Origin of the sequence: Hyphomonas atlantica corrig., from assembly GCF_000682715.1 — a bacterium.
Lineage (GTDB): Bacteria > Pseudomonadota > Alphaproteobacteria > Caulobacterales > Hyphomonadaceae > Hyphomonas > Hyphomonas atlantica.
The window spans coordinates 1-56,716 of sequence record NZ_AWFH01000045.1 but is presented as its reverse complement, the minus strand read 5'-3'; the positions used below and the strand labels follow the sequence as shown (position 1 = coordinate 56,716).

Sequence of the window (56,716 nt, the reverse complement as noted above, 5' to 3'; positions counted from 1 at the left end):
GCGCCGTTACGATCAGATCAATGCATTCGAAAAGCACCTGACCGAAAATGGGGTGGTGATCGTCAAATGCATGCTGAACGTCGGCTATGAAGAACAAGGCGAACGCCTGGCTGAGCGACTGGTGGAGCCGCACAAGCTATGGAAATTCAATCCGGGAGATCTAGAAGATCGCAAGGACTGGGCGAAATTCATGGGGGCGTATGAGACAGCGGTTGAGCGCTGTTCCACGGAACATGCGCCCTGGTACGTGGTGCCGGCCGATAGCCGCACACGCCGGAACGCGATGATCGCGCGGCTGGTGCGGGGCGCGTTGGAAGACCTGAGCCTGGAATGGCCAAACCCCGGCTACAATCCGGCTGATTTTGATATCGGTTGACATTCGGCAAGAGGGGGGTGATTCCCCCTCTGTGCACTGATTGAGTTAGCCGCCGTGGAAGGACGTTGAGCCACCGCTGATGGATTTGTTCGCTGAGCGAGATGTGGGGTTACCATAAATGGCGACGCTGCCACCGCTCGACGTCTTGCTCGTCGCGGCGTTACTGGCAAATGCCTTGACTGATCCACCACTGCTGGCTTTTGCGGAGACAGAGCCGCATTCCAGTCCCTTGGCGTTGGCGCTGCCGCCGGAATTGGCTTTCACCTTCAAGCTGGAGCATGTGCCGTACACTGATACTGCTGCGCCGCTGGAGACATCCAGTTGCACACTGCCTTCTTCCAGCCCTTCAACAAGCAGGGACGATCCGGAGCTTGCCTCAATCTCTTCGAGGTTCGGAGCGGTGACAGTGAATTTCACGCGCACCTTGTCGCCCCAACCGCTTGTCGACTTGCGTGAAAGATAGAGCCGGTCACCATCAAGACGGACTTTCACGTCTTCCGGGCCTCCACGTGTGAAGTCTGCAGTCACGGAATATTCCGGTGCCCGGACGAATTTGACGTCAACACCTGCGGATATATCCAGTTCGTCAAAGCCGGATAGTTTGTAAACCTTGGGGGCATCGGCGGCAGCGTGCAGCATGGTTGCTGATACGGCCAGCGCCGCCAGTCCGGATGTGATGAGGGCAAGCTTTTTCATGGGAAGGGCCTCCTGGGCTGAGTATTTTTATCTGAAAGAAACGTCACCGCCACTGGATTCGCGCACGTCACGCTGGGCAGGGTTTCCAAAGATATTTATGTCTCCGCCACTGGAAGCAGACGCTTCCACAGTGTCGGTGACTGAGAGGTTCACGTCTGCACTGCTGGAGGCCTTTACCTTCGCGGAGGCACAGATGAGCTCGCGCCCTTCTACGTCCGCCGAGGAGGAGGCTGTGATGACGATGTGGTCGCACGTGCCGTCGAGTTCCAGATCTGCGCTCGACGAGGCTTCGAGTTCGATGTCAGCCCCGCCTGACAGGTTCAGTTCTACATCCGCGCTGGACGAGGCGGCGATGCGGATCTGCTGATCCGTTTCGGCGCGAGCTTCAACGTCGGCGCTTGAGGAGGCGTCAATTGAAAGGCGATTTGCAACGAGACGCTCAGCCTCGATATCGGAGGATGATGAGGCATCAATGCGGACTGAATTGGCGCGCCCGGAGATGATGAGATCCGCGCTTGAGGAAGCCTTGAGATCGAGGGCGTCAGCGTTGATGGAGTTGGCCGTAGTACGGGCGGAGCGAGATACGTCAATTCCAGATATTGCAGGCGAACTGATGCGCACTGTGTAGGACGGCACTTTCTTGCCATTCACCTTGGCGCGAAGTTCACCATTCCTGAAGTCCGTGGAGATGTTCGAGCGCCAGCCACTGCCTACGCTGATGCGATCGATCAACAATGTGTCGCCGTCTGTCTCAATATTGATGTCAGAGAAGTCACCGTTTGACTGTTCGACCGTTACGGAACTGGACGGGCCATTGTCATAAATGACCAGAATGGCTTCGCTGACGTCGAGCTTTGTGAAGTCGCCGACAGCATAATCCTTTGTGTCAGCGAGCGCGGGAAGGGCAGCGATAGCGAGAGCGGAAAGCGAAATGAGTGCGCGTTGCATGAAAGTCTCCATTTGCGTTGAAGACACTATGAGTTATCGAAATACGATATGTCAATCGTTGTTTTTCGATAAATTCAGCGGGGCTGAGCATCTGCCCCGGTCAGGTCTCTCTTTGGCGGCGCAGCACCATAGGGGGCTGTCCATAGGCACGCAGGAATGACAGGCGCATGCGATCAGCCTCTCGGAATCCCGTCGCCTGAGCAATCTGTTGCAAAGAGGTGGTAGAGCCTTCGACAAGATCGCGCGCAGCTTCGAGGCGTAGCTTTTCGATCAGGCGCGCCGGTGTTGTGCCGGTCTCGGTTTTGAAAACGCGCGCGAAATTTCTGGGACTCATGCGGGACTTTTCTGCCAGGATGTCGACGGTGAGCTCGCTGTCCAGATTCGTTTTGATCCAGGAAATGAGTGAGTCGAACTTGCCAGATGCGAGCTTCACCTCCTGCATCACCGAGAATTGTGACTGACCGCCATGCCGTCTTTGGTGAATAACGAGTTCGCGGGCTGCTTTTCGGGCGACCTCTTCTCCCAAATCGTCCTCAACGAGAGCCAGTGCGAGATCAATGCCTGCTGAAATGCCGGCCGACGTCCAGAATTTATCGTCTCGTACATAGATGCGATCGGCTTGCACCTGAACATTCGGGAAGCGGCGTGTCAGGTCCGGGCATCGACGCCAATGGGTCGTCGCTTTCCGGCCATCCAGCAAGCCTGCGGCCGCCAGAAGGAATGCGCCTGAGCAGACGGACGTTGTGCGGCGTGTGCGCTTTGAGAGGCTGCGGATTGCTGTCAGCAATCCGCCGTCATGCATGGCGGTGCGCGTACCTTCGCCGCCGGAGATGATCAGCGTGTCCAGAGCCATACGCTCCGCGAGGGGCTCTGTGTGAACCCGCACGCCGCAAGATGCGCGGACGCTCCCTCCGTGCTGGGAGTAGAGCGTGAACTCGTAAGGCGCTGGATCCATGCCCCGTATCGGCATTTCAAAGACGCTCGTTGGGCCTGCCATATCCAGAAGCTGGAAATCGTCAAAGACGAGCAGTCCGATCTTTCGGGAAATTGGCTTGGCATGAATCACTGGAATAATGTCCTTTCTGCCAAGTGCGTCTTACGCGAAACTGCGAAGGCAAACAAGGAGCACGCCATGTCCCCGCCATTCCGAACAGTCTTCGCGATCTATGATGACATGACCCATCTGGACTTCACTGGACCGCACCAAGTGCTGTGCCGCCTGCCGAAGTCTGAAACGCTGGTCGCAAGCCGAGACGGGGGGGCTGTGGTTGCCGAAGGCAATCTTGTGATTGGCAGGACGCAGGCGCTTTCAACCATCGATCGCTGCGACTTGCTGTGTGTTCCGGGCGGGGTGACTGCAACGCAGTGGACGCTGGACGACGCCTTCATTAAGCAGGTCCGCCGACTGGGGCTGCAGGCCACCTACATCACGTCAGTGTGCACCGGGTCCTTGATCCTGGGCGCGGCTGGCCTCTTGCAGGGTAAGAGGGCGGCCTGCCATTGGGCATGGCGAGATCTCCTCGCAGAGTTTGGAGCCGTGATCGACGATTCGAGAGTTGTTCGTGACGGGAACATCATCACCGGAGGCGGTGTAACGGCGGGAATTGATTTCGCCTTTACCATGGTTGCAGAGATTGCGGGCGAAGCCTACGCCAAGGCTTTGACGCTCGGCTATGAATACGCGCCATCACCGCCCTTTGCGGGAGGGCGACCTGAACTCGCCGAGCCCGACATTCTGGAAGTCTACCATGCACGCATGAAAGGGCTGATGGATGCGCGACGCGCTGAAGCGGTTGAGGCTGGCGCGCGGATGCGAGCTCAGGCCGGACGTCCGTAGAGGTCGTATTCGTCTGCATCTTCGATGGAGGCTGAAACGATATCGCCCGGCTTCAGATGGCTGGCATCGTCAAGATAGACGACCGCATCGACTTCGGGGGCATCTGCCTTTGTGCGTCCGATCATTTCTCCCGGCGTGTCGGATGGGCCGTCGATGATGACGTCCTGCACGGTGCCGATCTGCGCGGCCGCGCGGTCAGCAGATACTTTCGCCTGCACTTCCATGAAACGGTGCCAGCGCTCTTCTTTCACTTCTTCCGGGATATGGTCCGGCAAGCTGCGACTGTCTGCATGGGCGACGTTTTCATACTTGAAGCACCCTGCACGGTCGATCTTTGCCTCACGGATGAAGTCCAGCAGGATTTCGAAGTCTCCTTCGGTCTCACCGGGGAAGCCGACGATGAAGGTTGAGCGGATGGCAAGATCCGGTACATCGCGGCGCCATTGCAGGATACGCTCAAGCACCTTGTCCTGCTTGGCCGGGCGTTTCATAGCCTTCAGCACGTTCGCAGACGCATGTTGAAAAGGGATGTCCAGATAGGGCGTGATCAAACCCTCGGCCATCAGGGGAATGACATTGTCCACATGAGGGTAGGGGTACACGTAATGCATGCGCGTCCACACGCCGAGGCTGCCAAGCCCTTTGGCGAGATCCAGGAAGCGGGTCTGGTATTCGGTGCCGCGCCAGACCTCCGGCTTGTACCGCACATCAAGGCCATAGGCAGACGTATCCTGGCTGATCACCAGCAACTCCTTCACGCCCGCGCGTACAAGCTGTTCGCCCTCGGTCAGCACATGATGGATCGGGCGGGAAACCAGGTCACCGCGCAGTTTCGGGATGATACAAAAGCTGCACCGATTGTTGCAGCCTTCAGAAATCTTGAGATACGCATAGTGGCGGGGTGTCAGGCGCAGGCCGCTTTCGGGCACAAGGTCCATGTGAGGATTGTGCGGCGGTGTGAGGTGCGTGTGGACGGCGTCCATCACGGCCTCATATTGCTGCGGACCAGTGATCGCCAGAACCTTTGGATGAGCCTTTTCGATGACGTCCGGCTCAGCGCCAAGGCAACCTGTGACGATCACTTTGCCGTTTGATTCAATCGCCTCGCCAATTGCGCCCAGGCTTTCGTCGCGAGCGGAGTCGAGGAACCCGCACGTGTTCACGAGCACGAGGTCAGCGCCCTCATAGTCAGGTGCGATCTGGTACCCTTCCGCGCGCAGGCGGGTCACGATGCGTTCAGAGTCCACCAGCGCCTTTGGGCAACCGAGCGACACGATGCCGACTTTCGGTGCCTTGGCGGGGCGAATGGGAGCGGGAGCGAGGGATGCTGTGGTCATGCGCGCTCAGCTACAGGAAACGAGCCTGCATGCCTAGAAGGGAATGTTTCTCGCGATTGCGCGATTGGCAGTTGCAACATGCCTTCTGGCGCATTTTCCCAAACAGGCAATTTGCAGAAACACGCTTTGCGTTCTGTAAAGGATAAAGGGCTATGCTACACGAAGTTGTAGCAAGAGGCCGATATGTCCGATCCGTTTCTGACCATTGCCGCGTGGTGCGCAGCTCTGCTGGGGCTGGTTCTCGTGGCGTATACGCTCAAGAAATGGCGGCTGGCTGCCAAGGCTTGCTACCCGATGCCGTTTCGTCGCCGCAAAAGCTATCTCAGCGGTCTGGCATTCAGTGCTTTATTCTTTGCGGCGCCAGCTTTCGTGCATGGCAACACACTGATCCAGCATGCTGGCCTCGCGCATCTCTTCTCGGTCTGAGATCAGGCCTCTTCCAGCGCGATGCCATTGTCTTTCATGAAGTCGCGCAGTTCGCCGCTCTCGAACATCTCTTTCACGATGTCGCAACCACCGACAAATTCGCCCTTTACATAGAGCTGCGGGATGGTTGGCCAGTCGGAATAGGCCTTGATGCCTTCGCGCACAGCCTGATCTTCCAGAACGTTCGTCGAAACATATTCAACGCCAAGATAATCCAGCACTTGAACGACGACCGAGGAGAACCCGCATTGCGGGAAGGTCGGTGTGCCTTTCATGAAAAGCACAACGTCGTTGGATTTGACGGCCTTGTCGATGGCGTCGAGCGTGGCTTGGTCGGTCATACTGGTATCTCCGCTGTTGCCACAGCATGTGAGGTGGATACCCGGCAGCGTCAAGCTCTGACGCTGCCGAGCACATGAATGAGTTACCAGCCACAGCTTTCCGTGGCGTTTTCGTCCTTCAGATACAGCATCAGGGGATCGAAATACTCGATAATGGCGCTGCCATCCATTTCACGCGTTCCGGTGAACTCTTCCAGCGTGTCCGGCCAAGGCTGCGACGCACCCGCTTCCATCATGGCATTGAAGCGTTCGCCGACTTCCTTGTTGTCATAGATCGAGCAGCGGTGCAGCGGTCCTTCCCAGCCAGCCTGGTCGCAAGCCGCCTTGTGGAACTGGAACTGCATCACGAAGCTGAGGAAGTAGCGCAAATAAGGCGTATTCCCCGGAATGTGGTATTTCGCGCCGGGATCGAACGCGTCGGCCGGGCGCGGGGCAGGCGGCACAAGGCCCTGATTCTTCAGGCGCAGATCCCACCAGGCCGTGTTGTAGGCATCTGGCGCTGTCTCACCCGACAGTACACCCCAGCGCCAGCCATCGACTGTGATGGCGAAGGGCAGGAACGCGATCTTGTCGAGCGCGGTCTGCATCAGCAGGGCCGTGTCGGCGTCTGCGCCCGGTTTTTCGTCTTCCGAGATCAAGCCGATCTGTTCCAGATATTCCGGCGTGATCGACAGGGCGACGAAATCGCCAATGGCCTCGTGGAAGCCGTCATGCGCGCCGGTCTTGTAGAGATAGTCCTGATGCTTGTAGGCGCGCTGATAGAAATTGTGCCCCAGCTCATGGTGCACCGTGTAGAAGTCCTCCGAATTCACCTCTGTGCACATTTTGATGCGCACGTCTTCTTCGTCATCGAGGTTCCAGGCGGAGGCGTGGCAAACGACCTCTTTGCCTTCCGGGCGAACAATCATGGAGCGTTCCCAGAACGTTTCCGGCAGCGGGTCCAGTCCGAGCGAGGTGAAGAAGGCTTCCCCGGTCTCGACCATCTTGATGGCATCATAGCCCCGCTCGTTCAGCCGTTTGGTCAGGTCGTAGGGGATTTCGCCCGTATTTTCCGGTTCCACGATGTCATAGATGGACGACCATTGCTGGGCCCACATATTGCCGAGCAGGTCAGCGCGGATCGGGCCGGTGCGTGGCTGTACGTCATCGCCATATTCATCGTTCAGTTTCGCGCGCGTATAGCAGTGCAGCTCTTCGTACAGTGGCTCCACCTGGCTCCAAAGTCGCTCGACTTCTGCTTCCATGTCCGCGGGTGGCATGTCATAGCCAGACAGCCACATCTGATCGAGGCTTTCGAAGCCCAATTCGTTGGCGCCCTCATTGGCGATGTCGACCATGCGCGCATAATCGCCCTTCATGGGCGGCGATATTGTGCGCCAACCTTCCCAGACTTCCTTCAGCACTTCAGGATCACGATTGTTCTCGATGAGCGTGGACAGCTGATCGAGCGTCAGACCTTTTTCGACGATGTCGTCACGTTCCGCTTCACTGAGGTCGCCGAGCAATCTCAGGACCGAGTCCGTGTTCTCTTTCAGCTTGTAGCGGCCCGTGCTGTAGGTCGCGTCGAGGCGTGTGGTGATCTGGGACAATTCCTCTGCCGCACCGGCAGTAGATGGGGCGGGGATGGTGATGCCAGTGCGCAGCATGTTGAATTTGCGCGCCAGTTCCGTTGGCAGGACGCTGACATCGAATTGCTTGGACTCATTGGCTAGTGAAACAGCCAATTTCGTAGAGGCGGCACCAGCTTCCGCCGCGGCGGCGTTCGTTTCTGGCGTAATGTTGGTGGCCTGGTTCCAGTAGGCTTGGGCTGCGATATGGCTCTGAGCGGCAAGTTCCGCTTCGGCGCGTTCCATAAACGCGTAGGCGGCGGCGATTTCTTCCGAATGATCAGGCGCTTCGGTAATCTCCGCGAGCGTCTCAGGCATTGCGGTTGCGGCGTCCTCACTCTTCTCGGGTGCCGTACAGGCGGCGACAACAAAGCTCAGCGCAATGGCGCTGGTTGTCAGGCTCAGGCGTTTCATGGGCAATTCCTCATCCTTGGTTTCGGATGAAACAATATCGAACTGCCGTTTTCGTCAATGTTCCGGTGTCAGGATTCTGGCGCCTTGGTCTTCAGGGCGAGGGCATGCAGCTCGCCACCCATCGTGCCCTTGAGGGCAGCATAGACAAGCTGGTGCTGTTTTACGCGGTTCAGGCCGGAAAACTGGGGACTCACGATTTCGGCCTGCCAATGATTGTCGTCGCCCGCCAGGTCAGTCAGCGTGATTTCCGCTTCAGGAAAGGCATCGGTGAGATAACCGAGCAGGGTCTCGCGTGACATGGCCATGGGCTGTTCCTTCCAGTTGCGCCGCAGAGGTGGCGTGTCATGCCCGCGACGTCAAGCGCCCGGATGAAGCGATTGAGGTGAGCGCGTTACGCACCTAATATGCTGTTTCAGTTAGATTCCCGGATTTTCCCATGACCAAGCTGCGCGCCTTCATTCTCGCTGAAGTTCTTTTCGTGCTGACCATTATCGGCGTTGTGTTCGTCTACATGAATCAGGATCAGGAGACTGAGCCAGCGCTGAACCAGTATCGACCAATCTATATTGATGGCCCGGCAATGCTGAACTTCACCGAGACTTTGTCATCTGATGCGCTGGAGGGACGGGAAACCGGAACGTCGGGCAATGCGGCTGCTCAAGGGTTCATTCTCAAACGGTTCGAGACTCTTGGCCTGCGCCGGCCCGGCGAGACGTATGCGCACGAATTCGCAATCATTCAGACAGACGCGGAGGACGGCACGCCGGACAAAGGCACGAATTTGATCGGCTGGATTGCAGGCGAGACACCCGGCGAAGGGCCGATGCTGGTCGTGACGGCGCATTATGACCACCTCGGAATTCAGAAGGGCGAAATTTACAATGGTGCGGACGACAATGCCTCCGGCGTTGCGGCGTTGATCGGTGTTGCCGACTATTTTCGGCGCAATCCTCCGACCCATGACATTGTGTTCGCAGCGCTCGATGCCGAAGAGAAGGGTATGTTGGGCGCGCGCGCGATGGTGAGATCTGGCTTGATCGACTTGTCACGCGTGGCGCTGAATATCAACTTTGACATGGTCAGCCGATCCGAAGCGGGAGAACTTCATGTGGCCGGGACAACACCCTATCCGCAACTTAAGCCAGTGATAGAGGCGCTTTCCACAGACGCACCGGTCACGCTGCTGACCGGCCATGATTCTCCGGATCTTGGATATGATGACTGGACGAGCCAGTCAGATCATGTCGCCTTTCACGAAGTCGGTATCCCGTTTCTCTATTTCGGTGTCGAAGATCATGATGGCTATCATGATCCGTCTGATGACTACCTGAATATCACGCATGATTTCTTCGTGCGTGCGGGTGACACTCTGGCAATGACGGTCGATAGAATGGATGAATGGATCTCACTCTCCAGCGCGCCAGAATAGCAGGGGTTCATATTGATCCTGTAAAGGACAGGTGGGCGCAAACGTTGGAGGTTGAATTTGGTTCCAGAGGCGCTGCCAGACGGCCTTTTCGTATCGTCTCAGGGCTGGCTGAAACCTAAAAAATACTTTTATAAAACAACGGTAATGGTGATTAATCCGCATTAAGAATGTGTGGCTTTGCGGCAACGTGTGCAGGTTGCGGATTTGTCATCGGAACGGACACAGTTCAGACACGGTTTCCTTGTGGTCTCGCCGCTCTGGCGGGAGCTGATCACGTCTTTAAAGGAGACCACATGTTTAAGTATTTTCTGATCGCATCGACGGCAACAGGCCTGGCTATGGGTGCACAGGCCCAGTCTTATGACAGCGATACCGGCTTCTATCTGGACGGCGGTTATCAATATCTCGAAATCGAACCGGATGGCGCAGAACAAGGTGTTGACACGAACGGCATCGCCGCGCGTCTCGGTTACAAATTCAACAATGTCTTCAGCCTTGAAGGTGAATTGGCCTCCGGTATTGATGATGGCGAGTTCGACTACAATGTCGATGAAGACGAGTTCAATCTCGATGACAACAATGACGGCGATTTCAACGACCTGATCGCTGCTTCAGGTGATATTGGCCTGAACTACCTGGTGGGTCTCTATGGTCGTGCGGACCTTCCGGTAACGGAACGCATGGACCTGTTCGCTCGTGCTGGTTATGCCTACATCGACCTGGATGCCTCGCTGGCCACACCAGGCGGTGCGCCTATCACCGTCGAGGATTCCGAGGAAGGCCCAGCCGTTGGTGCGGGTGTAACTTACGACCTGACCGAGAACTGGCAGCTGCGCGGTGACTACACCTACTATTCGTTCGAAGACACCGACACGAATGGTGTGATGCTGGGCGTCGGCTACAAATTCTAGTCGATCACTTGATCACCAGAGCGAGCACCCCTTCTGCAGAATGCAGGAGGGGTGTTTCTCGTTCAGTCGACGGAGTTCATGTAGGACGGCAGCCAGCCTTCATGAGCGTCCCGCAGCGTCGCTACAGGCAAGGACTGCTCCCCTGCGCCAACGACCTTGAAGCCAATCGCGTCACCGCCAAACTTACCCACTTGTGTGAGTGACAGTCCGGCCTCGCCGATGGCCTTGCGGAATGCTTCTTCCTGGTCGGCTGATACAGCCACGACATAGCGGTCATGGTTTTCGCCGAAGAGGAATGCGGACGTACTCTCCGCTGGGGCGTAGATTTCGACACCCATGCCAGCAGCGAGCGCCATTTCTGTCACCGCGCAGGCCATGCCGCCATCGCTGGCGTCGTGGACGGCCGCAACCATGCCCGACGTGACGAGATCCCGGACAGTCCCGGCGGTTTTAACTGTGGTGGCCAGATCGACGGATGGCGGTGCCCCAAGGTCCTCGCCCTTGAGCGAGAGGATTGTGCGAGCGTACAGGGTTGCGCCTAACTCACCTCCAGCGTCACCGATCAGGAAGGCCAAATCGCCATCCTGCGCACCTTTCAACGTCGCAGTTTTCGACACATCCTCGATCAGGCCCACGCCGCCGACCACCGGCGTCGGCGGGATCGCCTTGCCGTCAGTCTCGTTGTAGAGGCTCACATTGCCGGACACGACGGGGAAGTCGAGCTCGCGGCAGGCCTCGGCCATGCCTTCAATGGCTTTGACGATATAGCCCATCGTGGCCGGCTTTTCCGGGTTGCCGAAATTCAAATTGTCCGTGATCGCGATCGGCGTGGCGCCGACGGCGGACAGGTTGCGATAGGCTTCTGCTACGACCGCCTTGCCGCCCTCAAAGGGGTCTGCGGCCACATAATGTGGGTTGCAGTCGGAACAGATGGCGAGCGCCTTGTTCGTGCGGTGGATGCGCACAATGGCGGCGTCGCCCTGGCTTTGCGAGGAGTCGACCGTGTCGCCCATCACGTGGCGGTCATATTGTTCCCAGATCCAGCGCTTGGAGGCCATATCGGGAGACGACATCAGCTTCAGCAGAACCTCGCCATAGTTTTCCGGCTCGGGATACTTCGTGATGTCCAGCGGCGCGCGCTTTGGCGGCTCGGTCCAGGGGCGGTCATAATTTGGTGCGTCGTCGGCCAAAGGCGCGACAGGAATATCGCAAACCTTTTCACCAAACTGCTTCAGGACGAGATGGCCATTGTCGGTCGTCTCGCCGATAACTTCTGCGTCGAGATCATATTTCTCGAAGATTGCCTTCGCCACGTCGATCTTGTCCGGATAGAGCACCATGAGCATGCGCTCCTGGCTCTCGGACAGCATGATCTCGTAGGCCGTCATGCCTTCTTCGCGCTGTGGAACCTTGTCGAGGTCCATGACCACGCCAATGCCTTCGCCATTCTCGCCGCCGCTTGCGGCCATCTCGACGGAGGAAGAGGTCAGGCCCGCTGCGCCCATGTCCTGGATCGCCTGAATGGCATCGGTCGCCATCAGCTCTAGACAGGCTTCGATCAGCAGCTTTTCGGTGAATGGGTCACCGACCTGAACCGTGGGGCGCTTTTCTTCGTCGCCTTCGGAGAACTCGGCAGACGCCATCGTGGCACCGTGGATGCCGTCACGACCCGTTTTGGAGCCGACATAGAAGATCGGGTTGCCGGGCGTCGCGCCGCGCGCATAGAAAATCTTGTCCTGATCGGCCAGGCCCACAGCCATCGCATTGACAAGAATGTTGCCATTGTAGCCTTCGTCGAACTGGGTCTCGCCCGCGACGGTCGGCACACCGACACAATTGCCGTATCCGCCAATACCGGCGACGACGCCGGCCACCAGGCTGCGCGTTTTCGGATGGCTCGGATCGCCAAAGCGCAATGCATTGACCAGCGCGATTGGCCGCGCGCCCATTGTGAACACATCTCGCAGAATCCCGCCCACGCCCGTCGCCGCGCCTTGGTAGGGCTCGATATAGGACGGGTGGTTGTGGCTCTCCATCTTGAAGATAGCGGCCTGTCCGTCGCCAATGTCGATCACACCCGCATTCTCGCCGGGGCCCTGAATGACTCGGTCATTCTTCGTCGGGAATTTGGACAGGTGACGACGCGAGGATTTGTAGGAGCAATGCTCTGACCACATCACCGAATAGATGCCGAGTTCGACAAGGTTCGGCTTGCGTCCGAGTCGGGAGACCAGCCGCTCCCATTCATCGGCCTTGATGCCATGTTCCAGGCCGGCAGTATCGTCCTGCTCGGCGGTGAGGTGGGCGAGGATCGCAGATGTGTCAGTCATGCCCGGCGCTTTAACCGCAAATGGCCCGAGTCGCCAGACTCTATTGCGGTTCAGCCGCCGAAGATGAACGATTTGCCATGATGGACAGGATTTAACGGAAACCGCGCCGGACAGATGCGCGTTTCATTGGGCAACCGGGACAGCGATTGGAAAGGACCCCGACCATGAGACACTTGCTTTTGTTTGCCGCGCCGCTGGCGCTCGTGGCGTGCGGCTCTGAGGTTAGCCAGACTGGTGGAGACACGATGCCCGCACCGTCGCCCATAGCCTCATCTGACAAGGAAAAGCCTGAAACGAAGCAACCTGAAAGGCAGGTCACTCAGGCCGCGGGAAGCTGGGCTGACGCAGATGCAACGTCTGGAGAACGCCTTGAATTCGTTTCGGAAGATGGCGAGACGGTTCTGGTTTCGCTGACGTGCCAGAAGCCGGACGCATTTGCGGGCGAAGGCGCTGCGAATGCGCTCGTCATGCGACGCGTCTATTCCGACGATGAAGCGCCAAACCAGATTGGCCTGCTGACCTCCGCTGGGAACGCTGCCATTCCGGCCCAGCTGGATGAGGATGCGGGGGAAGTGTCCGGCGTCTTCGACACCAGGTCCCAAGCCGCTCGTGCGCTTGCCAATGGTGCAGGTGACCTGCGCCTGGTGGTGGCACAGAGCGAATATGTCGTCCCGACAGATGAGCGGATCGAAGCCCTGATCGAATCCTGCCGTCCGCCAATCGAAACCAGCCTTGAAGCCGAGGATGCGAGCGATGCTGAGGACGCGGAAATGGAAGAATCCGAAGATCCGGCAACCGGCTCCTGATCAGCCTCCCATCGTCGCTGCAATCTGATCGATTGCGGCGACGTGCTTTGTCTTCTGATCGTCCGGCAGGAAGGACCCTGTAAAGCTGTTCTTGGCGAGCTGGACGATCTGATCTGACGATAGTTCGAGCGCTTCGGTGATCGCCTCATAGTTTTGCCCGATATAGCCGCCGAAATAAGCGGGATCGTCAGAGTTCACGCAGACGAGCAGACCTTCTTCGAGCTGACGCTTCACCGGGCTCTTTCGCAAATCGTCCAGTACGCACAGTGACAGGTTGGAGAGCGGGCAGTTGGTCAGGGGAATCTGCGTGTCGCGCAAGATTTCAATGAGCGCCGGATCTTCCATCGCCCGATTGCCGTGATCGATCCGGTCTGCGCCGATGTCCAGCAAGGCTTCACGTACATATTCCGGCGGACCTTCCTCGCCCGCATGGAGACAGAGCTTGAAGCCGAGTTCGCGGCACCGTTCGAACAGACGCTGGAATTTCAGGGGCGGGTGGCCGACTTCGGAACTGTCGAGCCCGACTCCGACAAAGTGTTCGTGCCAGGGCGTCGACTCATCCAGCAGGACAAAACCGTCCTCCTCGCTGAGGTGCCGCAAGAAGCTCATGATCAGTTCGGACGTGATGCCGAGTTCTTTCTCACCCCGCTCCAGCGCACCCAGAATACCTTCTGTGACAGCGCCAAAGGCCACCCCGCGCTCCGTATGAGCCTGTGGGTCGAAGAACATTTCGACATGAACGACATTGTCCGCCTTTGCGCGCTGCAGGTAGGCGAATGTCATCTCGTGAAAGTCCTGCTCGGTGCGCAGGACATTCATGCCCTGATAGTAAAGGTCGAGGAATTCCTGGAGATTGTTGAAGTCATAGGCCGCCTTGGCTTCGTCCAGCGTTTTGAACGGGATGTCGATCCGGTTACGCTCGGCCAGCGTCATCATCATTTCAGGTTCGAAACTGCCTTCAATGTGAAGGTGGAGTTCGGCCTTGGGGAGTTTGTGGATCAGGTCTGAGTGCGCGGACATGAGAGGGCCTCCGGTCTTTCGCCCATAGAGCGGGAAGCCGGTCTCAAGGGCAAGTCACAACTGCCTAACGCGCGCCGAGATAGGTCCAGTTGCGCAGGATCATCTCCATCGGTCCGCGTTGGAAGCGCATCCGCCAGAGGCTCGCAAAGGTCACGCTGAACAGGGCGACGAGGAAGGCGACGCCGATGCTCTGCGCCGCCGGGAGGGTCGCAAACAGACCAAACCCATAGGCGCTGAACAGCAGCGAAAAGATCAGACCTTGAAGCAGATAGGCCGTCAGAGATGACGTGCCGCCTCTCGCGAAGAACACGGTAATCGGGCCGGGCTGGCCTTCCGCCCATTTGGCAATCACCCCGAGATAGCCGAACGTCGAGAATGGGCTGCCTATGGCCACGAGCAGCATGCCGAGCATCATCAGCGGATCCATCATGCCGGTTCCGACGAGCATGAGCCAACCTCCGGCGCCGCTGATCAGCATGCCGAGCGGCAAAGCGTACCGGCGGGCAGGCTTCCAGATTGGGGCGGATGCGCGAGCTATGACACCGCTGCGCACGGCGGCGAGACCAAACAGGAAGAAGGCAAATGCGCCAAAGCCCTGGAACATCAGGATAAACGGGAACCCCGAAACGTATTCGCTTGTCCGGTACGCTGCCGCATCAAGGAAGCTGCCTGATCCAAAGACCTCAATGGCTCTTGAATCTTCGACCGCAAATTCCGCTGCTGTCTTCGCCATTTCTTCCGGCGCGAACGTCACCCCCAGATAGACCATCAGTGCCATCAGTCCGATCACCAGGATCTGGATGCCATAGATGATGCACCCCCACACTATGAGGGTTTTCTGGGATGCATTGCGGAACAGGAACAGGATCGTCCCGAGAACAGCATAGACGACGAGAATATCGCCGAAGAAGAAGCAGGCAATGTTGAGGGCGCCAAAGGCGAGCAAGCCGATGATGCGGCGCCAGTATCGCCCCGAAAAGGCGACGCCGCGCCGCGCGGCCGATTGCATCTGATAGGCAAAGCCCACCCCGAACATGAAGGAAAACAGTGAGTAGGACTTCATCAGGAACAGCGCATTCACGCCAAACCAGGCGGCTGTATCGAGCGAAGTCGGGGCAGCACCCTCATAATGATAGCTGCTCATCATCGGCCAGGCGAGCACGCCAACATTGACCAGCGCTATGCCGAAGAGTGCCCATGCGCGGGCGAGGTCCGGAAATATTTCGCGGCCAGCAGCCTGACTTTCCTCGAGATATGTCATGCGTTTCCCCTCCGGCACGGCTTTATCGAAATTCGATAATGCCCGGTGTACGGAGCGTCAAGAGCTATCTCGAAGCCGATTGGGTAGTAGAGGCTAGGCCGCGCTAAGCAGGCTTTCGAAGACGCCAAGACCGTCGGTGCCGCCTTCATGCCCGCCAATGGCGCGCTCCGGGTGGGGCATCATGCCGAGGATGCGGCCATTCTCGCTGAGGATGCCGGCGATGTCGCGCGCCGAGCCATTCGGGTTCTGGCCCTTGGCATAACGGAACGCCACGCGGCCTTCGCCTTCCAGCGTGTCCAGCGTGGCGTCATCGGCGAAATAATTGCCGTCATGATGCGCGACCGGAATGACGACTTCCGGCGTACCGGAATAGGCGCTGGTATAGGCCGTGTTCGCTGACTCCACGCTTAACGCCTGCGGACGGCACACGAAGTGGAGCGATGCATTGCGCATCAGCGCGCCGGGCAGAAGGCCCGTTTCGCACAGGATTTGGAAGCCATTGCAGACGCCGAGCACATAGCCGCCGCGCTCCGCATGCGCGTGAAGCTGAGAGATGATCGGTGAATTGCCAGCCATCGCGCCGCAGCGCAGATAGTCGCCATAGGAGAAGCCACCGGGGACCATGACGAGGTCCGTGCCGTCCGGAATGGTTCCGTCCTTGTGCCAGACCATAGCCGGGGCCTGGCCGGTTACCTGTGCAAGCGCGTCATAAGCGTCGCGGTCACAATTCGATCCGGGGAAGACAATCACAGCGGTTTTCATGCGCAGGGCTTTAGCAGGGAGTCGGGTGAAAAGGGAACAGGCATTTGCGGTGGTGAGGGTGAAAGAGCGGCAAAAAGCACAGAGGCGCGCATGCCGCCTTGCCGAATGAGGGCTTCAGGCACATTGTTCTGGCCATTCATATTCATGGGAGTGACCAGATGAAGAAACTCATGGCTGCAGCGCTTGCGCTCTCTCTGCTGCCGCTGGCGACGGCGTGCAACACGGTCGAAGGCGTTGGCCGCGATGTTCAGGCAGGTGGCGAAGTCGTCTCCGAAACTGCGCGGGACGTGAAGGAGAAGATGTCAAAATAGATTCGGCCTTCGTCTTTCCAGCCCTCAGAACGCAAAAGGCCCCAACGCGACGTCGGGGCCTTTCTTGTTCGGGATACTGAAATGCGCCTAGCGCTGGTCCATCGGCACGTAGTCGCGCATGGCGGCGCCGGTGTAGATCTGGCGCGGGCGACCAATGCGTTGGGTCGGGTCGACCAGCATCTCGTTCAGCTGGGCAATCCAGCCGACGGTGCGGGCCAGCGAGAACAGCACGGTGAACATCTGCTTCGGGAAGCCGATCGCATCGAGGATGATGCCGGAGTAGAAGTCGACGTTCGGGTAGAGCTTCTTCTCTGCGAAGTATTCGTCTTCGAGAGCGATGCGCTCCAGTTCCATGGCGACTTTCAGGATCGGCTGATCCTTCAGGCCAAGCAGGTCGAGCACTTCGTGAGCAGACTCGCGCATCACGGTCGCGCGCGGGTCGTAGTTCTTGTAGACGCGGTGACCGAAGCCCATCAGGCGGAACGGATCAGACTTGTCCTTTGCCTTCTCGATGAATTCCGGGATGCGGTCCACAGTGCCGATTTCGTGCAGCATGTTGAGGCAGGCCTCGTTGGCGCCGCCATGGCTTGGGCCCCAGAGACAGGCCACGCCAGCCGCAACAGCGGCGAATGGATGCGCGCCTGAAGACCCTGCCAGGCGAACGGTCGAGGTCGACGCGTTTTGCTCGTGGTCTGCGTGCAGGATGAAGAAACGGTCCATCGCCTTGGCGATTTTTGGATCCACTTTGTAATCCTCGGCGGTGACCGAGAAGCACATGTTCAGGAAGTTTTCGGCGTAGGACAGATCGTTGCGAGGATCGACGAATTTCTGGCCGAGATTGTACTTCAGGATGCGTGCGCAGAGCGTCGGCATCTTGGCAATCAGGCGGATCGAAGCGAGGCGGCGCTCTTCCGGATCTTCGCTATCCATCGCACCCGGGTAGAAGGACGCCATCGCGCCAACCGTACCGGTCAGCATGGCCATCGGGTGGCTGTCACGGCGGAAGCCGTCGAAGAAACGGTCCAGTTGTGTGTGGAGCAGGGTGTGCTGCTTGATCTCGTCGTTGAACGTGCTGAGTTCCGACTTGGATGGCAGTTCGCCATTCAGGATCAGGTAGCATACTTCCGGGAAGGTTGCTTGCGCAGCCAGCTGGCCAATCGGATAGCCGCGGTGCAGCAGGACGCCTTCTTCCCCGTTGATGAACGTGATCTGGCTTTCACAGCTCGCCGTGGAGGTGAAGCCCGGGTCAAATGTGAACTGTCCGGATTGCGCGTAGAATTTGCGCACGTCCACGACGTTTGGACCGTGGGTGCCGGACAGTACCGGCATGTCATAGGTCTTTCCGTCAATCTCGATCTTCGCCGTACCGGCGTCTTTGGTCTTGTTTTCCATCAACTCTAGCCCTTCCAAATCATTGTTCCACTCGGCATCGCTCGGGATTAGGTCCCGGCTTTCGCCGTTTGATCTTCAATTCTTCCCAGCGCCTCATCCTGCCCGAGCCATTCAAGGACTGGAGCGATGTCTGGCGCGGGTAACCCGCCCGTGAGCGCAGCTCTGAGTGGCTGACCCACCTGTCCCATCGAAAGGTCGCGGTCAGCGCAATACGAGCTTATGACGAGCGATATAGTTTCTGCGGTCCATTGGCGCAATTGCTGCAGTTCGTCGCGCAGACCCGCCAGCCGGTCAAGTCCTTCTTCGGACAATGCCTTGCGCGCCTTCTTGTTCATTTCAATCGGGCGAATGTCACGCAGGAAGGCGAACGCAGCGGCAAGCTCTGGCAGCGTGGTGCCGCGATCCTTCATGTGCGGCAGGGCCGTACGGACCCGGCCGGCTTCCGCCTCGCTGAGCGGGGCCTCCGCCTCCAGCAGCGGCTTCAGCAATTCGAACAGGCGATCATCATCGGCAAGGCGCATGAAATGGGAATTGATCTGGCCCAGCTTCTCCAGGTCCAGGCGTGCAGGGGCCTTGTTGATGCCCTCGACATCGAAGAGGGAAATGGCCTCGGCCTCGGTGAAGATTTCCTGATCGCCGTGGCTCCAGCCGAGGCGGAGCAGATAGGCCTTCATGGCTTCCGGCAGGTAGCCCATTTCCCGATAGGCCAGCGTGGAGAGCGCGCCGTGGCGCTTGGACAGTTTCGCGCCATCTGGTCCGTGGATCAGGGAGACGTGGGCAAAGGTCGGTACGTCCCAGCCCATCGCCTCATAGATCGGGATCTGGCGGAAAGCATTGCGCAAATGATCGTCGCCGCGGATCACGTGCGTCACGCCCATATCGTGATCGTCCACCACAACTGCCAGCATGTAAGTCGGCGTGCCATCGGCGCGCAGCAGGATCATGTCGTCCAGTTCGCTCGCCTGAATGGTCACGCGGCCCTGAACACCATCTTCAAGGATGCGGTCACCGCCATCCGGCGCGCGCAGGCGCACGGTGAAAGGCGCATCGGCTGATGGGGACGGGGCGCCATCGCGCCAAGGAGACCGATAAGGGGCGAGCAGCTCATTCGCCTCGGCCAGCAGCGCGGTCTTCTCCGCTTCCGAAATGCCTTCTGCCTTGGCGGCCTGGCGCTTTTCCTCACCCAGATCCCGGCGGGCCTGGAGTTCTTCCGGCGTAGCGTAGCAGCGGAAGGCCGTGCCTCGCGCAATCATCTCATTGGCGACTTCAGTGTGCCGCGCCGCCTGGCTGAACTGCATCACCGGCGCTTCGTCCGGCGTCAGGCCGAGCCAGTCCATGCCCTCCAGAATCGCCGCCGTTGCCTCATCCGTTGAGCGTGCGCGATCGGTATCCTCGATCCGCAAAAGAAACTTCCCGTTGTGACGTTTCGCGAAGAGGTAGTTGAAAAGTGCCGTCCTTGCCCCTCCAATGTGCAGCATGCCGGTGGGAGAAGGGGCAAAACGCGTAATGACGTTCATGGGACAGGCAGGCTCCGATTTATGATCGTGGGTGATGCTCTTGCGCCGCAGAAACACAACTCCCCGGCCAATGGCAAGGGGCTGGGCCTCTGGCGTGCAGTCAGCGGCCAGCGCTTCTGGGCGATTTCCGGGGTGGATGCACAGCCACTCCTGCTGGCCTTTGCAATGGCGACTGGCGCGGCGGCTTATTTCACGATGCCATCTGAACCGGCTATGGAGGCGATTCTGCTCGCGCCTTTGCTGGCGGTCGCCCTGATCGCTGTAGGGCGGAGATTGCTGGCGCCCTCGCTGGTTCAGTTTGTTCTCTGGCTGGCTTTTGGCGTGGTTCTGGGCCTGAGCGCCGGGGCGGTACGGGCGCGTCTGGTGGCAGCGCCGGTCATTTCCGAGATGACTGGGCCGGTCATGGTCGAAGGCTGGCTGTCAGAGGTTGAGACTGGTGCAAAGGGGCCGCGCCTGAGGATCGAGGTTCATGCCATTGCCGGCATGCCGCCAGAGGCGACACCGAAGACCGTGCGGGTCACGCATCGCTCGCGGCTGGAAGTCTCTTCAGGCCGCTTTGTCAGGTGCTGGTCTGTACTGAGGCCGCCACCCGCGCCGGGCATGGCGGGCGAGTATGATTTCCGACGACAAGCCTGGTTCGAGCAGTTGGGCGGTGTGGGCTATGTTCAGGGCCGCTGCCGGGGCGGGGCTCTGGGCGCGCCGGGGGGCATCGTTTCGGATGTCCGGATGCATATCGCTGCCTTCCGCCGGCAACTGGCTTCGCATGTCGATGAAGCGGCGGGTGAGCGCGCTGGGGGCTTTGCGGCGGCGCTCGTTTCCGGCGACCGCAGTTTCATGCCGGTGGAGGACCAGGTGGCGCTGCGCAATTCGGGCCTCGCGCACCTGCTGGCCATTTCAGGGCTTCACATGGCCATCGTTGGCGGGCTGGTATTTTACGTCATGCGGCGATTGCTGGCCTGCATCGAACCGCTGGCCTTGAGGGTTCCTGTCCAGAAGCCAGCGGCGATCATCGCCCTGTTGGCCAGCCTGTCCTATCTGGTGATCTCCGGCGCGGGGGTCTCTACCCAGCGGGCGTTTATCATGCTGGCGGTCGTGTTCGGTGCGGTTCTGTTCGACCGGGCCGCGCTCAGCCTTCGTTCCTTTGCCATCGCCATGATTCTGGTGATCCTGCTGCAGCCGGAAAGCGTTATGTCGCCTGGCTTCCAGATGTCCTTCGCGGCATCCGGTGCCTTGATCGCCACCTATGAAGCATGGACGGCGCGGCGGGCAGTATCGGATCGCGTGATGGGATCGGTCAGCTATAGCTGGGCCTCACTCGCCGTAACGTCGTTGGTCGCGGGCACGGCAACAGCGCCTTATGCGCTCTACCATTTCGACCGTCTGGCCGGGCTGGGCCTGATCGCCAATCTGGCTGCGATGCCGATCATCACCTTTGTCAGTGCGCCGGCCGCTGCTGCCGCACTGATCCTCACGCCGCTTGGTTATGGCGATCTGGGCTTGCGCGTGTTCGGCTATTCGCTGGAGGCGATCCTCTGGATTGCCGAGACGTGCACGGCGCAGGCTCCAGACGGCATCTCACCGGGCAAACAGATGCCAGACCTTTCGCTTGTCCTGTTCACGGCAGCGCTGGCGGCGGCAGTCGTGGCGCATGGTGTCTGGCGGTGGATCTTTGCGGCGGCGTTGACCGGGCCGGCTCTCTGGCTGTGGTTCACCGCCCCCGGCTTGGCGCTGCACTGGTCCGCATCCGGGGATGTGTTCGTCCGCTTAAAGGGGGGCGACATCGAGAAGATCAGCTATGTCGACGGGGATGGCCTGTCGCCAATGCGCTTCAGTACGCTGGAGCCTTCAGGCTCGTGTAGTAATTGGCCATGTGTCCTGGACAGCGTGATCGGGCCCATCCGTCTCAACGCGCCGGAGGGAGACGAGGGCTCGCTTGAGGGTCAGCAGTCTTGTGAGCCGTCAGACGAGGTATCGCTGGATCTGGTCATGACGCGGCCAAGTGAGGCGTGTGGGCCGTCGCTGGCATGGTCGGACATATCCCGCCAGGGCGGCGTGACCATCGACACAACCGGTGCCAGAACGCAAAGGGCCACGCCCTGCAAGGCGCGGGCCTGGAAGCCATGTTCAAAGGATTCAGGTCAGTCGTAGCGACGGATCAGGGCCACAAGGCGGCCTTGTACCTGCACGCGGTCTGGTCCGAAGATGCGGGTTTCGAAAGCAGGGTTGGCCGCTTCCAGAGCAACCGACGCGCCCTTGCGGCGCAGGCGTTTCAGCGTCGCTTCCTCACCGTCGATCAGCGCCACGACAATGTCGCCCGTATTGGCTGTATCGGTGCGGCGGCAAACGACAATGTCGCCTTCCAGAATGCCGGCATCGATCATGGAGTCGCCTTGAACTTCGAGGGCGAAATGTTCGTCGCCATCGGACAGGCCGTCCGGTGCATTGACGTGGCCATTCTCCTGCTGGATCGCGGAAATCGGCAGACCGGCTGCGATGCGACCGATGAGGGGCACGGTATTTGCCGCCGGAGCAGGGGCTGGCTGGCCAGTTGCGACGAGGGCGGGCTTGAATTCCTTCCGGCCACGCGGTGCGCCGGGCGCGACGGCATCCGGCAATTTCAGCACTTCAAGGGCGCGCGCCCGGTGCGCGAGGCGCCGGATGAACCCGCGCTCTTCAAGCGCCGTGATCAGGCGGTGAATACCGGATTTGGAGGCAAGGTTCAGCGCATCTTTCATTTCGTCAAAAGATGGCGAAACGCCGGTTTCCTGAATGCGCTCATTGATGAAGAGCAGCAATTCCTTTTGTTTACTAGTCAGCACGGGGGACTCCCTTCGGGCGAATCTCTGTTCACTTATGTTCTACATGTGTTCATGCTTCGGGTCAATTCGTGCCAGCTACCCTCATTTCCGTTACGCTTTTCTGACGGTTTATGCCCATTTTCATAAGACTTTCGCCGATCAGGAACCGCCGTGCGCCAGTCTCGCGCAGCCTTTCAATACTTTGAGCCGAGGAAACGCCGCTTTCGGAGATCAGCACCTTGTCCTCCGGCACCAGCGGCGCGAGCCGTTCGGTGGTCGCCAGATCGGTCACCATTCGTTTCAGGTCGCGATTGTTGATGCCAATCAGCGGAGACGGAAGCCGCAGGGCGCGCTCCAGTTCATCCTCATTGTGCGTTTCGAGCAGGACATCCATGCCCAACTCCAGCGCTGTGCTGGTCAGTTCGCTGGCCTGATCATCACTGAGACAGGCCATGATAACCAGGATGCAGTCTGCGCCATAAACGCGGGACTCGATCACCTGATAGGGGTCGATCATGAAATCCTTGCGCAGCATCGGCAGGGCAACCGCAGACCGGATGGCGGCGAAGTCTTCCAGACTGCCGCCAAAGCTCGGTCCGTCTGTCAGAACGGAGAGACAGGCAGCGCCGCCCGCTTCGTACTCACGCGCAATCTCGACCGGGTCGGCCCCGGGCAGGATGTCGCCCGCTGAGGGGCTCTTACGCTTCAGTTCACAGATCAGGGCATTCTCGTTGATGCCGGCAATCAGCGCCATGGACTGGGCGAAGCCGCGCGGCGCGCTGGCATCCGGAAGGCGTGCCTCAAGTGCGGCCAGAGGCGTCTCGCGCTTTGCGGCAGCAACTTCATCCACCTTGTAGGCGATGATGCGATCAAGGGCTGTGCTCATTCCGGGTCCTGTCCGTTGGAAAGTGCGGCGAGGGCGCGAAGCGTCTGGCGGGCCTTGCCACTGTCGATGGCCTGCGCGGCCATGTCTGCGCCTTGTTTCAGCGTGTCAACCTTTCCAAAGACATGCAGGCCGGCAGCGGCGTTCAGCAGCACCACGTCGCGGAACGGGCCCTCCTGGCCGTCAAACAGCTCTGTAATGGCCAGCGCATTCTCTGCCGGGCTGCCGCCTTCAAGCGTCGAGAGCGGGCTGGTCTCGAGTCCGGCATCGGCCGGGGTCAGGTCGAACTCGCGCACGCCGTCAGGGGTGACTTCGCAGACCCTGGTGGTTCCCGCGATGGAGATTTCATCAATGCCGTCCATGCCATGAACGACCCAGGCGCGCTGGGTGCCGAGGCGCGCCAGCGTATCAGCCATCGGGCGCACCCATTCCGGCGCGAACACACCCAGCACCTGGTATTCCGCGCTGGCCGGATTGCTGAGCGGGCCAAGCAGGTTGAAGATGGTGCGAATGCCCAGCTTGGCGCGGACCGGAGCGACGTGGCGCATGGCACTGTGATGGCTGCGCGCGAACATGAAGGCGACGCCGCAACCATTCAGGCAATCGAGGAAGGTCTCCTCATCCATGTCGAGGTTGACGCCCAGCGCCTCCAACACGTCCGCAGAGCCGGTCTTCGGCGGCACCGACCGGTTGCCATGCTTGGCGACGCGCCCGCCCGCTGCGGCAATGACGATGGCGCTGGCGGTGGATGTGTTCAGGCTTTTCCATGGAAGACCACCCGTGCCGCACGTGTCCAGCACCGGACCTTCCACATGAACTTTCCGGGCATGCTGGCGCATGATGCGCGCGCCGGCGGCAAGTTCGTCAGCGGTTTCCCCGCGCACGGAAAGGCCCATCAGGAAGGCGCCAATTTCCTCTGGCGCAGCTTCGCCAGACAGTAATTTGTCGAAGGCGCCTTCCAGCGTTTCAGAGTCCAGCGGCTGGCGCCGGGCAATGGCCAGAAGGGCGGTGGTGAGACTGTCTTGGGACATGGCGGGAATTCCGGTTTCTCTTCGCGCCTGCATAGGGGCTTGGAGCCTGCCTGATCAAGCCCGTCAGTGACGCAGGCGCAAAGATCGTCACAAAGCCTTCAGCCAGCCTACACGAAGACTTGATCGCGTTTTCTGGCGGATTGGGCTAGTCTCTCGCCACAGGGGAATTTCCAAGAGACCAGAAACCTGATGGAGGAGGACACCATGAAACCCAGATATTTGCTCGCCGGTGCAGCCGGTATTGCACTTCTCGCAGCGTGCCAGACGCCGCCTGCTGACGACATGACGGACGAGACAGTGGTCGAAGAGACGATCGAAGTCGAAACCGTGATGGACGCGGAAGAAGACGTGGAAGTGGAGGCTGCGGTTGAAGCCGAGATGGCCGAAGCCGCCGAAACGGTCGATGACGCGATGAACGTGTCCGACTCCGTTGCGCTCGCCGCGGCGTTGGCCATGCAGCCGGAAGAGGTGCAGGCCCGTTACGACGCGCGCAATCCCGGTGCGACGCTGGAGTTCTTTGGAATTGAGCCCGGCATGACGGTGGTCGAGGCGCTGCCGGGCCGCGGATGGTACAGCAAGATCCTGCTCCCGTATCTCGGGCCGGAGGGCAAGCTGATCGGCGCGCACTATCCCGATGAGATGTGGATCCGTATCCTGCCCGGCGCAGATGAGGAGCGCGTCGCCGGTATTCTGGCGCAGCTGGAAGGCTGGGTCGAAACCGCCGAGGGATGGGCCGGTGAGAAGGGCGCGAAAGTCTATGACTACAAGCTGACGACGCTGCCGGAAGACAAGGCGGAGAAGGCCGATGCGGCACTCTTTATCCGCGCGCTGCACAATCTGAACCGGACCGAGGAAGAACTTGGCACCTACACGGCGACGATTGCTGAAACCTATCGCATCCTGAAGCCGGGCGGCGTGGTCGGCGTGGTCCAGCACCGCGCGTCTGAAGATACGCCGGATGCCTGGGCCGATGGCAATGCCGGATACCTGAAGACGAGTTTTGTGGTCGACAGTTTCGAGGCGGCCGGGTTCGTTCTCGAAGAGTCGAGCGAGATCAATAGCAATCCGGCAGATGATGCGGGCGAGGGCGACATTGTCTGGCGTCTCGCGCCAAGCTTCGCCACGACCGAGGAAGGCACGCCGGAGCGCGAGGCGATTGCGAAGATTGGCGAGTCCGACCGCATGACCCTGCGGTTCCGCAAGCCTGAATAGGCGTTGAATCCATCCGTATCGGGAGAGGGCCCTCAGGGGCCCTTTTCTTTTGGGGGGCTGCGTGGTCATGCGGAACCACGACAGCAGGCAGGCGTTGGACAGGAAACCCAAACATGGAGCTTTTCCCCAATGACCCAACTCGCTGACAAGGACATGACCGAAACTTTCTGGGACCGTCTGGAAGACTGTCGGACCGGCATGCTGGTCATCGAAGGCCGCGCGGTGCCGATGTCCCACTATGTCGATGAGAACAAGCGCGAGCTCTGGTTCATCACGGCGAAGGGAACCTACATGGCGGAAAACGCCAAGGGCGGGCAGGCACACTATGTTCTGTGCAATGACAAGGAAGGCCTCTATGCCAGCCTGTCAGGTCGCCTGACGCCCGAGATCAACAAGGAAAAGCTCGACGAATACTGGAGCTTCATTGCCGCCAGCTGGTACGAAGACGGCAAGCAGGATCCCGACGTTCTTCTGCTCAAGCTGTCGCTCGACTATGGTGAAGTCTGGACATCAAAAGGCGGCGCAAAATTCTTCTACGAAGTTGCGAAAGCCAATCTGACCGACGACAAGCCGGACGTTGGCGAGCATTTCGAAGTGCGCTTCTAGAGCCGGTCCAGCCAGTTCTTCAGCAAGGCGTGGCCGTGTTCGGTGAGGATGCTTTCCGGATGGAACTGCACACCGTAGACGGGCCGCGTCCTGTGGTGGAGGGCCATGACTTCGCCATCCTCCGTGAACGCATCGGCGACCAGCACATCTGGCAGGTCTTCCGGCTTTACGGCGAGCGAGTGGTAGCGGACAACTTGATAGGTTTCCGGCAGGCCATCGAACAGGTCTCCGCCCGTCTGGCGGATCTCTGACAGTTTTCCATGGCGGATTTCCCTGGCGGTGACCACTTCGCCGCCAAAGGCCTGGCCGATGGATTGATGACCAAGGCACACGCCCAGGATCGGCAGATCATCCGGGGCCTGCTCAATCAGGGCGACGCAGATACCTGCCTCATTCGGCGAGCACGGGCCCGGCGACAACAGCACGCCGTCTGCATCGCTGGCGAGCGCTTCTTCAACGGTCAGTTCGTCATTGCGGACAACGCGTGTCTCCGCGCCCAGCTCTTCCAGATAGTGGACGAGGTTCCAGGTGAAGCTGTCATAATTGTCGATGACGAGGATTTTCTTCCGGCTCATTGGTCGAACTCATAGGCTGCTGCCAGTTCGGCTGCACGCTTCAGGGCGCCTGCCTTGTGGACCGTCTCATCATATTCGTATTGAGGGTTGGAATCGAGCACGACCCCTCCGCCAGCCTGAATGTGCAGCTGGCCATCCTTCAGCACGGCTGTGCGCAGCGCGATACAGGTGTCGAGATCGCCATTCCAGCCGAAATAGCCGACCGCGCCGCCATAGATGCCGCGGCGATGGGATTCCATCTCGTTGATGATCTGCATGGCGCGGATCTTTGGTGCGCCGGAGACGGTTCCTGCCGGAAAGCCCGCGAACAAGGCGTCGACACTGTCGAGCCCCTCACGCAGATCCCCTTCAACATGGCTGACAATGTGCATCACGTGGGAATAGCGCTCGACGATGAATTGCTCCGTAACCGTCACACTTCCATAGGCGGCAACGCGGCCCACATCATTGCGGCCAAGATCCAGCAGCATCAGGTGTTCGGCGATCTCTTTCGGATCGGCCAGAAGGCTCGCGGCGCGGCGGGCGTCTTCTTCATCATTGCCACTGCGCGGACGGGTGCCGGCAATGGGGCGGATGGCGACGCGGCCATCACGCACGCGGACGAGGATTTCCGGGCTGGAGCCGACAAGACTGACCGTGCCGAGGTTCATGTGGAACATGAAGGCGGACGGGTTCAGACGGCGCAGGGCGCGATAATAGCTGATCGACTGGCGCGGGAAGGGCGCGGAGAAACGCTGGCTCGGCACCACCTGGAAGATGTCGCCTGCGCGTATGTACTCCTTGCAGCGATCCACGATCTCGAAATAGCGCTCTTTCGATGTGTTGGATTGCAGGTCGACCGGGGCCGGATCCTGATCCTTGGGCGGCATCTGGGGCAAGCGCTCCAGTCGCGTTTCCACATCGTCCAGCAGGGCGTTGATCTCTGCCTCGTCGCCGCCTTCGACGCGGCCGATCAGCAGGATTTCCTGATAGATGTGATCAAAAACGATGACGACGCGCGGGATGACCAGCAGCGCTTCGGGAACGTTCAGCATGTCCGGCTTGGTGATTTCCACCGGCTCGACATACTGGATCATGTCATAGCCGACATAGCCAAACGCGCCTGAGGCCATTGGCGGCAGGGCCTCATCGGCTTCGGCGCGGGCGTCACGGGCGAACGCTTTCAGCGCTTCGACCGGTCCAGCCTCCAGCGTGCGGGCATCCGAGAACTCCGCATCACTGGCAATCTGGGCCTTGCCATCGAGGATGCGGAACCAGCGGTCCGGCTCCAGCCCGATGAAGGAATAGCGGCCAAGCCGTTCGCCCCCGGCAATGGATTCGAACAGGAAGCTGCCGGGCGTTTCCGCACCGAGCTTCAGCATGGCCGCAACCGGGGTCTCGATATCCCCGATCCGGCGCCGGACGATCAGCTGTGCAGTGCTCATTGTTCGGTCGAGATCGATGCCTTGTAGACGTTGAGGGCGCCCTGGTTCTTGCGAAGCTTCATGCTGGCAGAGATCTCGGCCTCGGTCGCCGCAATGAGGTCGCTCTGGAGTTCAGCAAGCAAATTGGAATTGGCCAGTGGGGCCAGTTCGGCCAGCTCGGCCTCGCTCGGCGGCGTGACCTCGGTCAGCTGCATCACCATGACCATGTCACCGGCCCGGCTTGGCAGGGTGAACACATCGCCCTCCTTGCCATTGAAGATCTGGCCAAGGGCAGCGCTTGGCAGGCCCGCCTCACCCGCATTCCGGCGGGTGACAGGGGCGAGCGGTGTTTCCACCACTTCACCGGCTGCCTGGGCTTCGGCCTCCAGCGTGGTTTCACCCACCTCGATCCGCTTGGTCAGGTCGTCGAGCGCGGACTGGACGCTGTTCTGCTGGCGCTGAGCCACGAGAACGGCGCGGACCTGATCGCTCAGCTCCTCGAATTCCGGCGTGTAGCTTTCGATGATCTCGCGCGGCGAGGTCAGATAGGTTGCTTCGCCAATGTCGAACCGGTTGCTGGTATCGCCGACACCGATCTGGAAGGATTGCTGGAAGGCTTCCCCGGCCTGCAGCAGGCCGTGCAGGGTGACACCGTCACGCGTGCGGCCAGACGTATCGACCGGAGCGTAGGTGATCAGCGGCACGCCTACATCTTCGGCAATCTGGCTGAGCGGGTATCCGGCACCGATGGCGCGGTCGAGCGCTTCCATCTTGTCGAAGAGCAGAACCGATGCGCGCTCGCGGGACAGCTGGTCGCGGATCTCGCCTTCAACCTGTTCCAGCGGGAAGACGGCGCCCGGCTGGACGGAGATGAGACGCGCTACCAACCATTGGTCACCGCGCTCGGCCGGGCCGAACAGGGCGCCGCTCTGGCGGCCAGCGCCAAACATGGCGTCGGCGAGCAAGGGATCGCTGACGCTTTCGCGGCGACCGGTCTTGGTCTCGCGGGAGGCGACGCCCTCAATGGATGCCGGGTCCGAGCCAGCGGCGAGCAGGCCGAATGCGGTGCGAGCAGCCTCGCGCGTATCAAACAGCAACTCGACATAGGTGCGGGTGTCCGGTTCCGAGAAGCGCTCGGACTTGCTGGCCTCATAGACCGTGGCAACTTCCTGATCGGTCACGGTTACTTCGGAGAGGAAGTCTTCAGCGGACATGCGCAGCACATCGATCATGCGGCGCTCAGGCTGTTTCAGGGCTTCGAGGTTTTCATCGTAATAGGCACGGACATCTTCTTCAGTCGGGGCGTCCGGCTCTGGCAGTGTATCGGTGTTCAGGATGAACCAGGCCACGTTGCGGGACTCGCCCAGATACCGCCCCTGAATGGCCGCCAGCGCGTTGGCCGGATAGATCGCAGCGCCGGCAGCATCGCGCATGGCAGCCATCGTGAGATCGTCGGAGAGCTGCTGCTCGTAATCTGCCTGGCTGATCCGGTTCTGGTTCAGCACCAGACGGTAAGTGTCCAGATCCAGGGAACCGGTAAGGGGGTTCTTGAATGCGTCCGTGTTTCTCAATTCCTCGACCACGGCATCTGTGGACGGGCGGACCCCGATGGAGTCGGCATAGCCGAGCAGGGTCAGCTTGGCGGCTTCCATGTTGAAGATCTGGTCGATGATGCCCTGTTCCACCAGGTCCGGCTTTGTCACCGGTTCTTCGGAATCGGCATTGATGTTCCGAACCACGCTCTCGACCCGCCGGTCAAAGGCCGCCGCGTCAAAGCCACGGCTGCCCGCCGCTGCCATGTTTGAGCCGAGGCCACCGCGAATCTGGGCGAACATCTGGTCCACACCCCAGAAAGCCATCCCCGCGATGATGATCATGACTACAATCTTGCCGACGAAGGAATTCATCAGGCTTTTCATCAGGGCTAGCATATCGGCAGCGTCTTTCTGGCAGGTTGAGGAGTGGTCCAGTGCTTGCTAGGCGACCCCGTTAGGTCTTTCAAGATAGGGATAGCTTATGACCAGAACACTTATCGCAGGTAATTGGAAGATGAATGGCCTGAAGGCCAGCCTGGGGGAAATCCGGGATGCCGCGGCAGGTGTCGGGAAGGGCAAGGCCGGAGTGGAGGCGCTTTTGTGTGTGCCAGCCACGCTTCTGACGGTTGCCGCGGAGGCCGCGCACGGATCTGAACTGAAAGTGGGTGGCGAGACCTGCCACGCCAATGAGAGCGGCGCGCATACGGGTGATATCTCTGCAGAGATGCTGGCGGATGCCGGGGCGAGCCACGTAATTGTCGGTCATTCCGAGCGCCGCACTGATCATGGCGAGACCAATGAGATCGTTGCTGCACAAGCCGCTGCAGCCCTGCGCGCAGGCCTGACGCCGATCATCTGCATCGGTGAGAGCCTGGACCAGCGCAAGGCCGGTGAGACGCTGGACTTCGTGGCCAGCCAGATTGACGGCTCCATTCCAGAGGGCGCGAAGGCCGAGGAAATCGTGATCGCGTATGAGCCAATCTGGGCCATCGGCACAGGCGAAGTGGCCACGCCGGACCAGATCGACGAGGTCCATACCGCTATTCGCACACGTCTTGCCCAGCGATTCGGCGCGGACGGCGCAGACCAGATCCCGCTGCTCTATGGCGGCAGCATGAAGCCGGGTAACGCTGCTGAAATCCTTGAAGTAAAGGATGTAAATGGCGGTCTTATCGGGGGTGCAAGCTTGAAGGCGGACGACTTCCTCGCCATTTACGCTCAAGCAAAGTAACCAAAGACTGAACCCCAAGGCTTGGCTCCTGCGCGCAATGGCGATATGCGGGCGGCTTGAATTTTACTGGAAACGCACCAGCCATGCAGAACGTCATCCTCGTTGTCCACATCATTGCCTGTATCGTCATGACGGGCCTGGTCCTTCTTCAGAAGTCTGAAGGTGGCGGTCTCGGCATCGGCGGCGGCGGTGGCGGCGGCGCAGGATCGCTGCTGTCCGGGCGCGGCGCTGCAGGCGCGCTGGTGCGGTCCACGATCATGTTTGGCGGCATTTTCTTCCTGACCAGCCTGGGCCTGACCACGCTGGCGAACCGCAACAATGACACGCGCACCGAAGTCGAGCGCGCGCTGGGCGCGGATGAAGACGGTGCAAGCGGCCCGGTCGACCTTCTCGACCCAACGGCGCCGTTGCTGGAAGGACAGGATGGCCTGTCTGCCACGCCAGCGCCGGAAGCGGTTGAGCCGGGTGTTCTGATCGACCCGACGGCAGATGCCGCCCCGGAAGAGACGGCGCCGGTTTCTGACGAAGAAACGGGTAATCCCCAATAATTGAGCGGTGCGGGTATTTTCCCTGCGCCAAATCCAAACGAATCACGGCATCAGGGTGATCCCATGATCCGCTATATTTTCATTACAGGCGGCGTGGTGTCCTCCCTTGGCAAGGGTATCGCTTCCGCCGCACTCGGTGCGTTGCTTCAGGCGCGTGGCTACAAGGTCCGCCTGCGCAAGCTCGATCCGTATCTCAATGTCGATCCCGGCACGATGAGCCCTCGCCAGCATGGTGAGGTCTATGTCACCGATGATGGCGCAGAGACCGATCTGGACCTTGGCCATTATGAGCGCTTCACCGGCGTCTCGGCCCGCCAGTCGGACAACATCACGACGGGCCGCATCTACAAGCACATTATCGAGAAAGAGCGCCGCGGCGACTATCTCGGCGCGACCATTCAGGTGATTCCGCACGTCACGAACGAGATCAAGGATTTCGTCCTGTCCGATCCGGGCGAGGATGTGGAGTTCGTCCTGTGCGAAATCGGCGGAACGGTCGGCGATATTGAAGGCCTGCCATTCTTCGAGGCGATCCGCCAGCTTGGTCAGGAACTCGGGCCGGAGCGTGCCTGCTTCATCCATCTGACGCTGCTGCCATATATTCCGGCGGCGGGCGAGATGAAGACCAAGCCGACACAGCACTCGGTGAAGGAGCTGCGCTCCATTGGTATCCAGCCACATATCCTGCTGTGCCGCTGTGACCGACCGATCCCGGAAAACGAAAAAGGCAAGATTGCCAGCTTCTGTAATGTGCGCCTGTCCAGCGTGATCGAGGCCCGCGATGTGGGCCACATCTATGACGTGCCGGAATCCTATCATGCCGAAGGGCTGGACAAGGAAGTCCTTTCCCATTTCCGCATTGATGATGCGCCGCAGCCGGATCTGTCCGGCTGGCACCAGATTGCGCATACGACCCACCATCCGGATGGCAATGTCTGTATCGGCCTCGTCGGCAAATATACCGATGTGCCGGATGCCTATAAATCGGTTGCCGAAGCGCTGGCGCATGGCGGCCTTGCCAACAAGGTGAAAGTCGACATTCGCCTGATCAATTCCGAAGAATTCGACGATGAGGCCCGGCCACTGGACATTCTGGAAGGCGTGCATGGCATCATCCTGCCGGGTGGCTTCGGAGAGCGCGGCGCGCATGGCAAGATGCGGGCGGCAAGGTTTGCACGCGAACGCAAGGTGCCGTGTTTCGGCATTTGCTATGGCATGCAGATGTCCGTCATCGAGGCGGCGCGCAACATGGCCGGCATCGACGAGGCGAACACGACCGAGAATGATCCCGAGACCGATGCGCCGCTGGTCGGCCTGATGGAAGAGTGGACCAAGGGCAATGAGAAAGTCCTGCGCGACGCCAATACCGACAAGGGTGGCACGATGCGCCTCGGCGCCTATCCAGCGCGCCTGAAGCCGGGCAGCAAGGTCGCCGAGATCTATGGCACGCTCGACATCTCGGAGCGTCACCGCCACCGCTATGAGGTAAATGCGGGCTATATCGAAGCGCTTGAGAAGGCTGGCGGCCTGTTCTCCGGCCTGTCGCCGGATGGCAAGCTGCCGGAAATCTTCGAAATTCCTGAGCATCCCTGGTTCATTGGCGTTCAGTACCACCCGGAACTGAAATCCCGCCCGTTCGAACCACATCCACTGTTTGCGAGCTTTATTGGCGCGGCGGTCAAGCAAAGCCGGCTGGTCTAGGGATTAGTCCCCTCCTGTCATCCGCCAGCGGTCCGATTGGGAGATGGGCCCCCAGATGAGCTGCGCTCATCGGGTGTGACGCGACGAGACGACCAGCACATGCATCCGGCGCGGAGAGGCTCCGGCCGGTGACAAGTTTTCATTTTTGTGCGTGTTAGGATGAATTGAAATAGGGCTGGACGGCCTGCGCTTCCGCCTCCAGCGCCCGGGCCGTCTGGCATTGCAGGAAGCTGAGCGGGCCGCGCCGGTAGAGGCGTTTGCCGATGGGTTTGAGCAAGGCTCGCGGCGCACCGAGGGCGCGGCGGAGCTTGCGGATGTAGACGTCTCGATGGTCGAGCGCGTGGTCCAAGGCGGCCAGCCGACGCACGAGTGCGCGAGCCGGCAGGATGTCATCAGAGTGCGCATCATATTCGTGAATGTCTGGCGTATCATCTCCATCAAGGAAGCGGATGCGCGGACCGGTGCGGAAGGTCTTGGGTGGGGGCGACGCGTCCTTGCGGCCTAAGCCGGCTTCGAACAGTCGAAATGTCGGAGGTGCCGACGAACGAGCGACGGCATTGCCGGGCCGGGATTTCCTGTTAGGCGACGCCATGATGGGGGCCGGTGCGGGCAGGGCGCCGAGCTCTGCCGCGCTGAGATAGAGACATCGGCGCAGCGCCGGTTCAGCCTGGGCCAGAAAGCTGGACAGGCTGCTGAGGACATGCCGGGGCAAGAAAGGCGTACACGGCGCAATGCCAAACCGCTCTCGCAGGGAGATCACGGCGAGGCTGAGCACGTTCAGCATCAGCCAGACCGCCGAGCGGATTTCGGTGGGAGGGGTGTAGCGCAAATCCGACATGCGAGCAGGATGCGCGGCGGATTTACCTGTCGGATTCGGATCTGGTGGGGTGTTGTTTTAATTGAAGTTTCGGGAAGGTTTGTGGGGCATTATGGGGGCCGTCTCCCCGGCTTTCGCCGGAGAGGCGGAGCGAACCTAAGCCTTTGACACCTGGAACTGGCCGACATTGATGCGGCCATCGGTGAAGCCGGCTTCGCAGTAGGACAGGTAGAAATTCCACATGCGGCGGAAAGGCTCATCGAAATCCAATTTCGAGATCGTGTCCCAATTGGCGTTGAAATCACGCGCCCACTCACGGCAGGTGCGGGCATAATCCTGGCCGAAATAGGTGACACCATCATGGCGCAGGCCCGCAGACTGGAACTGGTCTTTCAGCGCTGTCTCGCTGGGCAACATGCCGCCCGGAAAAATGTGACGTTGGATGAAGTCCACCCGTTTGCGGTATCTGGGGAAGAGATGGTCATCAATCGTGATGATCTGCAGCGCCGCCTTGCCGCCCTGTTTCAGGCTCTCGAAGATTTTCGCAAAATAGCTGGGCCAGTAGGATTCCCCGACCGCTTCGAACATTTCGATGGAGGCGACGCCATCATAAGAGCCTTTGTGATCCCGGTAGTCTTCCAGCCGGATCTCTACGCGCTCGTTCAGGCCCTGCTTCTGCATCCGTTGCATGGCAAAGTCGCGCTGTGAGGGCGAAATGGTCAGGCACGTGACTTTCGAGCCGCGATGCTTGGCGGCGTATTCGGCAAAGCCGCCCCAGCCGCACCCAATTTCAAGAATTTCCGAAGTCGGCCCGGCACTGATCCGGTCACAGATGTTGCTGTATTTGTTGTGCTGGCCCTGTTCGAGGCTCATGTTCGGGCTATCGAAGATGGCCGAGGAATAGGTCATGCTGGGATCCAGCCAAAGGCTGTAGAAATCATTGCCCAGATCATAATGGGCCATGATGTTCTTCTTCGCGCCCTCGCGGGAGTTACGATTGAAGATATGGCGGACCATGTTGATCCAGCGAACAAGCGTTCCGCCTACGGCAAGCTTTCCGATATTGTCGAAATTGGCCGAGAAGAAGCGCAACACGGCGGTCAGGTCCGGCGTGGACCAGTCGCCATCCATATACGCCTCGGCAAAGCCGACATCCCCGCCTGCCATGGCGCGTTTCACGAAGTCGTAATTGTGCACGATAATGGTCGCGTGCGGACCGGTTTCGTCATGTCGGTATTCCAGGACACGATCACCCGGCAGGACAAAGGATATGCTGCCACTCTGTGTGTTCAGCAGCGCGAAGGCGGCCAGACGAAAGCTTGCCGGAACATCCTTGAGGTTCCGAATGGTCTGGGCGCTGGCGTGTATGACCTCGGTCATGCGGCATCCCTCCGTTTCCCAGCATTACGTATCTGTAACGGCAAGGCAATGGTTGAGGTTGTTTCTGGCGGATTGGGTTTGCTGCGATAGCCTGCGCCGCGCAGCCAGATCTTCAAGGCCTGCCAGTGGATCCCGACGGTTACGCCAAGCGTGGAAAGTGGGTTTGTCACAGCGAGTTTGAGCAGGTTTGCGCGGGTCGCGGGCCGCTTGCGGGCCGTGATATTGGCCATGTGCAGGCAATTTCCGTCTTTCAGGCTTTCCACGACCACCCCCAATTTGTCTTCCGGCGAACGCAGGGTGAAGCGATAGGTTCCGGTCACGTCGAAGAAAGGCGAGACGTGGAAGGATTTCGGCGCGCTGTGACGGTTGCGGCCGGCCTTTACGGCGGCGACATAGCTATGGCTTTCGCCGAAAGTGTTGTTCACTTCATAGATGATACCGCGAAGGTCGCCATCCGGTCCGTAGCCATACCAGAGCGAGAGTGGCGCGAATTTGTAGAACAGGTGGCGCGGGAAGGTGACCAGCCGGATCGCGCCGCCATCGAGGCTGACACCTGCCTTGGCGAGTTCCGCCTCAGCCCAGGGACGCAAGGGCGCGCCTGCCTGTTTCGGCCCATGATCCTGTGTGCGAAAGGCAAACAGGCCCGGAGCGTTGACGCTGAACAGAGCAGAAGATGCGGCGGCCTCATCGAGACGGTCGATGTCCAGGTCGATCAGCACAAGTTTGTAGGCGAAGCGCCGCTCGAACGGGGTGTAGCGCACATGGACGGTCTGGCCGGTCCAGAGGCTCAGGGCTGGCTGGGCGGTCAGTTTCGTCACACAGATACCTCGGCAGCGACTTCCACAAGGCGAGGCTTGCGCATTGGCTGCACGATGTCCACGCCTTCCGGTGTCCACGGAACCGAACCGCCGAGCGAAAGCGCGGGCGACAGGCCGGATTTCAGGCCATCTTCGTGGAAGCCGCGCCCCATCCATGCCCCGGCGATCCAGAGGCCATCCTGCCCCTGAATGCGCTTCAGGCCACGCACGGCAGCCTCGGCGGCCGCGTCGAACTGCGGATGGTCGAACTCGTATTCGTGAAAGACCAGATCGTCGCGCGGCGGTGTATCCGGGTTCAGCGTGATGAACAGCGGGCGTTCATCCGGTAGGCCCTGAAGGCGGTTCATCCAATAGGTCAGGCAGATGTCTCCGCTGTCCTGCTTCATCACGTTCCAGCTGGCCCATGCCGCCTTGCGGGCGGGCATCAGGGCAGGGTCGCGGTGAAGATAGATGCGGTTCGGGCGATAGCGAACGGAGCGGAGCAGAAAGGCCTGATCTTCGTAGTGTTCCTGCGTCAGGCGCAGGGCCTGATCTGAATGCGTGGCGATGATGACTTCGTCAAACACCTCGCGGCGGCCATCCGACGTGACGAGGGCGGTCTGGTGACCGAAGGGGAAAAGACGCTCGACGCCCGCATCGAGGCGCATACGGTCGCCGAGCGTGTCCACAACGCGGCGGACATAGTGATTGCTGCCGCCGGACACGGTGCGCCACTTCGGGCGCTCCTTGTGCATCAGGCGATGATTGTCGAAGAACTGGAAGAAGCTCATGGCGGGATAGTCGAGCATCTTGTCTTCACAGGTCGACCAGATCGCCGCGCCCATTGGCAGGATGTAATTGACGCGGAAATCCTCGTCGAAGCCGTGCCGCTCCAGCCAGGCGCCGAGCGTTGTATCGGTGATGTGGCCAGCGGCGAGTTCCTCGCGGGCAATGTCGTTGAAGCGCAGGATGGTGCGCCAGAAGCGGTGGAAACGCGGGCTGAGCAGGTTGCGGCGCTGGGCGAAGATGCCGTTCAGGGTCGAGGCCCATTCCCAGCCATTCGGGTCGGACACGGAGAAACTCATATCCGACGCCTGCGTCTCGACGCCGAGCGCATCAAAGAAGCCGATCAGGTTGGGATAGTTCAGCGCATTGTAGACAATGAAGCCGAGATCAACCCGCGTTTCATGACCGTCATAGTCGAACGCATGCGTGCATGCGTGCCCCCCGGCCCGGCCTGATTGTTCAAAAACTGTTACGTGTGCGGAATTGCGCAGCGCCCAGGCTGCGCCGAGACCCGAAATGCCGGAACCGATGATGGCGATTTTCTTCATGAGGCGTCTCTTTTTTCTTTCAGCGTATCATAGGCGTCGAGGGCGCGCTGGCGCGCGGCAGAATGGTCGACAATGGGTTTCGGATAGGTCTCGCCCAGCGTGATGCCGGCTTTCTTCAGCGTGGCCTTGTCGGCCTCCCACGGGGCGTGGAGGTATTTGTCGGGCAGGTCTTTCAGTTCCGGACAGAAGCGGCGCACATAGTCGCCGGATTCGTCAAACTTGGTTCCCTGGCTGATCGGGTTGAACACGCGGAAATAGGGCGCAGCGTCAGCGCCGGACCCCGCGGTCCATTGCCAGCTGGCGGAATTGTTCGCCGGATCGGCATCGACCAGCGTATCCCAGAACCATTTTTCGCCTTCTTGCCAGGGCAGAAGAAGATGTTTGGTCAGGAAGGACGCGACAATCATCCGTACCCGGTTGTGCATCCAGCCTGTCTGCCATAGCTGGCGCATGCCGGCATCGACCATCGGGTAGCCGGTCTGGCCTTTCTTCCATGCGTCCAGCGCGGTCTCGTCCGTGCGCCAGGGCATGTGCTGGAAGGAGTCGTTGTAGTTTTCCGTCGCGAGGTCCGGATTGTAGTAGAGCAGCGTGTGGGAGAATTCGCGCCAACCCACTTCGGACAGGAAATGCATGCCATCCTTTTCGTGGATGTTGCCCGCTTCCATGCCGGCATGGACAGCGCGCCAGATCTGCAGCGGGCCGATTTCTCCGAAGCGGAGATGCGGGGACAGGCCGGATGTCGACCAGTCCAAGTCAGGCCGGTCGCGATTGTCCTTGTAGCCATTGATCGGCCCGTCGAGGAATTCCTTCAGCCGGGCGAGTGCGCCGTCCTCTCCGGGCGTCCAATCGTCGAAGCCGGTCGACCAGTCTGGCTTGGTTGGATGCAGGCCCCAATCGTCGAGAGACTCGCTGTCGACGTCCGGTCCGTTCAGCGTCTTGTGACGACCATACGTGTCGCGGGCATTGATGCACTGGCGTGCCTGTTTCCAATAGGGCGTAAAGACCTTGTAATAGCCGCCCGCATTGGTTTCGACCGCCCAGGGCTCGTTGAGCAGGCGGCCATTATAGCTGGTCACGTCGATGCGGCGTTCGGTGAGATCTGCCTTGATGCGGGCGTCCAGATCGCGCTCAGGCTTGTCGTAGCGACGGTTCCAGAACACCGCGTCCGCCCCGGTGACGTTCAGGACAGCATCGAGGACTTCGTTGGATTTGCCAGAGCGCAGGGTCAACTGGGCGCCAGCGGCTTCTATGTCGCCCGCGAGCGCACGGAGGGATTTGTCGAGCCACCATTTCGATGCTCCGCCATGATGGCGCAGGCCGTCTGTTTCTTCATCGTGGATGTAAAGCAGGATAAGCGGCCGATGCGATGCCACTGCAGCATGTAATGCAGGATTGTCCGATAAACGCAGATCTTCCCTGAACCAGACGATGGCGGGCGCAGATTGTGACACAAGACCTCCGGATTGCATGCGAGCGGTTCTGATGTGTTTACGCATGGGCGCGCAGATTGGATCACGCCGGAGTGAGCCTTAGCCTTCCGCCACCCTATATGGACAGGTATACCACTTAAAAACGGCTCAGAATCAAAACCCCCAAAGGGATTCATGAATTATGTCAGGCGCACATCTTCCCGGTCTCGTTCGCGCTGCAGCGGGCAAACGCATTGTCTGCGTCGGGGACGTCATGCTGGACCGGTTCATTTATGGCGGTGTGACGCGCATCTCTCCCGAAGCGCCAGTGCCCATCATGCGTCGGACGCGGGAATCGGCCATGCCGGGCGGCGCGGGCAATGTGGCGCGAAATCTGGCGTCGCTGGGTCTTGCCGTGTCGCTGATCGGTGTGGTCGGCGATGATGGCGAAGGCCGTGAGTTGGCCGCGCTGCTGGGCGATATCGATGGCGTGGAAGCGGACCTGATCGCCATGCGTGAGCGAGCCACGACGCTGAAGACGCGTTTTGTGGCGGGTGGCCAGCAATTGCTGCGCGTGGACGCCGAAGATACGAGCCCCATCGGCGCGGCGTCCGAGGCGGAATTGATCGCCTCCATCGCCGATGAAGCCAGCCGGGCCAGCGTCATCATCCTGTCAGACTATGCCAAGGGTGCCGTCACGGATGGTGTCATCGCCGCGGCGCTGGCAGCCGGGAAGACGTATGGCATTCCTGTGATCGCAGACCCGAAGGGGCGGGATTTCGCCCGGTATGGCGCGGTAGACCTGATCAAGCCGAATGCCAGCGAACTCTCAACCGCCATGCGGCTGCCCGTCGAGACCGATCAGGAGATCGAAGACGCGCTGACGGCGGCGCAGACGGCGCTGCCCGCGAAGTCGATTGTGGTCACGCGCGCCGCGAAGGGCATGTCCTATGCCGCAAATGGCGAGCCGATCGTGCATCTGAGCGGGCAGGCGCGGGAGGTTTATGATGTTTCCGGCGCAGGCGATACGAGTATTGCTGCACTGGCGCTTGGCCTTGCGGGGGGCGGCGACCTTGCCGATGCGGTGGCGCTGGCGATCGCGGCGTCCGGCATTGCAGTTGGCAAGGCCGGCACGGCGACGGTCTCGGCCAGTGAATTGCTCTCAGCCCTGCAATTGGGACTGCACAATGGAGGCGTCAGCTATCTGTCGCTTGAGGCCGCGACTTCGCAGATCGCCGCCTGGCGTGAAGCGGGCCTGACTGTGGGCTTCACCAATGGCTGTTTTGACATTCTTCATCCAGGGCATCTGCGGGTTCTGGAAGAGGCAAAGTCGCGCTGTGGGCGGCTCGTGGTGGGGCTGAACTCTGACGCGTCCGTCAAGCGCCTCAAAGGCCCCACCCGGCCGGTAAATGATGCAGATTCCCGGGCGCGGGTCCTGTCCGGCCTGATGGCTGTGGACGCCGTGGTTGTCTTTAAGGATGACACGCCGCAGGCACTGATCGAGGCCCTGCAGCCGGATTTGCTGGTGAAGGGCGGAGACTACACGATCGAAACGATTGTCGGCGCGGACATCGTGCAGGCGCGTGGGGGCAGCGTGCATATCGTACCGCTGGTGGACGGCCAGTCGACGACGGCAGCCATTGCGCGGGCCAAGGCAGAATGAGCCAGGCTGTACAAGTGGCGGCGCAGCTGCTGCGCCAGTACGGCGATGATGCCGAAGTCATCGCAACTCTGCGCGCTGCAGAAGTCGCGGCGCAAGGAGACGCAGAGGCCCTGGCGCACTGGGATGACGTGATTGCCTGCCTGTCAGGGTCCGGCGCGCCGGAAGGGCCGGCAAACTAGCGTCAGTTCGCGACGCCCTTTTTCAGCTCGTAGCGGCCGCGGCCGGTCTCATTGAACCATTCCTGAATGTCCGGATGGCTGAGCGGCGTTTCAGAATCGTCGATGATCAGGTTTTGTTCGGAGACATAGGCGACGTAGTGCGTGCGCTCGTTCTCGGCGAACAGGTGGTAGAAGGGCTGGTCCTTGCGCGGGCGCACTTCTTCCGGGATCGATTCGTACCATTCGTCTGTATTGGCGAAGACGGGGTCCACATCGAAGATGATGCCGCGAAACGGAAAGTGGCGGTGGCGCACGACCTGACCAATCTGGAACTTGGCCAGAAGGGGTGTGATGTCGTTGTAACGCTGTTCTCGATTCAGCGGCTTGTCCAGCAATAGCGGATCCTCGGCCTCCTTGCGGCGGCCGAGCCCGATGCTGCGTTGCAGCTTCTCCAAGAGCGTTGTGCGTCTGGCCATTTCCCACTCCTGTGGTACACCATGCATCAACGATAAAACTTGGGCCACACTATGGCTGATAAAAAATCAGCGGTGCGGCGCGGAAAACGCAGCCGATCGCGACCCGCCAAGCCTTCCGACCTGTATGCGGCGGTGGACTTGGGAACAAATAATTGCCGCCTCCTGGTGGCCGCCCCACACGGAAAGACCTTTCGTGTCGTGGACTCGCATTCCCAGATTGCCCGGCTGGGCGAGGGATTGCACGAAACCGGACGGCTGTCCGACGCTTCCATAGAACGCGCGCTTGATGCGCTGAAGGCGATCCGTCGCAAGCTGAAGTCGCATGGCGTGGGCAAGGTGCGCTGCATCGCGACCGAGGCCTGCCGCAAGGCCGAGAATGGCGCGGAATTCATTGAGCGCGTGCACAAGGAAGCCGGGCTCACCTTCAAGATCATCGGCGCGAAGGAAGAGGCGCGTCTGGCCAGTATCGGCTGCCATGACCTGATTGGCGAGGATGCGCCATCGGTTCTGGTAGTGGACATTGGCGGCGGCTCGACAGAGCTGTCCTGGTTGAATGCAGAATTGGCCCGCGCCAATGGGCTGAACGGCCTGATCAAGCGCGCTCCGATCCAGAACTGGACGAGCCTGCCGCTGGGGGTGGTCACCCTGACCGAAGCCTATGCGCACCTGCCGGACGCTGAGGCCTATCAGGCGATGCTGGACCATTGCAGCGAGGTGATTGAGGACTGGAAGGGCACCAAGGCCATCCGGTCTGCAATGGGCCTGCGCGGGGCGCACCTGATCGGAACATCCGGCACGGTGACGTGCCTGGCGGGTGTGTACCTGAAACTGGACCGGTACCGCCGGGATCGCGTTGACGGTACATGGATGAGCCGCAAGTCCGGCGAAGAAGTGCTGAACATGCTGCGTGCAGCGGGGCCGGATGGCCGCGCGGCGCTGCCGACGATCGGTGAGGAACGCGCCGGACTGATGCTGGCAGGATGTGCTATCCTGGACGCGCTGTGGCGGGCCTATCCGGCTGGGCGACTGCGTGTTGGTGACCGAGGGCTGCGCGAAGGTCTGTTGCTGAGCATGATGTATGGCAAGAAACCGGCGCGGCGTCGCAGGGGCGGGCGCAAACGCGGTGGCGGCGCGGGCGAGGCAGCCCCAACCCAGACGTCCAGCCCATCGGCGGAGAATTGATATGAGTGACGACGGAAAACGCCGCTGGAAAGGCCCCGGCAAGGAAAGCAAGAACACGTCCGGCCGCCAGATGAGCGAGCGGAAGGTGATTGCGCACCGCGCAAAGAATGAAAGCTCCAAACGCTGGATCGAGCGCCAGTTGCAGGACCCCTATGTACGCAAGGCCAAGGATGAAGGCTATCGCGCACGGGCGGCCTACAAGCTGCTCGAAATCGATGAGAAAATGGATCTGTTGCGCAAGGGTCAGCGGGTCGTTGATCTGGGCTGTGCGCCGGGTGGCTGGATGCAGGTGGCGGTCAAGAAGGGCGCGCTGGAAGTGGTCGGCATCGACCTGCTGCCGGTGGAGCCGATGGAGGGCGCGCACATCATCGAAGGGGATGTGACCAATCCTGAAGATGTCGAGGCCATGCTGGAGGGGCTGAGCGGAGCGCCGGACCTCGTCTTGTCAGACATGGCGGCGAACACGACCGGGCACAAGCAGACAGATCATTTGCGCACGGTCGCGCTGGTCGAGATGGCCGTGGCGTTCGCAGTTGAGCATCTGGCACCGGGCGGCAGCTTCTGTTCGAAAGTCTTCCAGGGTGGGGCAACAAAAGAAGTGCTCGAAACGCTGAAGGCGCACTTCAAGACCGTTAAGCATATAAAGCCTCCGTCCAGTCGCGCGGGCAGCCCGGAGATCTTCGTTGTCGCGAAGGGGTTCAAGGGCCGCTAGAAGCGGCGGTCGATTGTGTTCGGCACGCGGCGATTGCGGCGGCGATTATCAATTACGGAATTGAGATAGTGATCGGGATTGCGGCCCGGATTGGCACACACCGGATCATAGCCGATCTCGACGCTGACCTGGTAATGCGTGACCCGTCCATCCTTGATGAAACCGCGCGTATTCGACACTTCGAACCAGTCTGGCTCACCGTAAGTGTCCCGTGCCAGCACAAGTGCACGATCAATCGCATCATCCACGGAGATGGGAGAGGTGCCGATGATCTGGCGATTGGGAGACATAGCGCGTGCCACGAATAATAGGGTCCTGTTGAATGATGGGTCTATGCAAGGACTATGCAAAAGCAGGGTATCTGGTTCCAATTTTCTCGTGAGTTGCGCAGGCGTTTTCACAGCGTTACGGTTAACGATACCGATTGGGGCGCATACGGATTGGCGGGCTCCAGAAATTGCAAAGGATTGCATTTTGTGAGTGGAGGGTTTGGGATGCTTGGCCGGATTTTTCTGAGCGCGTTGTCAGCGCTGGCCTTGGCCAGTTGCGCCTATTTGCAGGACGTTTACGCCGACGGGCGCGGGTTCGAGTCGGGTGCGGATCCTTATGAAAAGATCCAGTTCGCGGGAGAGCGCGCCACCCCGACCGAACGCGCCAGCTGTGAAGCTGCAGGCGGGACTGTCGCACGGGATGGCCTGTTGGGATGGGAACAATGCATACAAAGGTTTGCGGATGCAGGTAAGGCGTGTTCGGACAATTCCGATTGCCTTGGCCAGTGCCGTCTGACCTCATCCGCTGACATGCCGGGCCAGGACGTGAAGGTGACCGGGACATGCCAGGTCACCGATACGCCGTTTGGCTGTTACGCCACAGTCGAGCACGGGCGAGCGACGCCCATGCTCTGCGTCGACTAGCGCCACCCCTCTTACACCGGCAGCAAGTGCGCCTCGGCCTCGTCGCGGTGTTTCTTCAGGTATTTCATGAAAGGCGTGCCGCCGGTGCCGACATCCGGGTCATTGCCCGCGCCGCCTTTTGACTGCTTGTTGATGTAGCTGGCCGCGTATTCAAGATGACGGGTCCGGAAGCGGGCGAGCTTTGACACATTTTCATTATACAGAATAGTTATCGCCTTGTTGCCCACGCCCTCCACATATTCACGCAGGGAGCTTTGCGCGCGCACGTCTTCGATGAAGCGTCTGTGATTAGGCGGACGATAGGCGTGCAGCTCGTCCAGGAAGGTGCGGAGCGGGTCAGCGGCGTGTCCGACGCAGAGCAGGGCGTCCATTGCGGGAACGATGGAGGATTGTGAACCGGTTTGTCCACGGAATGCCTGGGGCGCGCCATTCGTTTCGGCGACGCCTTCATAGATCAGGCCGTCGCCGAGGGCCGGATTGTCCTTCCAGCCATGAATCCAGGGGCGGACCCTGTGAAAATAAACATAGGGATCACACTGGTCTGGCATCCGGTCGAATATGGCATTGATGTCGTCCCATGCCGCCGACATCGCGGCGAGGCTTGCCTCGATTGCGGCGGCATCACCATCGCCGTTCGAGAGATGCGAGATCAGATTTGTGGCTTCTTCCAGCAATTCGCCGGCGCGCGCCTCGATCGCGACATGGACGAGGATGAACCAGGCTTCGTCCAGCCCGCCATCGAAATGCTGGATGGTGTAGATGTTCGACAAGTCTATCGGACCGTCAGCATCAAACCGCCCCCAGTTTTCGAGTGTGTAGCTGGAATATGGCAGCAGGGGCGGTTGCCCGATGGCTTGGCCGATTTGCCAGATCGGCACCGCAAGGCAGGCGGGCAGGGCCTTTGGCGGCTCCTTCTCTCCCCAGACATAGGACTGCACCATGAAACTGTAGTGCAGCATGGCGATGCGTTGTTCAGCGTCGCTGGCATTGGCGAGGAAGTCCGTCAGGTCCAGTGCGGGCAAGGATTCCAGATGCGCGCGGACGCGGCCCGTGGGCAGGATGCGCGGCAGGGCCAGCGCCATCTCGCGGATCGGCTGCAGGAATTCCGGCAGGGTAATATCTGTCGGGTCAAAGGATGACAGGAAGCCACGCTCCCGGCTCAATCCATAATCGGTCAGTTTCATCGCTCGCTTCCTCCCAGAGCAATTGATTACAAATGAAACTAACGACACTTCGCGCAGATTGACCATAGGGAAGTTGTTGGAATTGCAGCCATGCGCAGGGATTTTCACAGAGGGACTTCACAAAACAGCGCGACTCCCTTATGCGGCCAAAAAGGGAGCTCCCCACATGAAAATCCGACAAGCCATCACCTTCGACGACGTGCTGCTCCAGCCCGGGGCCAGCGAGGTCATGCCCGCTGACGTTGATGTTTCCACCTTCCTGACCAAAGCCATTCCGTTGAACATCCCGCTGATCTCGGCGGCGATGGACACGGTGACCGAGGCGCGCCTGGCGATTGCCATGGCGCAGGCCGGGGGCATTGGCGTGATCCATCGCAATCTCTCCATCGAGCAACAGGCCGGTGAAGTGGCGATGGTGAAGAAGTATGAGAGCGGCGTGGTGATGAACCCGGTGACGATTTCGCCATCGGCCAGCCTGGGCGATCTCAACGAACTGAAGCAGCGCACCGGCTTTTCCGGCATCCCAGTGGTAGACGGCGCGGGCAAGGTGGTGGGCATCATCACCAATCGTGACACGCGCTTTGCCGAAGATGTGTCGGAATCTGTCGCCAATCTGATGACGAAGGAAGTCGTCACGGTGAAGATGGACACATCGAATGAAGAGGCTCGCCGCCTGCTTCACAAGCACCGGATCGAGCGGCTGGTCATCGTGGATGATGACAATCGCTGTGTCGGCCTGCTGACCGTGAAGGACATGGACAAGGCAGCCGTGAACCCGAACGCCGCCAAGGATGCGGCCGGGCGCCTGCGTGTGGCGGCGGCCTCGACCGTCGGCGATGCGGGCTTTGAGCGGACGGAAGCGCTGATCGAAGCGGGCGTCGACTGCGTGATCATAGACACCGCGCATGGCCACTCCATCTCTGTGGCGCAGGCGGTTGAGCGCGCGAAGAAGATTTCCAACTCCGTTCAGATCATTGCCGGTAATGTGGCGACGGCGGAAGCGACCAAGGCGCTGATCGATGCGGGCGCGGACGCGGTGAAGGTCGGCATCGGGCCGGGCTCCATCTGTACGACGCGGATTGTCGCTGGTGTGGGCGTGCCGCAGCTGACCGCCATCGAGGCGTGCGCGGAAGCCGCCCAGTCAAGCGGCGTTCCGGTGATTGCCGATGGCGGCATCAAATTCTCTGGTGACTTTGCCAAGGCGCTGGCCGCCGGGGCCTCAACCGCCATGATGGGCTCCATGTTCGCCGGCACGGAAGAGGCGCCGGGCGAGGTGTTCCTGTATCAGGGCCGTTCGTACAAAGCCTATCGCGGCATGGGCAGCCTCGGCGCAATGGCGCGCGGCTCGGCCGACCGCTACTTCCAAAAGGACGCCGCGCAGGAAAAGCTGGTGCCGGAAGGCATTGAAGGCCAAGTGCCGTTCAAGGGGCCGCTCGGCCCGATCATCCACCAGATGGTGGGTGGCCTGCGCGCGGCCATGGGATATGTTGGTGCCAAGACGATCACCGAGCTGCACGAGAAAGCCGAATTCGTCCAGATCACCGGCGCGGGCCTTCAGGAAAGCCACGTGCACGACGTGCAGATGACGCGGGAAAGCCCGAATTATTCGCTGACAAGGTAGGGGGATGTGATGGATGCTGAATCTCGGCACTGCGAAGTACTTCGTTACACTCATGCTTTCAGCGAACTAAAATCGTCCCACCATTTTCTATATGATTTCCCATGGGATGCCGGAGACACAAGTTTTGATCGAGTTATCTTCGGGATTAATCCTGGAGAGACAAAGCAAGATTGGAAAACTTGCCCCGACAGTGCGCAACCTCAAACGCGTGTGCGGAACTTTCGTGACGAGTACCAAGTCAACAGGTTGTCGACCAACAGTGTTAAATGGAGAAATTGTGTCGAGTATTATTGTGGGTTGAAGGGAAGTCTTCAAACCGAGTTTTTCTTTTGGAGTTCACCGAGAACTAATTCGAAGTTCGTAGAGCGTTTTGGTCGTCCGCTAGAAGAATGTGAAGATCATCTGAAATTTTGCATGCGCATGAACAAGATTTTGTTGGACGAGGTGAAGCCCAAAAGTGTGATTGCGCCGGGTTTGAGTTCAGCAAAATTTGCGAAGTATTACTCTTTAAGTTTCGAGAGTATTATTCGTGCTTCAAATCATCATAGGTTAGTGGAGTTGTGGCGAGATGAGTCAGGTTTGCCTTGGCTGTTCACTAAGCACTGGACTGGTGCTCGTTTCTTTACGAAGGACCAGAAGGAAGATATTCGAGCAGCAATAAAGGCTGTTGAATTGACTGATCAGCTTCCAAATTATTAGTCCGACCCCCGCCACATCGCCTCCATGGGCGGCGAGCCTTCCCCCACTTCAAATATCTCCATCCGTTCAAAGCCGTGGCTCATATAGAAGCCGGAATTGGCGGGGTTGGTGTTTTCCAGATAGCAGGGCAGGCCCGCGCGGTCGGCGGCGTCCAGCATGGGGCGCAGGATCGCCTTGCCGAGCCCGGTGCCGCGGGCGGCCTTCCGTGTGCCGATGGTGAAGAGGTAGAGGTGCGGGTCTGAGGGATGATGCTTCGCCATGATCTCTCCCGCGCCCATCGCGCGCTTCATGGCGCCTTTTGATCCCTTGCTCATCAGGGACCAGACAAGCCGCAGGGTCTGAAAGCCGGACATGCCCTGGCGTGTGTCAGACAGGCTCCACATGGTTGCCGCGTCATCCCCCATCATGTGGCAGATGCCATGTGGCAGGTAGATGTCCCGCGCAAGCTGTCTGAAGGTCGCCTTCATTGCGGCGTCCGTGCCGAAAATCCAGCGATTGATCGGATCTTCCGAAAAAGCCTCGGCGGTGATGTCCCCCAGCTGTCGCCAATCCGATGGGGCGGCGCGCGGCAGGCCGCCCGGCAGGTCCAGTTGCAGCATAAGTGTCTCCCTTGCGGGCATTACGGCATTTTTGACGGGACTTGACCAGAGGCCGCCCTAGGTCAGCCTTGGTAACAGGGAGACGCCTATGACAGAGCGGATAGCCATTATCGGGGCGGGCCTAGCGGGCCTGAGCGCGGCGCGCGCCTTGACGGCGGCGGGGCACACACCGGTCGTGTTCGAGAAAAGCCGCGGTCTTGGCGGTCGTCTGGCGACGCGGCGCACAGAGTTTGGGCCGATCGATCACGGCGCGCCCGGCATTCCGGAGAACGTGGCGATCGACGGCGAGGCGTGGCCGGGCGCGGATGCCAGCATGCGCCAGACCGGACTGCCGGGCGTGAGCGCGCTGGCGCGAAAGCTGTCAGACGGATTGGAGATCCGCACGCAGGTGGAGGTGCAGCCACTGATGCGCGCTGGAGCGGCCTGGGCGTTGACCGATCAGGCGGGCGCGAGCCTGGGCGTGTTTGACCGCGTTCTTGTCACCGCGCCGCCGGTGCAGGCTGCGGCGTTGACCGCGGCGGATGCGGGGCTTGCCGCCGAGGTTGAGACGGCCGAGATGTCGCCGCTCTGGACATTGCTGCTGGCCTTCGCCGATCCGACGGGACTGGAGCAAGAGGTGTTGCCGCTTGAGGGGGCGCTGTCGAAAGCCATCCCGATGCTGGCAAAGCCGGGCCAGACAGGGCTGGAGCGCTGGACAGTGCACGCCAGCGAAGCGTGGAGCGAGGCCAATCTGGAGCTTAAGAAAGATGATGCCGCGCAGGCGCTGTTCGACGCGTTCCGGGAGCAGGCGGATGTGCCGGGAGAGCCGGACTATCTTGCGGCCCATCGTTGGCGCTATGCGCGGGTGCGCACGCCGCTGGGCCGCCCCTTCGTTGCGAATGCCGAAGCCAGCCTGATCGCCGGCGGCGACTGGGCGCTGGGAGACCTTGCCAGCCACGCCATTGAGAGCGGCAAGGCGATGGCAGCGCATGTGCTGGACGCAGCCGGTTAAGCCTTTGCCGGTTTCCCTCGCCCGATTTGCACGGTAACAGGGCGGTTTGCAGAGACCCGAGAGGCTATTCCCATGCGCAATGGCGGACGCATCGCAGCGGCAATTGACGTGCTGAAAGACGTGCTGACCCGGCACCAGCCGGTGAAATCGGCTGCGCGGGACTGGGGGAAGCGTGCGCGCTATGCCGGATCGAAGGATCGGGCCTGGGTCAGCGGCCTGGTGCTGGATGCGCTGCGGAAGAAGAACTCGATTGCCCATGCGATGGGCGATGACAGCCCGCGCGGCCTGATCCTGGGTGCGCTGGCGCATGCCTGGGGCTGGAATATCCGCCAGATTGACGACGCGATGGATGAAGACCACGCGCCCAGCAAGCTGACGCTGGAAGAGCGCGAGCGGCTGGTGATGGCCCCGGACCCGGTGGCCCCGCCGCACGTGCAGGGCGATTTCCCGGAATGGATGGCGCCGATGATGGCGCGCGTGTTTGGCGAGGAGGCCGCTGTTGAAGCGCAAGCCATGGCTGTGCGCGCTGATGTGGACCTTCGTGTGAACACGCTGAAAGTGGACGCCGAGAAAGCGGCCCAGCCGCTACGCAGCGCCAAGGCGGAAGCCTCCCCGTTGCTGGTCAATGCGTTTCATATTCCGGCGCGCGATCCGAGCGAGCGCGAAGCGTCTCTTGAGAGTATTCCGGCCTATTCCAAGGGCTGGGTCGAGGTGCAGGATGCAGGATCGCAGATTGCGGCGGCGGCAGCCAACGCCCAGCCGGGCGAGCAGGTGCTGGACTATTGCGCTGGCGGCGGCGGCAAGACGCTGGCCATGGCCTCTCAGATGCAGGGCAAGGGGCAGATCTTTGCCTATGACATTGATGGGCGTCGCCTGTCGGCACTGATCCCGCGCCTGAAGCGTTCCGGCGCGCACAATGTGCAACTGGTTCATCCCAGCGAGCCAACCCAATTGAGCGACCTGACCGGCCAGATGGATTGTGTGTTTGTGGATGCGCCCTGTACGGGGACCGGCACCTGGCGTCGTCGGCCGGATGCAAAATGGCGGCTGAAAGAACGCCAGCTTGAGAAGCGTATGGGAGAGCAGGACGAGATCCTGGCGGCGGCGAGCCAATATGTGAAACCGGGCGGGCGGCTAGTCTACGCAACCTGTTCCTTCCTGATTGAGGAAGACGAAGACCGCGTGGCGAATTTCCTGTCTTCCCATGCTGACTTCAGTGAAGAAGATGCGGCGGAAGCGGCAATCGCTTCAGGCTTGCTGACTGAAGACGGCGCGGCCATGATCCGGAAATTCCGTGCCCCGACAGGCAGTGTGCGCCTGACCCCGCGCCGGGCCGGGACAGACGGCTTCTTCTTTGCTGTGCTGCGCAAGGCGGGCTGAGCCTAGCTTTCGCTGAAATTGTCGATGGCGCCGAGCAGGGAGGCGATTTCGCGTCGTTCCTGTTCGGTCAGTTCCGGACGCCAGACATCGAACAGCAGCACAATGCGCGTCTGGTCGGCCTCGTTCTTCGCTTCGTGCTCGATCGTGTCATCGAAGATGACCAACTTGCCTTCCTGCCAGTGATGCGTTTCGCTGCCGACCCGCAGCCAGGCCGGGCCGGGGACGATCAGCGGCAGATGGCAAATGAGGCGCGTGTTCACCATGCCATTGTGCGGCGGTATGTGCGCGCCGGGCTTCAGGACAGAGAACAGAACCGACGGGCATTTGCCGTCCGCGAAATCCAGCGGAACTTGCTCCAGCGCCGCCGCGGTCGCGGGGCAGCGCGCGCAGTTCTCTTCCACCTTGCGTCCATCTTTCCAGAGATAGAAGGCGCTCCAATCCGTATTGTCGAGCAAATGATGATCCTGCGCGCCGAGATGTCCGCTGGTGCGTTCGATGTAGGGACGGAAGCTCGCCTGATCTTCGGCGAGGACGGCGCGGAGTTCATTCTGGATCACTGGAGTCTTGGCTTCCAGATCCGGCACCCAGTCGAACGCGCCGGGATCATAGAACTGGATCTGGGGCAGGCCGGGGAAATAGTAGCGCCGCGGCTCCTGCAGGAAGATGCGCTGCCGGCCGAGCAGGATGTCGAGCGATTGATGAAATCGTGCAGAGCGCTGGTCTGGCGGGATCAGACCATCAAGGCGCGCGGCATAGTCTGAGGCATACTCCGCCAGCCGGGCCTGAGCGCGCTGGAGACCGGCCTGAACCGGCGGCGGCAGGTTTGGGGCCTGCGCCGCAAGGGATAAGGCCGCGCGATAGGCGTCTGATGCCGATTGTGTGTCGCCACTGGAATGACTGACATCGCCGAGCAAGAGCAGGCTGCCCAGATCATTCGGGGCCTGCGCAAGTATGGTGCGGAGCGCATCAGCTGATCCCGCCCAGTCGCCCGCACGGGCGCGATCCAGCGCGGTTTGTTTCAATTCGGCGAGTGAAAGCGTGTCAGTCATGACCGGAAGGTCAGCCACTTTGCCCCAAACCGTCAATAGGGGCAGCGGAACAGCCCTTAAGATGTGGACGAATCTGTCCGTCTCGGCTATCGGGCGCCATGACTGAGCAAAGACATGAACGCGCCCTCATTGTCGATTTCGGCAGCCAGGTGACGCAGCTGATTGCACGGCGCCTGCGCGAGAGCGGCGTCTATTGTGAAATTCACCCGTTCAACAAGGTCAATAGCGCCTTTCTCGACGCCTATGGCCCGCAGGCGGTGATCCTGTCCGGTGGCCCGTCCAGCGTGACCTGGGAAGACAGCCCACGCGCCGATGACGCCATCTTTGAGCTGGGTGTACCCGTGCTGGGCATTTGCTATGGCCAGCAGGTGATGATGCAGCAGCTGGGCGGCAAGGTGGAAAGCGGCACGAGCCGCGAATTTGGCCGTGCCTTCATCGAAAAAGTTGTCGATGATCCGATCCTGTCAGACCTGTTCCACGCGGGCGATAGTGAGCAGGTCTGGATGAGCCATGGTGATCATGTCGCCGAGATGGCGCCGGGCTTCGGTGTGATCGCAAAATCGCCGGGCGCGCCCTATGCGATTATCGCGAACCCCGAGCGGAAATTTTACGGCACGCAGTTCCACCCGGAAGTCGTGCATACGGTGCATGGTCGTGAGCTGCTCCGCAATTTCACACATGGTGTTGCTGGCCTGAAGGGCGACTGGACGATGGCGGCGTACCGCGCCGAGGCCATCGAGAAGATCCGCGAACAGGTGGGCAAGGGTCGTGTGATCTGCGGCCTGTCAGGCGGCGTGGATTCCTCCGTTGCAGCGGTGTTGATCCATGAAGCGATTGGTGACCAGCTGACCTGCGTCTACGTCGACCACGGCCTGATGCGCCAGGGCGAAAGCGAGCAGGTGGTGACCCTGTTCCGCGAGCATTACAACATTCCGCTGGTACATGTGGACGCGTCTGACCTGTTCCTGGGCAAGTTAGACGGCGTGTCGGACCCCGAACGCAAGCGCAAGATCATTGGCGGCCTGTTCATCGACGTGTTCGAGGAAGAGGCAAAGAAGATCGGCGGGGCGGACTTCCTGGCTCAGGGTACTCTGTACCCAGATGTCATTGAGAGCGTGTCGGCCCTGGGCGGGCCAAGTGTCACGATCAAGAGCCACCACAATGTCGGTGGCCTGCCTGAACGCATGAACATGAAGCTGGTCGAGCCGCTGCGTGAATTGTTCAAGGATGAAGTGCGCGCGCTGGGCCGCGAGCTTGGGCTGCCGGAAAGCTTTATCGGGCGGCATCCATTCCCGGGACCGGGCCTTGCCATCCGCATTCCGGGTGAGATCACACGGGAGAAGGCCGATACGCTGCGCAAGGCGGATGCGATCTATATCGACGAAATTCGCAAGGCCGGGCTCTATGATGAAATCTGGCAGGCCTTCAGCGTGCTGTTGCCTGTGAACACGGTCGGCGTGATGGGCGACGAGCGTACTTATGAAGCCGTGCTCGCCCTGCGCGCCGTGACCTCAACCGATGGTATGACGGCGGATTATTACCCGTTCGAACACGACTTCCTCGGCCGCGTGGCCACGCGCATTATCAACGAGGTAAAAGGCGTCAACCGCGTCGTCTACGACGTCACCTCGAAGCCACCCGGAACGATTGAGTGGGAATGATTTCATTCTGACAGTCGGGCCGGTCACGGTCTGTGTGGGCCGTCTCGATGGCGCTGAGTAACTCCAGGTCAGTTATGCTGAACCTCGGGCAAGGTTTAAACGGCCTCGCCCGAGGTAAGCAGCCTGAGCGCAGAGAAGTTTGCGCGGTCTTTCCGCGTTCAGAGTGGTGGCTTTCTGATGGTATTTGACGCGGGAATTAGGAGGTTGGGTCCTTTCACCGCCTAATTTGTCGAGGAGACAGCTTCGCGGTTACGAAGACCACGGGATTCCAAATACGCGATGGCGGCGTCTGGGTGATCGGTCAGGAACATGTCTATGCCGTGATCGACCAGCCAACCCCAGCCCGAATCGGGATCGCTTTCAGAAGCCTTGTCGCCATGACCACCCGAGCGGTCATCACTATACGGAAAAGCGATCATTCTGGTTTCGGGTTCAAACTGGGCCATCAACTCGATCGGAGGATTGTCGGCTTTGAAATCCTTCACCTGAACATGGTCGACATGGGCCGGTATCTGGTCCGGTGAGCCAATGGCTTCGATGTTGGCACCGACGACAATGATCTGATCGTCGGTCAGGCCGGCCGAAATCAATCGACGGCGCGCTCTTTCCGGTACGACGGCCTGATCGAGCAGACCTTTTGCCTCGACCATGTCGTACACTTGATCAAGGCACCCGTTGCCGCATTTCAGGTCCAGCCGGAACATGATGCGATTTGCCATAAGGTCGAGCGCATCAGAGAGCGACGGAGGCGTGAGGTTTGTCGGGTTTCCCGCATCATCCAGGATTGTTGCGTTGGTAATTTCCGCGAGCGTGTATTGTGTCGTCTTTCCGCTCAAAGTCGTTGTGCGATCAACAGTCTTGTCGTGCATGAGAACAAGTTGTTTGTCCTTCGTGAGCGCAACATCTATTTCGATCCAGTCAGCCCCAATGGTGATGCAGTGCTCAAGGGATGGCAATGTATTCTCTGGGCGTTCGGTTGAGAAACACCCCCGATGCGCCTCAATCAGCACGTAGGGGTCAGTGGGGTCGTGCGCTATTTCGACAGTCCTGGCGAGATGTGGAGGCAGATCGAATGGCGAAACTGAAGGGCGTGTGTCTGGTGAGTTTGTGGAGCAGGCACCCAAGGCCAAGGCGAGCGTCGAGAAAGCAAAAGTGAAATGTTTCATGGAAAATCCTTGCTGTAAAAATGCGCTGCCGAATGCGGGGTGGGGCATCCGACAGCGCACAATCACCTTTTCAGGTGATTAGTATTGGAAATTCACACCGAGCCAGACCACGCGGCCGCGCTGAGTATTTCCGCTCAACAAATCGCCAGTGGGGAATCGGCGATTGAACTCAAGTTTCTCTTCCGTGACGTTCTGCACTTCACCCAGAATTGTGATCCGGTCTGTCAACTCATATCGAGCCTGCATATCGATCACGCCATTCGGTTGGGCGTAGACGTCGTAGACGTCACCGCTGTCGGCAAGAATGTTTGACAAATATTCGTCAACCCAGCTGTAGGCAATCTTGGCTCCGAACGGACCGTATTCGTATGAGAGTTGAGCATTCAACATGAGCTCTGGTTGGTTGACCCAGCCGCCTGGGTCGCGCTCATCGCCTTCGGCGTTGATGTAAGTGAACTCGCTTCCAATCCAGGTGGCGTTTGCGTCAAACACAAATCCGTCAAAGGGGGCGGGCAGAAGATCTGCGAAGTCTTTCCGAAGACCGAATTCGACACCGTAGACAGATGCCCCCGTTGCGTTGACGGGCTGGTTGACGGTCGCCGTATACAGATTTCCTTCATACTCAAAATCAGGGATTTCCGCGGTAACGATATAAATCAAATCGTCGACGTCCTTGTAGAAGCCGGCAATCGAAATAAGCGAGCCGCCATTGTCGAAGTAGTATTCGGCAGAGATGTCGAAATTATCACTTACGAGTGGTTTCAGATCCGGATTTCCACGCGAAATCGAGATGCGAGGATCGCTTGGGTCTGTGTCGTCCGGGGCGCTGTAGGCTTCACCCCGTTTGATATATTCGAAGTTTGGTCGCCCAATCGTGCGGGTGTAGGCCGCGCGCAGGAGTACGTCATCTGTGGCTTCGTAGGATGCAATGATCGACGGAAGCAGGAAGTCGTATTCGTAGGATCGCTTGGCTGGGACGAATTGTGCCGAGTCTGGATCGCTGGGCAGACGGACGTCGCGTATATACAGATCAACGTCAGCCTCGGTCTTGTCGTAGCGCAGGCCGGCATGCACCTTGAGTCGATCCGTTTGATAGGCCGCCTGAGCGTAGAAAGCGTAGATCGTTTCATCGATCTCATAGTCCGTATTGATCGAATTGTCCGTTCTGTCCGTGGTCTGGGGTTTGCCTTGAGCAATCCAGTCCGCACGCAGTGCTGCGTCGTCCACAAGGAAGAAGCGGACATTCGGGTCTGTTGTCGAGAACGTTGGATCTTCGACATACTGGTCAAACGTGACGAGCGGACAATTGGTAATGTCGGCCTCTGTGCATCCGTCCGTGTTGAACACGTCGCCTTCAATATATTCCCGGTCAAAACTATGGGACCGGTTTACGAAGGAACCACCGAGTTTGTATCCAAAACCGCGATCATCTTCTTCGTAATTGTGCATCCAGGCGCCATCGAGATAGATCAGGTCCTGTTTGATGTCCTGATAGCGTTCGCGAATGTAGGAGTTGGAAGAGATGGACGGGTCGTTCGACAAGTCTGGGTTCACGAATGTCAAAAGCGGATTCCCACTCGACTGGTCGTAGGAAAAGGTTGTGTCTTCGGACATGGCAGGCAGGAACTTGGACATGTTCCGGACGATATCGACCTCCGCACTTGAGAAGGATGCTGTCAGATCGATTGCATTGTCTTCTGAAAAGTCGTGAGTCAAACGGCCGGTAATTGCAGTCGTAGTCGTTTCCTCTGGCTGATAAACGTAGCCGGCTTCGATACGCCCTTGCGTCCAGTCGCCTGTGTTTTCAGTCTGATTTTCAGGGCGGATGCTCTGGTTGGAAATCGCCAGGTGTTCATGGCGAACTTCCTGTTCATCCTGGTAGAACCACCCCCCGAACAACGAAGCATACGTCGCGGCTGAAGGACGCCATTCCAGTTTGGCGACAGCTGAGGCGCGTTCCTGCTCGTTCTCGAACAAATAGATCTGGTTACGGCGAGGGGCCGCAAAGCCATTGGAATCGGCGAATGAATCGACGGTTGCGTTGCTTGCCGGGTCATCCGTGTAGAAATAGTAGGTTCCGCTTTCACCACCTGGCCGAACGGCGCGCGTGGTCGCGTAGAATTTTTCAAATGAACCCGCCGCGACAAATCCGAACTGATCCTGCGACCCGAAGCTGGTTGCGTAGAGGCCAGTGGCGCGAATGTTCTCGCCTTGATCGTCGACAACTTTCCCTGCGGTCGAGTTTTCACCTGTCCGTCGTCAGGTATTTGAGACTTCAGG

Annotated in this window: 53 protein-coding genes and 1 pseudogene (1 of these 54 cut by a window edge); 23 read left to right on the top strand and 31 right to left on the bottom strand. The window is 60.0% G+C overall.

All coding sequences use genetic code 11. The features are described from left to right. Positions 1-376, top strand: the 3' portion of a protein-coding gene (locus tag HY36_RS12970; RefSeq protein ID WP_035553612.1) for a PPK2 family polyphosphate kinase. The gene continues 452 nt to the left of window position 1, outside the view; only the last 376 of its 828 coding nucleotides appear in the window; the start codon falls outside the window, past its left edge; its stop codon occupies positions 374-376. 45 nt (positions 377-421) lie between these two features. On the opposite strand, the gene HY36_RS12965 is transcribed toward HY36_RS12970, so the two are convergent. The 3 genes from HY36_RS12965 to HY36_RS12955 all read right to left on the bottom strand — a co-directional run bounded on the left by HY36_RS12965 (position 422) and on the right by HY36_RS12955 (position 3,086). Beyond that, a complete protein-coding gene (locus HY36_RS12965) occupies positions 422-1,072 on the bottom strand; it encodes a GIN domain-containing protein (protein ID WP_035553610.1) in 651 nt (216 codons plus the stop codon). 27 nt (positions 1,073-1,099) lie between these two features. Beyond that, positions 1,100-2,020, bottom strand: a complete 921-nt coding sequence (locus tag HY36_RS12960) for a GIN domain-containing protein (protein WP_035553607.1) — start codon at positions 2,018-2,020, stop codon at positions 1,100-1,102. 100 nt (positions 2,021-2,120) lie between these two features. Then, a complete protein-coding gene (locus HY36_RS12955; protein ID WP_241764206.1) occupies positions 2,121-3,086 on the bottom strand; it encodes a GlxA family transcriptional regulator in 966 nt (321 codons plus the stop codon). 66 nt (positions 3,087-3,152) lie between these two features. Between HY36_RS12955 and HY36_RS12950 the strand changes: the two genes are divergently transcribed. Then, on the top strand, positions 3,153-3,857 hold the full coding sequence (locus tag HY36_RS12950; RefSeq protein ID WP_035553604.1) for a DJ-1/PfpI family protein: 705 nt from the start codon (positions 3,153-3,155) through the stop codon (positions 3,855-3,857). Here HY36_RS12950 and rimO read toward each other — a convergent pair. Beyond that, the gene (gene rimO, locus HY36_RS12945; RefSeq protein ID WP_051602782.1) at positions 3,839-5,194 is read right to left on the bottom strand and encodes a 30S ribosomal protein S12 methylthiotransferase RimO; all 1,356 of its coding nucleotides are present in this window, start codon (positions 5,192-5,194) and stop codon (positions 3,839-3,841) included. The two genes, HY36_RS12950 and rimO, sit on opposite strands and share 19 nt — an antisense overlap. Before the next feature lie 183 nt (positions 5,195-5,377). Here rimO and HY36_RS12940 point away from each other — a divergent pair, with 183 nt between their 5' ends. Further along, positions 5,378-5,620, top strand: a complete 243-nt coding sequence (locus tag HY36_RS12940) for a hypothetical protein (protein WP_035553602.1) — start codon at positions 5,378-5,380, stop codon at positions 5,618-5,620. A 2-nt stretch (positions 5,621-5,622) separates the two neighbouring features. Here the strand turns inward: HY36_RS12940 and grxD are convergent, their stop codons facing one another. The 3 genes from grxD to HY36_RS12925 all read right to left on the bottom strand — a co-directional run bounded on the left by grxD (position 5,623) and on the right by HY36_RS12925 (position 8,287). After that, positions 5,623-5,961 carry a Grx4 family monothiol glutaredoxin gene (gene grxD / locus HY36_RS12935; protein ID WP_035553600.1) on the bottom strand — a complete coding sequence of 113 codons (339 nt, stop codon included), beginning with the start codon at positions 5,959-5,961 and terminating at the stop codon, positions 5,623-5,625. Positions 5,962-6,044: 83 nt separating this feature from the next. Beyond that, positions 6,045-7,982, bottom strand: coding sequence for a M2 family metallopeptidase (locus tag HY36_RS12930; protein WP_035553597.1), 1,938 nt, complete (start codon positions 7,980-7,982; stop codon positions 6,045-6,047). 68 nt (positions 7,983-8,050) lie between these two features. Then, positions 8,051-8,287, bottom strand: coding sequence for a BolA/IbaG family iron-sulfur metabolism protein (locus tag HY36_RS12925; protein WP_035553595.1), 237 nt, complete (start codon positions 8,285-8,287; stop codon positions 8,051-8,053). Positions 8,288-8,418: 131 nt separating this feature from the next. Here HY36_RS12925 and HY36_RS12920 point away from each other — a divergent pair, with 131 nt between their 5' ends. Next, the gene (locus tag HY36_RS12920; RefSeq protein ID WP_051602781.1) at positions 8,419-9,411 is read left to right on the top strand and encodes a M20/M25/M40 family metallo-hydrolase; all 993 of its coding nucleotides are present in this window, start codon (positions 8,419-8,421) and stop codon (positions 9,409-9,411) included. Between the two features lie 293 nt (positions 9,412-9,704). Beyond that, entirely contained in the window at positions 9,705-10,322 is a 618-nt protein-coding gene (locus HY36_RS12915; protein ID WP_035553593.1) for a porin family protein, read from the top strand. Between the two features lie 62 nt (positions 10,323-10,384). Here HY36_RS12915 and purL read toward each other — a convergent pair whose 3' ends face one another. Further along, positions 10,385-12,652: a phosphoribosylformylglycinamidine synthase subunit PurL gene (gene purL, locus HY36_RS12910; protein ID WP_035553590.1), complete on the bottom strand. Its 2,268-nt coding sequence runs from the start codon at positions 12,650-12,652 to the stop codon at positions 10,385-10,387. A gap of 164 nt (positions 12,653-12,816) precedes the next feature. Between purL and HY36_RS12905 the strand changes: the two genes are divergently transcribed. Continuing rightward, positions 12,817-13,458, top strand: coding sequence for a hypothetical protein (locus HY36_RS12905; protein WP_035553587.1), 642 nt, complete (start codon positions 12,817-12,819; stop codon positions 13,456-13,458). Here the strand turns inward: HY36_RS12905 and HY36_RS12900 are convergent, their stop codons facing one another. From HY36_RS12900 to purQ, 3 genes are all read right to left on the bottom strand, one after another. Then, a complete protein-coding gene (locus HY36_RS12900) occupies positions 13,459-14,478 on the bottom strand; it encodes an adenosine deaminase (protein WP_035553585.1) in 1,020 nt (339 codons plus the stop codon). A gap of 64 nt (positions 14,479-14,542) precedes the next feature. Beyond that, on the bottom strand, positions 14,543-15,739 hold the full coding sequence (locus HY36_RS12895) for a DUF418 domain-containing protein (protein WP_035553583.1): 1,197 nt from the start codon (positions 15,737-15,739) through the stop codon (positions 14,543-14,545). Between the two features lie 93 nt (positions 15,740-15,832). Further along, a complete protein-coding gene (gene purQ, locus HY36_RS12890; protein WP_035553581.1) occupies positions 15,833-16,501 on the bottom strand; it encodes a phosphoribosylformylglycinamidine synthase subunit PurQ in 669 nt (222 codons plus the stop codon). Positions 16,502-16,659: 158 nt separating this feature from the next. Here purQ and HY36_RS12885 point away from each other — a divergent pair, with 158 nt between their 5' ends. Further along, entirely contained in the window at positions 16,660-16,812 is a 153-nt protein-coding gene (locus HY36_RS12885) for an entericidin A/B family lipoprotein (protein ID WP_035554000.1), read from the top strand. 87 nt (positions 16,813-16,899) lie between these two features. Here the strand turns inward: HY36_RS12885 and gltA are convergent, their stop codons facing one another. After that, entirely contained in the window at positions 16,900-18,204 is a 1,305-nt protein-coding gene (gene gltA, locus HY36_RS12880; protein WP_035553578.1) for a citrate synthase, read from the bottom strand. A gap of 47 nt (positions 18,205-18,251) precedes the next feature. Then, positions 18,252-19,721 (bottom strand): glutamate--tRNA ligase, encoded by a 1,470-nt coding sequence (gene gltX / locus HY36_RS12875; RefSeq protein ID WP_035553574.1) that lies wholly within the window; start codon positions 19,719-19,721, stop codon positions 18,252-18,254. A 27-nt stretch (positions 19,722-19,748) separates the two neighbouring features. Here gltX and HY36_RS17890 point away from each other — a divergent pair, with 27 nt between their 5' ends. Further along, positions 19,749-21,869, top strand: coding sequence for a ComEC/Rec2 family competence protein (locus HY36_RS17890; RefSeq protein ID WP_162175996.1), 2,121 nt, complete (start codon positions 19,749-19,751; stop codon positions 21,867-21,869). Here the strand turns inward: HY36_RS17890 and lexA are convergent. The 3 genes from lexA to trpD form a co-directional block, all read right to left on the bottom strand. Further along, entirely contained in the window at positions 21,860-22,540 is a 681-nt protein-coding gene (gene lexA / locus HY36_RS12865; protein ID WP_035553572.1) for a transcriptional repressor LexA, read from the bottom strand. The genes HY36_RS17890 and lexA overlap by 10 nt on opposite strands. 61 nt (positions 22,541-22,601) lie before the next feature. Then, complete coding sequence (trpC, locus tag HY36_RS12860) at positions 22,602-23,405, bottom strand: indole-3-glycerol phosphate synthase TrpC (RefSeq protein ID WP_035553570.1); 804 nt, start codon at positions 23,403-23,405, stop codon at positions 22,602-22,604. Next, positions 23,402-24,433, bottom strand: coding sequence for an anthranilate phosphoribosyltransferase (gene trpD / locus HY36_RS12855; RefSeq protein ID WP_035553995.1), 1,032 nt, complete (start codon positions 24,431-24,433; stop codon positions 23,402-23,404). The genes trpC and trpD overlap by 4 nt, the downstream gene beginning before the upstream one ends. A 204-nt stretch (positions 24,434-24,637) precedes the next feature. Between trpD and HY36_RS12850 the strand changes: the two genes are divergently transcribed. After that, complete coding sequence (locus HY36_RS12850; RefSeq protein WP_155841916.1) at positions 24,638-25,645, top strand: class I SAM-dependent methyltransferase; 1,008 nt, start codon at positions 24,638-24,640, stop codon at positions 25,643-25,645. A gap of 129 nt (positions 25,646-25,774) precedes the next feature. Next, a complete protein-coding gene (locus tag HY36_RS12845) occupies positions 25,775-26,251 on the top strand; it encodes a pyridoxamine 5'-phosphate oxidase family protein (RefSeq protein ID WP_035553567.1) in 477 nt (158 codons plus the stop codon). Here HY36_RS12845 and HY36_RS12840 read toward each other — a convergent pair. From HY36_RS12840 to HY36_RS12830, 3 genes are read right to left on the bottom strand one after another with little or no spacing between them, the layout of a single operon-like run. Further along, positions 26,248-26,826, bottom strand: coding sequence for an anthranilate synthase component II (locus HY36_RS12840; protein WP_035553566.1), 579 nt, complete (start codon positions 26,824-26,826; stop codon positions 26,248-26,250). The two genes, HY36_RS12845 and HY36_RS12840, sit on opposite strands and share 4 nt — an antisense overlap. Beyond that, a complete protein-coding gene (trpE, locus tag HY36_RS12835) occupies positions 26,823-28,250 on the bottom strand; it encodes an anthranilate synthase component I (protein ID WP_051602778.1) in 1,428 nt (475 codons plus the stop codon). The genes HY36_RS12840 and trpE overlap by 4 nt, the downstream gene beginning before the upstream one ends. Continuing rightward, a complete protein-coding gene (locus HY36_RS12830) occupies positions 28,247-30,148 on the bottom strand; it encodes a peptidylprolyl isomerase (RefSeq protein ID WP_273280078.1) in 1,902 nt (633 codons plus the stop codon). The genes trpE and HY36_RS12830 overlap by 4 nt, the downstream gene beginning before the upstream one ends. 97 nt (positions 30,149-30,245) lie before the next feature. Between HY36_RS12830 and tpiA the strand changes: the two genes are divergently transcribed. The 3 genes from tpiA to HY36_RS12815 all read left to right on the top strand — a co-directional run bounded on the left by tpiA (position 30,246) and on the right by HY36_RS12815 (position 33,244). Further along, on the top strand, positions 30,246-30,995 hold the full coding sequence (tpiA, locus tag HY36_RS12825; RefSeq protein WP_035553556.1) for a triose-phosphate isomerase: 750 nt from the start codon (positions 30,246-30,248) through the stop codon (positions 30,993-30,995). Between the two features lie 83 nt (positions 30,996-31,078). Next, positions 31,079-31,543 (top strand): preprotein translocase subunit SecG, encoded by a 465-nt coding sequence (gene secG, locus HY36_RS17885; RefSeq protein ID WP_051602777.1) that lies wholly within the window; start codon positions 31,079-31,081, stop codon positions 31,541-31,543. A gap of 63 nt (positions 31,544-31,606) precedes the next feature. Next, positions 31,607-33,244, top strand: coding sequence for a CTP synthase (locus HY36_RS12815; protein WP_035553554.1), 1,638 nt, complete (start codon positions 31,607-31,609; stop codon positions 33,242-33,244). Positions 33,245-33,398: 154 nt separating this feature from the next. Here HY36_RS12815 and HY36_RS12810 read toward each other — a convergent pair whose 3' ends face one another. The 5 genes from HY36_RS12810 to HY36_RS12790 form a co-directional block, all read right to left on the bottom strand. After that, positions 33,399-34,082, bottom strand: a complete 684-nt coding sequence (locus HY36_RS12810) for a hypothetical protein (RefSeq protein ID WP_035553551.1) — start codon at positions 34,080-34,082, stop codon at positions 33,399-33,401. A gap of 135 nt (positions 34,083-34,217) precedes the next feature. Beyond that, a complete protein-coding gene (locus tag HY36_RS12805; RefSeq protein WP_035553548.1) occupies positions 34,218-35,441 on the bottom strand; it encodes an SAM-dependent methyltransferase in 1,224 nt (407 codons plus the stop codon). Further along, entirely contained in the window at positions 35,438-36,259 is an 822-nt protein-coding gene (locus tag HY36_RS12800; protein WP_051602776.1) for a DUF1365 domain-containing protein, read from the bottom strand. Before HY36_RS12800 ends, HY36_RS12805 begins: the two co-directional genes overlap by 4 nt. Continuing rightward, positions 36,256-37,572, bottom strand: coding sequence for an NAD(P)/FAD-dependent oxidoreductase (locus HY36_RS12795; RefSeq protein ID WP_035553546.1), 1,317 nt, complete (start codon positions 37,570-37,572; stop codon positions 36,256-36,258). The genes HY36_RS12800 and HY36_RS12795 overlap by 4 nt, the downstream gene beginning before the upstream one ends. Then, positions 37,569-39,068: a cryptochrome/photolyase family protein gene (locus tag HY36_RS12790; protein ID WP_241764205.1), complete on the bottom strand. Its 1,500-nt coding sequence runs from the start codon at positions 39,066-39,068 to the stop codon at positions 37,569-37,571. Before HY36_RS12790 ends, HY36_RS12795 begins: the two co-directional genes overlap by 4 nt. Before the next feature lie 115 nt (positions 39,069-39,183). On the opposite strand from HY36_RS12790, the gene rfaE2 reads away from it, so the two are divergent. After that, positions 39,184-40,644: a D-glycero-beta-D-manno-heptose 1-phosphate adenylyltransferase gene (gene rfaE2, locus HY36_RS12785; RefSeq protein WP_035553540.1), complete on the top strand. Its 1,461-nt coding sequence runs from the start codon at positions 39,184-39,186 to the stop codon at positions 40,642-40,644. Next, entirely contained in the window at positions 40,641-40,823 is a 183-nt protein-coding gene (locus tag HY36_RS12780) for a hypothetical protein (RefSeq protein ID WP_035553538.1), read from the top strand. The genes rfaE2 and HY36_RS12780 overlap by 4 nt, the downstream gene beginning before the upstream one ends. Before the next feature lie 2 nt (positions 40,824-40,825). Here HY36_RS12780 and hspQ read toward each other — a convergent pair whose 3' ends face one another. Next, positions 40,826-41,155 (bottom strand): heat shock protein HspQ, encoded by a 330-nt coding sequence (hspQ, locus tag HY36_RS12775; protein ID WP_348763852.1) that lies wholly within the window; start codon positions 41,153-41,155, stop codon positions 40,826-40,828. A gap of 321 nt (positions 41,156-41,476) precedes the next feature. Here hspQ and HY36_RS12770 point away from each other — a divergent pair, with 321 nt between their 5' ends. Together HY36_RS12770 and HY36_RS12765 are read left to right on the top strand one after the other, a co-directional pair. Then, positions 41,477-42,460 (top strand): Ppx/GppA phosphatase family protein, encoded by a 984-nt coding sequence (locus HY36_RS12770; RefSeq protein ID WP_241764204.1) that lies wholly within the window; start codon positions 41,477-41,479, stop codon positions 42,458-42,460. 1 nt (position 42,461) lies between these two features. Beyond that, complete coding sequence (locus HY36_RS12765) at positions 42,462-43,172, top strand: RlmE family RNA methyltransferase (RefSeq protein WP_035553534.1); 711 nt, start codon at positions 42,462-42,464, stop codon at positions 43,170-43,172. Here the strand turns inward: HY36_RS12765 and HY36_RS18200 are convergent. Further along, positions 43,169-43,474 carry a dodecin family protein gene (locus tag HY36_RS18200; protein WP_206741200.1) on the bottom strand — a complete coding sequence of 102 codons (306 nt, stop codon included), beginning with the start codon at positions 43,472-43,474 and terminating at the stop codon, positions 43,169-43,171. The genes HY36_RS12765 and HY36_RS18200 overlap by 4 nt on opposite strands. A 192-nt stretch (positions 43,475-43,666) precedes the next feature. Between HY36_RS18200 and HY36_RS12755 the strand changes: the two genes are divergently transcribed. After that, positions 43,667-44,086: a hypothetical protein gene (locus HY36_RS12755; RefSeq protein ID WP_051602775.1), complete on the top strand. Its 420-nt coding sequence runs from the start codon at positions 43,667-43,669 to the stop codon at positions 44,084-44,086. 11 nt (positions 44,087-44,097) lie between these two features. Here the strand turns inward: HY36_RS12755 and HY36_RS12750 are convergent, their stop codons facing one another. Beyond that, positions 44,098-45,270, bottom strand: a complete 1,173-nt coding sequence (locus HY36_RS12750; RefSeq protein WP_051602774.1) for an indoleamine 2,3-dioxygenase — start codon at positions 45,268-45,270, stop codon at positions 44,098-44,100. A gap of 166 nt (positions 45,271-45,436) precedes the next feature. On the opposite strand from HY36_RS12750, the gene guaB reads away from it, so the two are divergent. Both guaB and HY36_RS18430 read left to right on the top strand, forming a co-directional pair. After that, positions 45,437-46,891, top strand: a complete 1,455-nt coding sequence (guaB, locus tag HY36_RS12745; protein WP_035553532.1) for an IMP dehydrogenase — start codon at positions 45,437-45,439, stop codon at positions 46,889-46,891. A 9-nt stretch (positions 46,892-46,900) separates the two neighbouring features. Further along, the gene (locus HY36_RS18430; RefSeq protein WP_155841912.1) at positions 46,901-47,590 is read left to right on the top strand and encodes a hypothetical protein; all 690 of its coding nucleotides are present in this window, start codon (positions 46,901-46,903) and stop codon (positions 47,588-47,590) included. On the opposite strand, the gene HY36_RS17880 is transcribed toward HY36_RS18430, so the two are convergent. Next, a complete protein-coding gene (locus tag HY36_RS17880; protein WP_051602773.1) occupies positions 47,587-48,189 on the bottom strand; it encodes a GNAT family N-acetyltransferase in 603 nt (200 codons plus the stop codon). The two genes, HY36_RS18430 and HY36_RS17880, sit on opposite strands and share 4 nt — an antisense overlap. Positions 48,190-48,277: 88 nt before the next feature. Between HY36_RS17880 and HY36_RS12730 the strand changes: the two genes are divergently transcribed. Then, complete coding sequence (locus HY36_RS12730; protein ID WP_035553529.1) at positions 48,278-49,180, top strand: NAD(P)/FAD-dependent oxidoreductase; 903 nt, start codon at positions 48,278-48,280, stop codon at positions 49,178-49,180. Positions 49,181-49,252: 72 nt separating this feature from the next. Next, positions 49,253-50,560: an RsmB/NOP family class I SAM-dependent RNA methyltransferase gene (locus HY36_RS12725; protein WP_035553522.1), complete on the top strand. Its 1,308-nt coding sequence runs from the start codon at positions 49,253-49,255 to the stop codon at positions 50,558-50,560. A gap of 2 nt (positions 50,561-50,562) precedes the next feature. On the opposite strand, the gene HY36_RS12720 is transcribed toward HY36_RS12725, so the two are convergent. Then, positions 50,563-51,609: an aspartyl/asparaginyl beta-hydroxylase domain-containing protein gene (locus HY36_RS12720; protein ID WP_035553521.1), complete on the bottom strand. Its 1,047-nt coding sequence runs from the start codon at positions 51,607-51,609 to the stop codon at positions 50,563-50,565. A gap of 98 nt (positions 51,610-51,707) precedes the next feature. Between HY36_RS12720 and guaA the strand changes: the two genes are divergently transcribed. After that, the gene (gene guaA / locus HY36_RS12715; protein WP_035553520.1) at positions 51,708-53,270 is read left to right on the top strand and encodes a glutamine-hydrolyzing GMP synthase; all 1,563 of its coding nucleotides are present in this window, start codon (positions 51,708-51,710) and stop codon (positions 53,268-53,270) included. 221 nt (positions 53,271-53,491) lie between these two features. Here the strand turns inward: guaA and HY36_RS12710 are convergent, their stop codons facing one another. Further along, positions 53,492-54,436, bottom strand: coding sequence for a glycerophosphodiester phosphodiesterase family protein (locus HY36_RS12710; RefSeq protein WP_035553515.1), 945 nt, complete (start codon positions 54,434-54,436; stop codon positions 53,492-53,494). Positions 54,437-54,514: 78 nt separating this feature from the next. Continuing rightward, a pseudogene (locus HY36_RS12705) lies at positions 54,515-56,656 on the bottom strand (TonB-dependent receptor); the annotation flags it as partial. Positions 56,657-56,716: the final 60 nt, after the last annotated feature.

Coding starts and splice junctions, on each gene's coding strand:
- HY36_RS12965 (WP_035553610.1), bottom strand. CDS start 1,072: ATGAAAAAGCTTGCCCTCATCACATCCGGACTGGCGGCGCTGGCCGTA.
- HY36_RS12960 (WP_035553607.1), bottom strand. CDS start 2,020: ATGCAACGCGCACTCATTTCGCTTTCCGCTCTCGCTATCGCTGCCCTT.
- HY36_RS12950 (WP_035553604.1), top strand. CDS start 3,153: ATGTCCCCGCCATTCCGAACAGTCTTCGCGATCTATGATGACATGACC.
- rimO (WP_051602782.1), bottom strand. CDS start 5,194: ATGACCACAGCATCCCTCGCTCCCGCTCCCATTCGCCCCGCCAAGGCA.
- HY36_RS12940 (WP_035553602.1), top strand. CDS start 5,378: ATGTCCGATCCGTTTCTGACCATTGCCGCGTGGTGCGCAGCTCTGCTG.
- grxD (WP_035553600.1), bottom strand. CDS start 5,961: ATGACCGACCAAGCCACGCTCGACGCCATCGACAAGGCCGTCAAATCC.
- HY36_RS12930 (WP_035553597.1), bottom strand. CDS start 7,982: ATGAAACGCCTGAGCCTGACAACCAGCGCCATTGCGCTGAGCTTTGTT.
- HY36_RS12925 (WP_035553595.1), bottom strand. CDS start 8,287: ATGGCCATGTCACGCGAGACCCTGCTCGGTTATCTCACCGATGCCTTT.
- HY36_RS12920 (WP_051602781.1), top strand. CDS start 8,419: ATGACCAAGCTGCGCGCCTTCATTCTCGCTGAAGTTCTTTTCGTGCTG.
- HY36_RS12915 (WP_035553593.1), top strand. CDS start 9,705: ATGTTTAAGTATTTTCTGATCGCATCGACGGCAACAGGCCTGGCTATG.
- purL (WP_035553590.1), bottom strand. CDS start 12,652: ATGACTGACACATCTGCGATCCTCGCCCACCTCACCGCCGAGCAGGAC.
- HY36_RS12905 (WP_035553587.1), top strand. CDS start 12,817: ATGAGACACTTGCTTTTGTTTGCCGCGCCGCTGGCGCTCGTGGCGTGC.
- HY36_RS12900 (WP_035553585.1), bottom strand. CDS start 14,478: ATGTCCGCGCACTCAGACCTGATCCACAAACTCCCCAAGGCCGAACTC.
- HY36_RS12895 (WP_035553583.1), bottom strand. CDS start 15,739: ATGACATATCTCGAGGAAAGTCAGGCTGCTGGCCGCGAAATATTTCCG.
- purQ (WP_035553581.1), bottom strand. CDS start 16,501: ATGAAAACCGCTGTGATTGTCTTCCCCGGATCGAATTGTGACCGCGAC.
- HY36_RS12885 (WP_035554000.1), top strand. CDS start 16,660: ATGAAGAAACTCATGGCTGCAGCGCTTGCGCTCTCTCTGCTGCCGCTG.
- gltA (WP_035553578.1), bottom strand. CDS start 18,204: ATGGAAAACAAGACCAAAGACGCCGGTACGGCGAAGATCGAGATTGAC.
- gltX (WP_035553574.1), bottom strand. CDS start 19,721: ATGAACGTCATTACGCGTTTTGCCCCTTCTCCCACCGGCATGCTGCAC.
- trpC (WP_035553570.1), bottom strand. CDS start 23,405: ATGAGCACAGCCCTTGATCGCATCATCGCCTACAAGGTGGATGAAGTT.
- trpD (WP_035553995.1), bottom strand. CDS start 24,433: ATGTCCCAAGACAGTCTCACCACCGCCCTTCTGGCCATTGCCCGGCGC.
- HY36_RS12850 (WP_155841916.1), top strand. CDS start 24,638: ATGAAACCCAGATATTTGCTCGCCGGTGCAGCCGGTATTGCACTTCTC.
- HY36_RS12845 (WP_035553567.1), top strand. CDS start 25,775: ATGACCCAACTCGCTGACAAGGACATGACCGAAACTTTCTGGGACCGT.
- HY36_RS12840 (WP_035553566.1), bottom strand. CDS start 26,826: ATGAGCCGGAAGAAAATCCTCGTCATCGACAATTATGACAGCTTCACC.
- trpE (WP_051602778.1), bottom strand. CDS start 28,250: ATGAGCACTGCACAGCTGATCGTCCGGCGCCGGATCGGGGATATCGAG.
- HY36_RS12830 (WP_273280078.1), bottom strand. CDS start 30,148: ATGAAAAGCCTGATGAATTCCTTCGTCGGCAAGATTGTAGTCATGATC.
- tpiA (WP_035553556.1), top strand. CDS start 30,246: ATGACCAGAACACTTATCGCAGGTAATTGGAAGATGAATGGCCTGAAG.
- secG (WP_051602777.1), top strand. CDS start 31,079: ATGCAGAACGTCATCCTCGTTGTCCACATCATTGCCTGTATCGTCATG.
- HY36_RS12815 (WP_035553554.1), top strand. CDS start 31,607: ATGATCCGCTATATTTTCATTACAGGCGGCGTGGTGTCCTCCCTTGGC.
- HY36_RS12810 (WP_035553551.1), bottom strand. CDS start 34,082: ATGTCGGATTTGCGCTACACCCCTCCCACCGAAATCCGCTCGGCGGTC.
- HY36_RS12805 (WP_035553548.1), bottom strand. CDS start 35,441: ATGACCGAGGTCATACACGCCAGCGCCCAGACCATTCGGAACCTCAAG.
- HY36_RS12795 (WP_035553546.1), bottom strand. CDS start 37,572: ATGAAGAAAATCGCCATCATCGGTTCCGGCATTTCGGGTCTCGGCGCA.
- HY36_RS12790 (WP_241764205.1), bottom strand. CDS start 39,068: ATGCGTAAACACATCAGAACCGCTCGCATGCAATCCGGAGGTCTTGTG.
- rfaE2 (WP_035553540.1), top strand. CDS start 39,184: ATGTCAGGCGCACATCTTCCCGGTCTCGTTCGCGCTGCAGCGGGCAAA.
- HY36_RS12780 (WP_035553538.1), top strand. CDS start 40,641: ATGAGCCAGGCTGTACAAGTGGCGGCGCAGCTGCTGCGCCAGTACGGC.
- HY36_RS12765 (WP_035553534.1), top strand. CDS start 42,462: ATGAGTGACGACGGAAAACGCCGCTGGAAAGGCCCCGGCAAGGAAAGC.
- HY36_RS12755 (WP_051602775.1), top strand. CDS start 43,667: ATGCTTGGCCGGATTTTTCTGAGCGCGTTGTCAGCGCTGGCCTTGGCC.
- HY36_RS12750 (WP_051602774.1), bottom strand. CDS start 45,270: ATGAAACTGACCGATTATGGATTGAGCCGGGAGCGTGGCTTCCTGTCA.
- guaB (WP_035553532.1), top strand. CDS start 45,437: ATGAAAATCCGACAAGCCATCACCTTCGACGACGTGCTGCTCCAGCCC.
- HY36_RS18430 (WP_155841912.1), top strand. CDS start 46,901: ATGGATGCTGAATCTCGGCACTGCGAAGTACTTCGTTACACTCATGCT.
- HY36_RS17880 (WP_051602773.1), bottom strand. CDS start 48,189: ATGCTGCAACTGGACCTGCCGGGCGGCCTGCCGCGCGCCGCCCCATCG.
- HY36_RS12730 (WP_035553529.1), top strand. CDS start 48,278: ATGACAGAGCGGATAGCCATTATCGGGGCGGGCCTAGCGGGCCTGAGC.
- HY36_RS12725 (WP_035553522.1), top strand. CDS start 49,253: ATGCGCAATGGCGGACGCATCGCAGCGGCAATTGACGTGCTGAAAGAC.
- HY36_RS12720 (WP_035553521.1), bottom strand. CDS start 51,609: ATGACTGACACGCTTTCACTCGCCGAATTGAAACAAACCGCGCTGGAT.
- guaA (WP_035553520.1), top strand. CDS start 51,708: ATGACTGAGCAAAGACATGAACGCGCCCTCATTGTCGATTTCGGCAGC.
- HY36_RS12710 (WP_035553515.1), bottom strand. CDS start 54,436: ATGAAACATTTCACTTTTGCTTTCTCGACGCTCGCCTTGGCCTTGGGT.